The organism is Pseudomonas sp. MYb193 (assembly GCF_002966775.1).
GTDB lineage: Bacteria > Pseudomonadota > Gammaproteobacteria > Pseudomonadales > Pseudomonadaceae > Aquipseudomonas > Aquipseudomonas paracarnis.
This window is the reverse complement of the sequence record NZ_CP023269.1, coordinates 2,931,424-2,989,094: the sequence shown is the minus strand read 5'-3', so window position 1 is coordinate 2,989,094 and position 57,671 is coordinate 2,931,424. Positions and strand designations below refer to the sequence as shown.

The window sequence follows — 57,671 nt, the reverse complement described above, 5'->3', positions numbered from 1 at the left end:
GCCAAACAGCGAATTGATCAGGCCATTCTCGACGTAATGCACGGGCGCATCCGGTTCGCTCAGGTGCGCCAGCACACTGGATTCCACCGACAGCAGCGGTTCCTGCATCAGTGCCAGGTCCAGGCGCGCCACCGCTTGGGGCTTGGCCCTGGGCAGCGCCGGCCCGCCAAGTTTGCGCCGCAGGCGCGGCACTACCCTTAGCAGTTGTTGGTGTTCGGCGGCGCTGTGTGGGGCCTGTTGTGCCTCGGTCGCCAGGGCCATGGCTTGGGCGTAATCCTCCTGGCGCTCCAGTACGCGAATCAGCCGCGCCCGGGCACCGGGGTGCGTGCAACCGCGGTAAATCTGTTCGGCCAGCGCCAGCTCGGCGCAGCGTTCGCAATACTGGCCAATCTGGAACAACAGCTTGGCGCGGCGCTTTTCCAGCCAGGGGTTGTCGGTACACAACGTGGCGACCTGCGCCAACACCGTATCCAGCGCGTCACCGGCTTCAAAGGCTTGCTGGCACTGGTGCAGGAACAGAAACCCGTGCACATCCTCACGGCTGCGTAACCCACGCGACTCGGCGCAGAACTCGACTTTTTCATAGGTGTAGATGCCCAGGTCTGCCAGCACGAATTCCGACCAGTCCTGGTGCAGATTGCCGAAGAACATCAGGCGCAGGCGATCACACAACTCCATTACCGTCAGGCTGTAGAGCGCGTCGTCTACGTCGGGGCACCACTGGGCAAAGCTGCGCGACTCGGTAAATTGCGCGGCCAAAGGTTCAAGCCAATCGGCCTTGTTACCCTTGGGTTGATCGATCCAGGGCTTGAAGGCGCCGAGCAATTCACTCTTTTGCAGCAGCGCGAACAGGGTGGCAAACGGCAGCGGGCTTTGATCCTCCACCCATCCCAGCTCACGCAATGGCCCCGCCGCCGCATGGGGGCAACCGATTTCCAGGTAATGGAGTTTAGTGGCGCGAAAATGCACGCCCTTGCGCATCACCATGCGCACCAACAACGCCTGGGAGGCCTGGGGCAACCTGTCAAATTGCTGAATGAATTGCTGTTCGTGCGCATCGAGCAAATCGGCGTAGCGTTGCCCCAACCAAACCAGCACTTGGCGGAAGTTATGCAGGTAATACAAGGGGTCTTCGAGGGGGTTGGCCATGGTGCAATGCAATCAAATACTGGTTATGCATACAGAGTGCCGGGGCAAAGCCGTTGTTGCAATCAGTAATAGATAAATGGCGCCTGCAACTTTTTGCAAAAAAACAATCTGATGAGTGGGTTGATCGCGTAATATTTATGGCCCCGCAAGCAGACGCTGCGGGACTTTTCAGGGTTAAAGGTAAGGGTTATGAACATGAAGAATTTGGGTCTGCCACTGGTTGCACTCACTTTTCTGGTATTGGCCGGTTGCTCCACGCAAACCGTGGTGACCTTGCAGAACGGCACGCAGTATTTGACCAAGGACACGCCCAACGCCAAGACCGCCGACGGCTTCTACGAGTTCACCGATATTGCCGGCAAGCGTATTCGTATCAAGGCCGATGATGTGGCCACGGTGCGTAAGGAAAAATGATCATCTAGCAAAACCCATCAAATGTGGGAGCTGGCTTGCCTGCGATAGCGATTTTTCAGTCACCGCATGGCTGTCTCGACCGCGCCATCGCAGGCAAGCCAGCTCCCACACCGAATGCGTTAGCTGATGACTATCCCCTCCCCCGACAGACTGCTCACACCCACCAGCGTCACCGAATCCGTCCCAAAGCCAATGACTGTATCCCCGCCCACCACCTTGATGTGATCGCGGTAATCATTGCTGCCCGCCACGTCGTTGAACACCAGCTTGTCCGTCGCCTGGTAGCCGATCACCCGGTCATTGCCAAACTGCCCGCTGAACAAAAACGTGTTGTGCCCGCTGCTGTCGCGGATGGTGTCATTGCCCTTGCCACCTTCGATAAAGTCCGCGCCCCTGCCGCCTTTGATCAAGTCGTCGCCGTCGCTGCCGATGATGAAGGTATTGCCCTTGTGCGCCTCGGCATTGCGGTTGAGGTCTTGCACCCAGGTGGTGGCCCGTGCCGGGTCGGACAGGTTGGCGACGATCACCGTGGAGTCGCGGGTCATCTGTTCGTAGAACCCCGAGTCGAGGATACGGGTCATGCCGTCACCGTAACCGGTGGGCAAGTGCGAAACCCAGGTGGGCAGGTTGAGGATGGAAAACGGCAGCACGTTCCACAGGGATGAGGCGTAGTGATCGTTGAAACTGACAATGTTGTCGGTGCTCGATTCGTGGGCCTTGTCGTGCACGCCAAGGGACGACAGGTTGAATGACGAGCCATCCAGGGCTCGGAATACTGGATCGTTTTCATAACCGACGTTAAGCACCTTGTCGCCGGCGCTCTGGGTCGGCGATGCGTAGGCCACGTAATTGGCGTCTTTATAAAAACCCGACCAGGTACTGTCGCTCAAGTCGGCCATGCTGTTGACCGCCATGCCACCGAGGCTGTGCCCGCTGACCACTACGTCATTGCCGCCCAGGCCCTGGGCAGTGGCGTAGTCCGCCACGTTCTTGAGCAACCCGCCAAAAGCCTCCCCCGCGTAGTTCTTGGCATAATCCTTGGGCCCGAAGGCGGCGAGCAGGTCGTTGATCACATCGCCGATGGAGTCGGTGATCACGTTTTCCCGAGGCCCTGAAGTGCCGCGGAAACTGATGCCGATTTCCAGCAGCTTGCCAGCGTCATCGTACTTGCCCAGCACCTCGGCCTGCGCCGTGCCGTAGCCGAATTTTTCGCCAAAGAAGGTGCCGCGCGCATCGACCTTGCCGCTATAGCCCAGGGTACTGGCGCTGATGGGCGTCCAGCCGGCTGCTTGCACCGCCTCAAGGGCGGCTTTTTCCGAGTCGGGGTTCCAGGGGATCCCGGGGATGACCCCTTGGGCATTGCTGCCGCCAATCAGCGCGCTGACCAGGGTGGCCGGTAACCCCAGCCCGAGGCCATTGTTCTGGTAGCCGACGGCAAAGCCGTTATCCAGGTTGTGGTAGGAATACAGCGTGATCGCCATGGCATCGGCGAACAACGCCTTGGAGCCCTCGGTACCGAGGTTTTTATAGTCAAAGATACCCATTGGTAGTGCCTCTCTGTTGTTGGATTTGTAGAGAAAGCCAAAACACCTGTTATCCGTTTCCACCTGTAGGAGCGAGCTTGTGTGGCGAGGGAGCTTGCTCCCGCTGGGCTGCGCAGCGGCCCCAAAAACTTGCGGGCGCTGCGCACCCGAGCGGGAGCAAGCTCCCTCGCCACAACCAAGTGCACCTGGCCTTTAGAACGCCCAGTCCAGGCTCAAGCCGACGCCGTGCACCTTCTCCTTGCTGGCCAGCAGGCCGTTGTAATCGAAGTTCACCCGCGCATCCTTGCTCAATGCCAGGCTGACCCGTGCCCCAACCAACGCCGCATCGCGCACCATCGGCGCACTTTCCACCGTGAACGAAGGGCCGCCCGAGGCAAACGCCAGGTGCTGCTCCGAATCGGTGCTGCTCAGGTTGTGCTGCCAGCCCAGGGTGCCGGAGACTTCCAGTTGCTGATGGTCGTTGATATTGAAAGTCTTCAAGGCCCGCATACCCAGGGTGCTGAGCACCAGGTCACGGCTGTCGTCGCCACTTTTCAGCGCGGCGGCGTCGCCCTTCTCTTTGAAGCTGTCAGTTGCCAGGTGCACGTAGGCCAGGTTGGCGAACGGCTCCAGGGCCAGTGGTTGCAGGTTGATGCGGTACGCCGCTTCCGTGAACACCTGGGTACTGTGGGCATCGACCTTGGCTTTTTGCTTGCCGCTGACGTCGCCGTATTGCAGGTCGCGTTTGACATCGGCGCGGTGCCAGCTGTAGGTCGCGCCGCCACTCAAGCGCCAGGCGCCGATTTCATGCCCGGCATAGGCGCCGAAATGGTAGCTGTCGACCGAGGCACGGCTGTGGGTGCCGCTGCCCATGTTCAACGACGTGTCGCTGTAACCGGCCACCAGGCCAATGCGTGTGGCCTCATCGACGGCGCCGTCCACACCGGCGAGCATGCCGCCGATAGAGGTGGTGTAGCCCGCCGTGTCGTTGCGGCTGTCGGTCTTGCCCCAGGCGCCCAATGCCTTGACCCACACGTTGCCACGGCTGTCGATGGCTTGGCTGGTAGCGCCCATCTCGCCATTGCGCAGACGCTCGCCCACCGCTTCGCGTACGTAGCGGCTGTCATTGACCAGTGCGGTTTCCAGCGCCGGGTAAACCTCGCCGCTCAGTTGCTGGAACGCGCCCTGGGCCGAGGCGGCCGTGGGTGCCAGCAGCAGGCTTTCGTACACGCCATTGCCCGCGCCCAATTGCTCGACGGCTGCGGCCACGGCGCGCTGGTTCGGCGTGGCGGCCACACTGGCGAAGCTGTTGGTGCGTGCCACATCCAGCTGCACGCCGTTGGCGGCATAGTTCAAGGTACCGCCGACAAACAGGTAATCAGGCAGCACCGCAGCAAAACTGCCGGTGACGCCACCTGCCGCTTGCAGGATGTTGTATTGACGGCCGATCAGGCTTTGGGCCTGGGTTGCGCTCAACAAGGTCGGGCTGTTTTCCAGGGCCAGGGTCACGGTGCCGCCGTTGAGGGTGGCCGTGCCGTCCGCGACGATACGATCGCTGCTGGTGGGCGACAGTTCTACCGCATAGGTCGAGCCCGGTTCAAAGTTGACGTTGCCCGTCACGTTCAAGGTGCCAATGGAATTGCCCGGTGCCACGGTACCGCCGCTTTTCGCGCTCAGCGAACCGATACGCCCCGAACCACCGACCACGCCGCTCTGGCTCACGGTGACGTCGGAGGTGACCGAACCGTTGATCGCCAGCAAGCCCTGGTTGACCAGCGTCGGCCCGCTGTAGGTGTTGGCGCCGGTGAGCACCAAGGTACCGATGCCCTGCTTGGTCAGGCCGCCATGGCCCGAGATGTCGTTGCTCCACACATCGCGCCCGCAGTGCAAGTCATCGCACACACGCTGGGTGGGTTTGCCGGCATCCACCACCGCGCCGACGCCCGGCAGGTCCGCCACGAACTGGCCGCTGCCGTAGGCGCCGTCGATACGGAACTCGGCCGGGATATCCTCGGCGGTGATAAACATCCCTGGGCCGTTGACCGCCTTGCCCAGGTTGATCATGCCCCAGCCGTACAGCGAGTCGATGCCCGGCGCGCCGAGGTCGGTGGCGGTGGTCTTGAGCACGGTGGAGATCTGGTCGCCGCTCATGTATTGGAAGCGTTCCATCAGCACCGCTGCGCTGCCGGCTACGTGAGGCGCGGCCATGGATGTACCGTTGAAGTTGGCGTAGTCGTTGGTGAGGTTGTCCAGGTTGGTGCCGTTGATGATCGAGCTGTAGATCTTGGTGCCGGGCGCCGATACGCAAAAGCTCGCCGCATAGCCACAGCGCGAAGAGAAGGTGCTGATCACATAGGGGTTGGCACTTGCGGTGTCCGGGTTTTGCTGCAAAGCGGCCACCGACAGCCAGTTCGGGGCAATCTCCGGCACAAAGTACGCCAGACCGGAAATGGCATCCGGGTTGTTACGGTTGTAGTCATTACCCGCGGCGAAGATGGTCAGCACACCGCTGCGGGCCGCATCGATGGCGCCTTGATAAGCCCCCCCTGCAATTGTGCCGAGGATCGGTCGAATGGTGTTGAATTGCGCTTGGGCTTCGTTGACGGTGAAATTGGGAAACGCCGGATCGCGCCCGCCCTTGGCGTACTGATCACCGATGCCGATACCCCAGCTGTTGTTGATGATGCGAGCACCGCTGGCAACCAACGCATCCCAACCGGCTTTGTACACCGCGCCATCGTTGCCCAGGATAATTCCGTCTTCCGGGCCCGGGTCACCGTTTTCGGCACTGATGATTTGCGCATTGAACGCCACGCCATGCATCGGCCCGCCATCGCGGTTACCCGCAGCAATCCCGCCGACATGCGTGCCGTGGTTGCCCAGCTTGCCATTGGAGCCCAGGGACGGAGTGCCGTCGTAACGGAATGCATCTCCGGCCTTCACCGGGATATACGGGTCGGTGTATTGGCGGATGCCCTCGGTGACAATGGTCACCACTTTGTTGGAGCTGGCGAATTCCGGATGTGGCGCATACACCGGCTGGTCGAAGATCCCCAGCTTGACGCCCTTGCCGGTATAGCCGGCCGCATAGGCGGTGTCGGCGTGCACGGCGCCCAGGCCCCAGTCGGCCTTGAACTCATTGCTGCGCCAGCTGGCGGCGTCGCCCAGTTTGCCGGTTTCCACATAGGGTGCAGCCTGGGCGGTCCCCAGGCTTGCCAGGCAACACAGCAACGCGCCGTATGGCACGCAGCTCAGCGCCTTGAGCGGATAGCCCGGGCCTGTGTGGATGGCGGTAGTTAACCCTGACTTGCGTTTTTTCACGGTGACCTTCCTTAGTTTTCTTATTGCACGTGTGTAAATCACTTTCTCCAGAACACCGCCGCCTCCATGTGGGAGCTGGCTTGCCTGCGATAGCGTCCGGCCAGTCACGCCTCTGCTGGCGGCCCCACCGCTATCGCAGGCAAGCCAGCTCCCACATTTTTTGTTCGCGGTGTCTTCAGAACTGCCAGTTCAGGCTCAAACCCACGCCCTGGGTTTTCGCGCGCCCACCCAGTTGCCCGTTGTAATCCAGGTTGACCCGTGTCGATGCATTCAGCGCAAGGCTGGCCTGCACACCCACCAGGGCGGCATCGCGCAGCAAGGGTGCACTGCGCACCGCAAATGAAGGCCCGCCTGCGACAAACGCCAGGTGCTCTTCGGACTCCACCGCCGTCAGGCTGTGTTGCCAGCCTAACGAACCGGACAGGTCCAGTTGCTGGTGGTCATTGAGGGCCAGGGTTTTCAGGGCACGCACGCCAAGGGTGCTAAGCACCGCATCACGCCGGTCGCTGCCGCGTTCCAGGGCCGCGGCGTCGCCTTTTTCGTGGAAGGACTCGCTGTTCAGATGCACATAGGCCAGGTTGGCGAACGGCTCCAGGGCCACCGCTTGCAAGCGGATGCGGTACGCGGCTTCGGTGAAGACTTGCGCCGTGGTCGCGTCCAGCTTGGTCTTTTGCTTGCCGCTGACATCACCCCATTGCAGGTCGCGCTTCACGTCGCCGCGATGCCAGCTGTAGGCACCGCCGACGCTCAGGCGCCAGTCACCCAGCTCGCGCCCGGCGTACGCGCCGAAGTTGTAACTGTCGATGGACGCCGATGAATGGGTACCGCTGCCCATATTCAGCGAGCTGTCGCTGTAGCCGGCGACCACACCCACGCGGGTCTGCTCATCCAGCGCGCCATCCACGCCCGCCAACAGGCCACCGATGGAGGTGGTGGAACCCGCCGTTTCAGTGCGGCTGTCGGTCTTGCCCCAGGCGCCCAGCGCCTTGAACCACAGGTTGCTTTCACCGGTCACTGGCACATGGCGCAGGCGCTCGCCCACGGCATTACGCAGTTGCAGGCTGTCGTTGATCAGCATCGCACCCACGGCGGGGTAGATTTCCCCGGACAGTTGCTGCAAACCCTGCTGGGCGGTGGCGGCTGACTGCGACTGCAGCAGGCTTTCATACACTGGGTTGCCAGCGCCCAATTGCTCGGCGGCCGCCGCAACGTTGCGCTGGTTGCGGGTGGCGCCGACGCTGGCGAAGCTGGCGCCATTGCGACCGACATTCAATTGCACGGCATTGGCGGCGTAGTCGAGGGTGCCACCGAGGAACAGGTAATTGGGCAGCACTTGCCCGAACTGGCCCTGGATACCGCCCGCCGCCTCGAGAATCGAGTACTGCCGGCCAATCAGGCTTTGCGCCTGGCTCTGGCTGAGCAAGGTCGGGCTGTTTTCCAGCGCCAGCGTGACGGTGCCGCCGCCCAGAACCGCCTGGCCGCCGGCAACAATGCGGTCACTGCTGGTAGGCGTCAGTTCCACTGCATAGGTCGAGCCCGCGCCGAGGTTCACATCTCCCGCTACCTGCAAGGTGCCCACGGAATTGCCCGGGGCCACACGGCCGCCGTTGTTTACCGACAACGCGGCGATACGCCCGGAACCGCCGAGGGTGCCGCTGTCATTCACCGTCACTGCCGAGGTCAGCGAGCCATTGACGGCCAACAGACCACCGTTGACGAGGGTCGCACCGCGATAAGTGCTGTCGCCGCTGAGCACCAGGCTGCCGGCACCGGCCTTGATCAGGCTGCCCTCGTACACGCGGTTGGCAGCGGCCTGGTCGCGGGCGCTGCCAATGGCGTAATCGGTCTGGTCCTGCTGGCTGGCAGTGGCGCCCACGCCGTTTTGCCAGCCCTTGTCGATCAGGGTTTGCTGCCAGGCAGTGTGTTCGGCGCGGTCCTCGGCCTGGCGCTGAAGCAGCGCCTGGTCGGAGATGCCATTGCTCCACACATCGCCCTGCCCGGCGGCCAGGTTCACCTCCATAGGCCCGAGCAATTGCCCAGGGCCATGCATCGCCCGGCCCAGGTCAGGCACACCCCAGCCAACGATCGCATTGGGCGCCTGGGTGATCGAGCCGTCGAGTTGCGTGGCGGTGGTCAACAGCACCTGCAAGGCTTGCTCGTTGGTCATGTAGGGATAACGTTCCATCACCAGCGCCAACGCGCCGGTGGCATGGGGCGCTGCCATCGAGGTGCCGGATTTGACGCCGTAACCGCCGTCGGGAATGGTGCTATTGATCAACGCGCCCGGCGTGGAAATGCACCAGTATTTGGCGATGCCGCACTTGTTGTATTTCTGGTTATTGGCCTTATCCAGCCCAGACACGGCAAGCCAGTGGCCTTCCAGTTCCGGCTGGAAATACGGCAAGGCCGAGCGCACGCTCGCGTTGGCATAGCCGCTGTTGCCGGCGCTGAACACGTTGATCACGCCGGCCTTGGCCACGTCCGCTGCCGCGTCCAGCCAGGTGCCACGGTTGTAATGCTGGGCATACGCCGCGTGCATGTTGTCCAGGGTCTGGTAGCTGACGTCCTTGGGCTGGCTGCCCCAGCTGTTGTTGATGGCGCGCACGCCGGAGTCCACCAAAGCGGTGTATACGGTCTTGAAGTATTTGGGATCAGGGGTGGGGCCGAACAGGAAGCTGTCGTTGGCGTTGGTGTTGCCTACATAAACTTGCGCGTTGTAGGCCACGCCATGCATGCCCACGCCGTCGCGGGCGGCGCCCATGGTGCCGGTGACGTGAGTGCCGTGGGAATCATTGTTTGGGTTGAGCGCGCCCGTGGTGCTGAAGGCGCTGCCATCGACATAGGTGCCAGTGGCGGTGACCGGGTGGAAACGGTCTTTGGAGGCTTCGGGGTGATTGGCATCGAACCCTGAGTCCAGCGCGCCGATTTTCACGCCTTGGCCGCTGATCCCGGTGGCGTAGGCTTCATCGGCTTTCATGCGGCCCAGGCCCCAGTCGCTCTGGTACTCGGCCGAGCGCCAACTGGCGGGGTTACCCGGCTGGCCGGTCTCGGTGTATTGCGCCTGTGCCGCAACGGACAGCAAGAGCAAGGAACCTGCGGTGAAGGGTTTGAAACGCGGTGAATCAGTGATCATGTGCACACTCCCTATTATTGTTATTCCCTCGCCACAAAACACGCGCTCCTACAGTTTTCCATCCGGGCCGAAGGCTTCGTCCACTTTGGCCAAGTCGGTATCGCGCAAGTTGCCCGCGTAGTAGTGCAATTTGGTCCAGGCCATCAAGTAGTCATAACGCGCCTGGGCCAGGTCGCGGCGGGTGCTGTACAGCTGCTGTTCGGCGTTCAGTGCGTCGAGGTTGACGCGCTCGCCGCCGAGAATGCTTTGCTTGGTCGACACCACCAGCGCCTCGGCGGATGCCAGCGCTTTCTGATAGGCGCGCAACTTGCTCACGCCTGACAAGCACGCGCTGAACTGGCGACGCAGTTCGATCAGGGTTTCGCGGGTCTTGCCCTCCAACTCGTACTCGGCCTGCTCCATCGCACGGCTGGCCTGGCGGGTGGAAGCCGAGATACCGCCACCGGCGTACAGCGGCATGCTTACTTCGACGCCGATGGTGTTGGTGTCGTAGCGCTGGTTATAGGTGTTGCCGCTGTCGGACTCCTGTTTGCGCGAGGTGGCATACGCGGTGATTCTGGGCAAATGCCCGGCACGGTTGCGCTCCACTTCATAGCGCGCCACTTCCAGGGACTGGCGCTGCGACGCCAGCACCGGGTTGTTGGTGAGTGCCAACTCATGCCAGGTGTCGTAGTTGGCCGGGGTCAGGGTGAACGCGGCAAAGCTCTGGTTCAGCGGTGCCAGGTCGTTGATGTTGACGCTTTGCACGCCGATCAACGCGCCCAGCTCCCGGAGCGAGGCGTCCTGCTCATCCAGGGCCTGGATCTCTTCGGCGGTGGCCAACTCGTAGCGCGACTCGGCTTCAAGGATATCGGTGCGAGTGCCCTCGCCTTGCTGGAACAGATGCCGGTTCTGCTGGAACTGTTGTTCGAACGCCTTCTTCTTGGCCCTGGCGATGTCGATCTGGTCCTGGGCAAACAGCGCCTGGGTGTAATAGCTCAACACCCGCACCAGCAACGCCTGGCTCTTGTCCCGAAAGCTTTCATCGGCGAACAGCGCCTGTGCTACGCCTTTGCGATAGTTGGCATAGGCTTCGTAGTCGAACAGCGGCTGTTGCAGGCTGAAGGTGGAGCCATAGCTGTTGTAGTTGCGGTCGTCGCGGTAACTGCCGCCGCGCCCGTCAGGCAGGTGCGCTTCGGAGTTGTTGCGGCCCTTGTTGTAGTTGTAGGACAGCCGCGGCAGCAAGCCGGCGCGGCCAATGGTGCGGTTTTCCAGGCCGGCGTCGCGCTCCTTGATGGCGCCGAGAAACACCGGGTCGTTGCGCAGCGCCTGCTCGTACACATCGAAAGGCCCCATGGCCGCCTGGGCACTGCCACACACCAGCAACAGCGAAATGAACACTGGCTTCATGCTCATTCCTCGGTCAACGCGGAGCCGGCGCGGTCCAGCAGCGGCTTGAACAGGTAATTGAGCAAGGAACGCTCGCCAGTGCGCACGAACATCTCGGCGGGCATGCCGGGCTTGATCACCAGGCCGTTGAGTTTTTCCATGGCCGCTTCGCTGACGCTGGTGCGCAGCACGTAATACGGCGCACCGGTTTTTTCGTCGAGCATCTGGTCCGCGGAGATCAGGCTGACTTCACCCGGCACCCGTGGCGTGCGGCTTTGGTTGAAGGCGGTGAAGAGGATGTCGACCGGCAAGTGTGTGCCGACCTTGTCCACCAGGTGCACGGGCAAATGCCCTTCCACTTCCAGACGTGTGCCCTGGGGCACGATCTCCAGCAGGGTTTCACCGGCACGCACCACGGCGCCTTCGGTATGCACGCTGAGGTTGACCGCGATGCCATCGGCCGGCGCGTTGATTTCGCTGTGTTGCAGGTTGAAGCCGGCGGAAGTCAGTTGTTGCTCAAGGGTCAGGGCGCGCAGTTGCGCGTCGGCCAGTTGGCTGCGCACTTCCTTCTGATACTCCTCGCTGTGCTGCTGCAATTTGAGCCGCGACTCGACAATGCCCTGCTCTATCCGGCCGCTTTCCCCGGCGTTTTGCGCCAGGTCCTGCTGCACCTGGGACAACTGGCGCTGATAGTCCATCAGCCGGTTGCGCGGGATATAGCCGTTGTCGGCCAAAGGTTGCAGATTGCTCAGTTGCGCGCGCAGGGATTGGGCCTGGGCGGTCAAGTCACTGCGGGCACGGCGCATGCCGCTCAACTGTGACGTGGCGCCTTCGATGCTGGCGCGGATCCCGGCTTGTTCACGGGCAAACGCGTCGCGACGGCTGCTGAACAACTGGCGCTGACCTTCCAGCACCAGCATCAGGGCCGAATCGGGATTGGCGCTCAGCTCAGCAGGAAAGGTAATACCGGGCAGGTTGTCACGCTCGCTCTGCCAGCGCGCCACGCTGGCCCAGGCCATGCGGTACTGGGCTTGCAGCGATTGCACATCGGCCTGGTTCTGGGTCTGGTCAAGGCGGAACAGCGGCTGGCCTTGCTTGACCAGTTCGCCCTCTTTTACCAGGATGCGGCTGACCACGCCGGGGCTGAAGGTTTGTACCGCCTTGCGCTTGCCCGACACCACCACGGTGCCTTGTACCGGGATGCCCTGGTCCAAGGGTGCAAGGCTGGCCCAGAGGAAAAACCCGCCGGCACCGACAATGGTCATCACCCAGCCCATTTTTACGAAAAAGCCGGCATCGCGTTCTTTAATTTGAGGTTCAACGGTAAGGCTGCTCATGCGCCTGGATTCCTTCCGGCCTGGTACTGACGACTGAAACTGACACCGGTTTTTTCTTTCGGCGCTTCCTGCTGCCCGGACAACGCGCGCAGCACTTCTTGGCTGGGCCCGAACGCTTGCAGTTGGCCTTCGCCGAGCACCAGCAATTTGTCGGCCTGGGCCAATGCCGAGGAACGATGGGTGACCAGCACCACGCTGCTGCCCTGGGCTTTCATCTGCATGATGGCGCTGGCCAATGCGGCTTCGCCGACGGTGTCGAGGTTGGAGTTGGGTTCGTCCAGCACGATCAGCCGCGGCCCGCCGTACAGGGCGCGAGCCAGGGCGACCCGTTGTTTCTGGCCGCCGGACAAGCCACCGCCGTTGTCGCCCAGCACGGTGTCGTAGCCTTGGGGCAGGCGCAGGATCAATTCATGCACACCGGCCTGTTGTGCGGCCTTGACCACCAGCTCCGGGTCGGCCTCGCGAAAGCGCGCGATGTTGTCGGCGATGCTGCCGCTGAACAGCTCGATGTCCTGGGGCAAATAGCCGATATGCGGGCCGAGGTCGTCGCGGTTCCAGCGGTGAATATCCGCGCCGTCCAGGCGCACGGTGCCGGCCAGGGTCGGCCATACGCCCACCAGCACGCGAGCCAGGGTGGACTTGCCGGAGCCCGACGCGCCCAGCACGCCCAGCACTTCACCAGCGGCCAGGTTGAAGCTGACCTGATGCAGGGTCGCCATGCGTCGCCCCGGCGGGCCGGCGCTGACCTGCTCGAAACTGACCTGGCCGTGGGGCGCCGGCAAGGCCATGTGCTCGACCTCCGGCGGGAATTCGCGCAGCAGTTCGTCGAGGCGCTGGTAGGCCAGCTTGGCCGAGCTCCATTGCTTCCACACTGCAATCAGTTGGTCGATGGGGCTGAGTACGCGGCCCATCAAGATGGAGCCTGCGATCATCATCCCGGCGGTCATGTCGCCCTTGATCACCAGGTAGGCGCCCAGGCCCAGCACCAAGGATTGCAGGCACAGGCGCAGGGATTTGCTCAACGAGGTGATGATCGAACCGGTGTCGCTAGCCTTGTTCTGCAAACCCAGGAACTGCGAATGCACGCCAAACCAGCGTTGGCGCAGCGCACCAAGCATACCCATGGCCTGGATGGTTTCGGCGTTGTGCAAATGGCTGGTGGCCAGTTGGGTCGACTGCTGCGAAAAACCGCTGGCCTCGCCCAGCGGCTTTTTGGTCAGGTATTCATTCAGGCACGCCAGGCCAATCAACAGCACCGCGCCCGCCGTGGCCAGCACGCCGAGCCACACGTTGAACAGGAAAATCACGAACAGGTAGATGGGGAACCACGGCGCATCGAAAAACGCGAACAGCGCCGGCCCCGTGATGAATTGGCGCAGAGCGGTCAGGTCGCCCAAGGATTGCCCGGCATGCCCCTGGCCACGCTGCAAGTTGCGCTCGAAGGCGGCCTTGTACACGCGCAAGTTGAAACGTCGCTCCAACTGGCTGCCAATGCGGATCACGATAAAGCTGCGCACCACTTCCAGCAGGCCGATAAATGCAAAGAAGCCCACGACCATCAGCGTCAACATCACCAGCGTGGTTTCATTCTGGGAGGACAACACACGGTCATACACTTGCAGCATGTAAATCGAGGGCACCAGCATTAATAGGTTAATCAATGCCGTGAAACAGCCAACGCTGATCAAAATACTCTTGTATTCACCCAGCGCCCTGAATAAGGGCGCCACCCCATGGGACTTCGCCATATTAATTGTTTTTCCTTGCAGCGAATTACGCAAAAGGGTCACCCCTACCGAGTAGGGTACGGCCATCTAATAAATCGAGTTATATGCTTATAACTTTTAATTAAGGCTTGCGTTGCAGCGTTACAACTTCGCCAGTTTTAGTGCGGGCTTGATAGTCGCCCTCTTTCTGGCGATTCAAATGCGTGATCCCCGAGCCTTCAGCGTTAAACAGCCAGATACCATCCGGCGTGGGTGACCATGTCTGCGGCTTGTCGCCCAGCCATTGCTCGGCACAGGCAATATCGCCCTCCAGGGCGTTGGCTTGCTCCACTAACTTGAGCGCGCACACCTGATCCTGCTGCTTCAGCTCCCACTGCCCGGCAAGCTGCGCGGAGGTGGGTAATACAAGACTGCTAGCCATTGCGTGGGCTCCTGCCGACACGAACAACACCTGCACAACACAGGCGATCAAATGGGAAAAACGTGGCATATCCAACTCCAGCCTGGAGCGCGGCGCCGAAGCGCCGCGCGCTTTACATCAGGCTACGATGTCACTGGCAGCCGCCTGGCCAACGGTGGTGACGAGGAAATCCGCCACGCCGTGCCCGGAGAAGTCCACCGCCAAGGTGCCCAGGTTGGTACCTGAGGCATAGGTCAGTACAGCATCGCCGGCATGCCCGGTAAATGCGTTGACGAAGGTCACGCCCGCACCCTTGGTGATACCGGACAGGTCGATCTTGTCCGAACCGGAGGTGAAGTCGAAGATCTTGTCCGCAGCCCCTGGCTTGGAGTCGGAACTGGCACCGTACACGAAAGTATCGCTGCCAGCGCCGCCCCACAGCTGGTCCGCACCGCCGCCGCCGTAGATGAGGTCGTTGCCGGCCCCGCCCTTGATGGTGTTGGCGGCTTGGTTACCAATGATCAGGTCGTTACCCGAACCGCCGAACGCGTTTTCGATGGTGACGCCCTTGGCGATGGACACGTTGCCCACCAGGCCGCCCACATCAGAGAACGAGGTGGCCGTGAGGTTGATCTTCTGGTTCTGGGTGAAACCGGAGAAGTCCAGGGTGTCGTTGCCGCCACCGTCCCATACCGAAAACACCAGCTTGTCGGCATTGGAAGTGGCGCTGAGGAAATCACGCCCGGTGTTGGAGTTGAACCCGTAGGTGGTGTCCGTGGCGCGGGTGTTGAAGTTGGCACCGTAGAGCTTCTGGATCGCCGCAATGTCGTCGATCAGCGGGCCGGAAGCGTAAGCCTCGACGCCGCCCTTGCTGAAGTTCTGGTTGGTGTTGCTCTCGCTCCAGTAACTCATGAGGCTATAGCCACGCGTGTCCTGTCCATAGGTTGCGTCGTTATAGGTCGGGTTGCCGTTCCCGGCGTTGTAGTCGCCAGGATGAGCCAGGCCCAGGGTGTGGCCGATTTCGTGGGTCAGGGTCTGCCGGCCATAGTTGTTCAGGTCCGGGGTCTTGTTCGGCGTGTAGCTGTTGTTGGTCAGGTACCACGAAGTGCCGTCGTAGCCTGCACCGGTACCGGGCAGGTAAGCGAAGGCCGCGGCGCCGTCCTGGCCGCTGCTGTAGTTGCCGAAGGTCATGTGGCCGTCACCGCCGGAAGCCTTTTCGGTAAAGGTCACGTTGGCAACATCCGCCCAGGATTGCATGGCCAGCGCGGCCTGTGCTTTCTGCTGGGTGTTGAATTGGCTGAACCCCGAGATGCCATGTTTGTTCATGGTGCTCTGGGTAGCCGAGGTGAGGAAGGTGTAGGTCAGATCGATCTTGCCGTTGCCATCAAAGTCCCGGTACGCAGCACCATCCCGCAGCAGCTGGGTCGCTGCCTGGTCCACGGTGTAGGACGGTTTGCCATTGACCGTGAGGTTACCGCCACGGTCATACAAATGGCTGAAGCTATCGATTTGCGAGTAAGCAGTGCTGGCTTGCGCGGCAGATACAATAGCTTTGTCTTTTACTTTTGACATAAACGTACTTCCTTGTTTGCAAGTGCATCAGTCTTTGTTCGATAGGAACCTCGCGGGCGAGGATAGTCCTATCACTCACCTCTTTTGAAGGCGTAAGAAAACTGACACAACTTGAAATCTTTCGTCTACATCTATTTCCATCGCGCAATTGTGACGCAGGTTCAAGTTGCGGAAGTCGAGCGCAGTGTTTATTGGGGGCCGTTGCGTTTGCGTGGCCGAATCGGCACAGCGCACTATTTAAATATTAAATACAAGTAAAGCCGCTCTAAGCGAACGGCCCACTTAATTAATGGATCCAATATATTGTCACGGTGTCATTAGCAACATTAAAGAGCCACTATTCGCACTATTAAAGTGCGCTGCCCCCCATTACCGGGACATACTCCAGCCACACTGTTGCAGGGCTGCCAAGAGGGTATCACCAGCCAGGCCCGGCACCTCGACGCCGTCTTGGGTGGTCATGTCTTCACCTGCCAGAATGGCGTTGATGATCGCCTCCTCCACCGCCTCTGCCGCCGCGCTGAACAGCGGCGAAATATGGTCGTTGTTGACCATCTGCAACCCGGTGCTGAGGGGCAGGTCCTTGCGCCCATAGTCGGCTGGCGGCAAATCACGGTTACCGGTGGCAAACGCCAGGAACAGGTCGCCGCTGGAATCCTCGGTGCCGCCACCGGTACGCGCGATGCCGATGGACGCGCGCTGAGCCAGGCGCTGGCATTGGTGGGGCAGCAACGGTGCGTCCGTGGCGATGATCACCACGATGGAGCCCATGCCAGGGGTGCCTCGCTCGGCAAAGGGCGAGGCAATGCCCATCAAGTGACGGCCCACCGGGTAACCATCGACCCGCAGCTCCTGGCGCTTGCCATGGTTGGCCTGCACCAGTACGCCGACGGTCCAGCCGCCCTGCTCTGCTGGCAACCGCCGTGACGCCGTGCCGATGCCGCCCTTGAGCTCGTGGCAAATCATGCCGGTACCACCGCCCACCGCGCCTTCCTGCACCGGGCCGCTTTCAGCCTGGTCCAGAGCCTGGCGCACATGCTCTGGGCGCACGTGCTGGCCCCAGATATCGTTGAGCAGGCCATCGTAGGTTTCCATGACCACCGGCATGCACCAGTACACCGCAGGGTCCGCCAGGCGCTCGCGCTCCAGGGCGATCAGGCTGTCGCGCACCACTCCGATACTGTGGGTGTTGGTAATGGCCATCGGCGTGGTCAACAGCCCCGCCTCGCTGATCCACTCAAGGCCCGTGGCGTCGCCATTGCCGTTGAGCACGTGATAGCCGGCAAAACACGGTTGATGCCGGGCCTCCCCGGCCCGCGGCTGGATCAGCGTGACGCCAGTGCGCACCTGCTTACCGTCGGCACAGGCCTTGATCGTCGAGTGACCGACGCGAACCCCGGGAACATCGGTGATGGCATTCAATTCGCCGGGCATGCCCAACCCCAACGTAATGCCCAATTGACGTGCACGCATACCCACTCCTTACAGTTTCTGAAACGCCGGACTCAACCGGCCACTGATGCAATACAAAATCACCGACAGGGCCAGCAAGCCGATGATGATCATGATGTCGCGTACCGAGGCCTCCAGGATCAAGGTCACTAGCAGGTAACCGGCACCCAGTACCGCCAGCAATGCCGGCAGCGGCCATAACGGCATGCGATAGGGATGCTCGCGATCACGCAGCAGCACCCGGCTCATCAGCGCGCTCAGCGCCACTACCAGGTACACCAGCATGATCAGCAACACGCTGAACGAGGTCAGGTCGGCCAGGTTCGAGCTGAAACTCAACAGCGCCGAGGGTATCGCCAGGAACAGTGTTGCCAGCCACGGCGAGTCCCAGCGCGGGTGGATACGTGTGAACAGCTTGTTGATGCTCGGCGTCCACAGCGCATCGCGACCGCTGCTGAACACCACCCGGCCAATCTGGATCACGATAGCAACGATGGCGTTGAACACCGACAGGAAAATCCCGGCACTCACCAGCCGCGACAAGGTTTCATTGCCATGACTGGTCAACAGATAGCCGATCGGGTCGGGGCTGCTGATCATTGCGCTCAGGGACGGCGCGCCGATCAACAGCGCAGTGATCGGCACCAACTCGATGACCACCACCAACCCCAACGACCATAGCACCGCCTTGTGCACGCCCTTGCCGCCGCACTTCATGTCTTCGGCCAGCAACACCGCCGGGCCGTAGCCGTTGAACGAGAACAGGCCGATGCCGACGGCGCCGATCACCAAGGCCCAGGGCGCCAGGTGCAACACGCCGTTTTCGACGATCTGCGGCTGCAACAACACACTGGCCGGTTGCACCGGGTTACCGAAGCCGATCACCACAATCACCAGCAACGCCGCCACTTCCAATAGCAGGCAGGTGCCGGTGATCCAGGCGTTGAGCTTAATGTTGAGGATGCCCAGGGCGTAGCTGCACACCACGATCACCAGGGCGACGGTTTGCGAATCGAATGTCGTGCCCAGGGCGTTATTCAGGTAAGTCGCCGCACCGGTCGCCAATACCGGCGGGATAAACAGCAACATCACCAGCACCGTCAGGAAGGTGGCGTAACCGGCCATGCCGCCAAACACGCGCTTGGCATACACATACTCGCCGCCGGCACTGTTATGGGCGCGGCCGAGTTCGGCGTAACAGAAGGCGAACATCAACGCGAGCAACGCCGCCATCACAAACGCCAGGAACACGCCACTGCCCGCCTGCTGGATGGCAAACGGGGCGATCACGAAGACGGAACTGGCCGGCGTTACCGCTGAAACGGTAATAGCCACGACATCAAAGACGCTCAGGGTAGGCTTGAGCACGCCATCGGGCGCGGGGGTGGCACTCATATCGTTATCCTCTGTCGTTGTTTTTGGTGTGAGGCAGGAACGAAAAATGATTGTTCCTCGGGATATGCTTCCCGTTGGACAGTGTCGACGTTATCGGCTGGTGGGGCTGCCGGCCAATTCCCCTATTGGCGTACTCCCCTTGACGGTGCCCTGCAGAAGCCTAACCCTTGGCCGATCATTTGAGGGTGGGGATGTTGAGATGAGCCTGTTCCGGGAAATCGGTATGCACGCGGGGTTGGGCCGCACCCTGTCACAGATCGGCACCGAGCGGTTCTGGAAGCAACTGGTGCTGTTATTGCACCAGTGCCTGCCCTTCGATAATGCCCTGGCGATTTTCTACCCGCTGGATGGCCCGCCCCAGGCCCTGGAGGAGTACGACGCCCAGCCCAGCAGCAAGCCGGCGTCGATGCTGGTGTACCTCAACGGCCTGTACCTGCTCGACCCGTTTTACCAGGCCTGCCGCGAAAACTATGCCAGCGGCGTATACCGCCTGGAGGAAGTGGCGCCGGACCATTTTCGCCAGAGTGAGTACTTCCTCAATTACTTCCACGACAATGTGCTGGAAGACGAAGTGCAAGTGATCCTGCAACTGCCCGGCGTGGGCACGCTGTCGCTGTCGCTGGGCATGCAGCGGCGCTTCAGCTTCGAAGAAACCGGGCTGTTGACCACGCTGTCGGCGTGGGTGTTGCCACTCATGCACCAGCATTGGCAGCAAAGCACCCAGCGGGCACCGGCCATGGACAGCCAGATTCGCGATGCCCTGAGTCATTTCGGCAGCGGTGTGCTGTCGGACCGCGAGCTGGAAATCGCCCGGCTGGTGTTGCGTGGGTTCTCCTCCAAGGCCATGGCCGAACGCTTGAAGATCTCGCCGGACACCGTAAAAGTGCACCGCAGGCATTTGTACGCCAAGCTGGACATTTCGTCGCAGCCCGAGTTGTTTTCATTATTCATCCAGTCATTGGGGCATGACCTGGAGAACCCATGAACATCATTCGGGCTGAAAGCGTGGTTGGCGCCTGTCAACGCCCCGTCCGTATGGTATTCCATACCCGAGTACGCACCCGGTCGATATTCAACGGCATGGCTTGCAGTGCAAACAGCTTGCCCATCATCTCCGGGCTCGGATACACCTTGGTGTCGGCCTTGATCGCCGGGTCTACCAGGCTGTCGGCCGCCGCGTTGCCGTTAGCGTAGTGCACGTAGTTGGTGACACTCGCCATCACGTCGGGGCGCAGCAGATAGTTCATGAAGGCATAGCCGGCTTTCTCATCCGGCGCGTCGGCGGGCATGGCGACCATGTCGAACCAGATCGCCGCGCATTCCTTGGGAATGTTGTAGCCGATATTCACGCCGTTCCTGGCTTCCTTGGCGCGGCTTTCGGCCTGCAGGATGTCGCCGGAAAAACCGACGGCTACACAGATATCGCCATTGGCCAGGTCGGCGGTGTATTTCGAGGAATGAAAATACGCCACGTAAGGCCGCACTTGCATCAGCAGGGCTTCGGCCTTCTTGTAGTCCTCGGCTTTTTTGCTGTGGTGCGGCAACCCCAGGTAATTCAGCGCGGCTGGCAGCAGTTCGGGGCCGTTGTCGAGGATGGCGACCCCGCACTTTTGCAGCTTGGCCATGTTTTCCGGCTTGAAGATCAAGTCCCAGGAGTCCACCGGGGCGTTGTCACCGAGTACCGCCTTGACCTTGTCGATGTTGTAGCCAATGCCGGTGCTGCCCCACAGGTACGGAAAGCCGTGAGCATTGCCAGGGTCATTGTTTTCCACGGCCTTGAGTAGCACCGGGTTGAGATTTTTCCAGTTGGGCAACTGGCTCTTGTCGAGCTTTTTAAGGGCGCCGCCCTGGATCTGCCGCGCCATGAAATGGTTGGAAGGAAACACCACGTCGTAACCCGATTTACCGGTCATCAGCTTGCCATCGAGGGTTTCGTTGCTGTCGTACAGGTCATAGGTGAAACCGATGCCGGTGTCTTTCTGGAAATTCCTGGTGGTGTCCGGTGCGATGTAGTCCGACCAGTTATAGATCTTCACGGTCTCGGCAGCCTGGCTGATAGTAGCCAGCAACATCAAGGGCAACAGGGCAATGGCTTTCATGGTTCGATTTCCTGGCGGTTTTAGGGTGTTTTTATGGCAGGCGATCAAGGATCAAAGCGTTACAGAATCAGGACGTAGGTCTTGCGCACAGTTTCCTGGATATCCCAGATACCGGTGCTATTGGCTGGCAACATCAGTGCGTCACCGGCTTGTATGTACAGGGTTTCCCCGTTGTCGGGCGTGAAGGTGCAGCGCCCTTGGATGAAATGGCAAAACTCCTGGGATTTAATCTGCCGACGCCAGCGCCCCGGGGTGCACGCCCAGATGCCGGTCTCGACCCCGTCGTTGCGCTCCACGCTCAGTGTCGAGGCCACGGCGATGGGCTCGCTCAGGGGCACCGCCACCGGTGATGAATCTGGCAGAGCGGTGTTCAGCGTGTCTTTGAATTGCGTGATGCTCATGGGTTTTCCCCTGTGGGTGGAACGAGTCAGTGCATGAAGCCTTCCATGAAACCGGCAACGCCGGTTGCCAGCTTGCGGCGCCAGGGCGGAGTGTTGGGGTTGGCCAACACCTGGTCTTCATGGACAAAACTGCGAATGATCGCGTTGTAACCCAGCCAGCGGCACGGCTCGGGCTCCCAGGCCTTGAGCGCCTGGAGTCCGCCTTCGCGAATCACCCAGGGTTGTCGGGTCAACGGAGTGTCGCGGCCCAGGATCAAGTCGGCCAGGGTACGGCCGCCGAGGTTGGTGGCGCCCACCCCCTCCCCGCCATAACCGCCGGACAGTGCGATGCCAGTGGCGTGGTCACAGAGCATGTGCGGACGAAAACGGCGCGACATGCCCAGGTTGCCGCCCCAGGAGTGGGTAATCCTGGCCTTTTTCAGCTGTGGGAAGAGTTCACCAAACAGGTAGCGACGCAACTCTACTTCGCTGTCCGTCAGGTCGAAGTTGTGCCGTAACTTGCCGGCAAATTGATAGCCACCACGGGCGCCGAACACCAGGCGATTGTCGGCCGTACGCTGGCCGTAGGTGACTTGTCGGCTGCTCTCGCCAAAGGCCTGGCCCTGGCTGAGCCCGATGCCCTCCCAGGTGCTGGCCGGCAGCGGTTCGGTGGCGACAATCAAGCTCTGCACCGGTAACTGGTAGCGGCCCAACGGCGGCAAGGTATTGGCGTAACCCTCGACAGCAGGCACCACCCAGGCGGCGCGCACGCAGGCCTTGGCAGTGCGCAGGCTGCCGGACTGCCAATGGGTCACGGGGCTGTTTTCGTAAATGGTCACGCCCAGGCTTTCAACCGCCCGCGCCAGGCCACGCACCAGCTTCGCCGGGTTGATCGTCGCGACGTGGGGGGCATAGATGCCGCCATAAGGCTTGGCAATGCGGACCTGCTCGGCCAATTGCTGCGGGCTGAGCCAGCGGTAGTCGTCTTCGGTGAGGCCCTGGGCGTACAGCTTGTCCAGATAGCGGCGCAGGCTGCCTTCCTGCTCGGGGTAGCGTGCGGCGCAATACAAGGCGCCGCCTTTGCGGTAGTCGCAGTCAATGCCTTCGCGAACCAGCACCTGTGCCACTTCATCAGGAATGCCATGCAAGAGGTCAAACGAAGCGCGACGCTGCTGGGGGGCAAGCTCAGCCAGCAAGCGGTCTTCCCCCAAGAGGTTGCCCATCAACCAGCCACCATTGCGACCGGATGCGCCGAAACCGGCCGTTTGTGCCTCGATGACTGCAATTTTCAGCTCAGGGGCCTGGCGCTTCAGGTAATAGGCGGTCCACAGGCCGGTATAGCCGGCGCCGATAATCGCCACATTGACGTCCAGGTCGTGCTCCAGCGACGGGCGCGCGACCAGCGGCTCGTCCAACTGGTCCATCCATAAACTGATACTGCGCCATGCCGGCATGCCAGGTTCCCCTACCTCGGTTCGATAGGGCCGATCCTAGAGTGCAGCGTCAGGGGCTGTCTTGCGCGCGTGCACGCACAGAAATTTGTTTGAGGTACGCCTTGGGCGATTGCCCGGTGTGCTGGCGAAAAGCGCTGTAGAACGCCGAGAGTGAATTGAAACCGGCGGCAAAGGCCAACTCATCGACTTTGACCGGCGCGGTGGCGTGGTCCAGCGCGGCCAGTACATGCTGGAGTCGCGCCTGATTGACGTAGCGATAGAAGCTCTGCCCCAGCACCTGGTTCAGCAGGTAGGACATCTGATTGCGACTGTAGCCGCAGGCCTTGGCGACCCGCTGCAGGTCCAGCTCCGGGTCCAGGTACGGCTGCTGACGCTCGAAATATTGTTGTAGATCATTGGCCATATAGCCCAATTGCTGGGGCGACAAGCCCAGGCGGCTGACCGTGGGACGCAGCGCCTGGGTCGGTTGCTCGTGCACCAGAGATGCATATTCATTCACCCGCCAGATCAACCCGTCGCGCACCGTAATGGCCTCACTGGTACGAAACGACACCAGGCCCTGGCCGCCACGCAAGGTAATGCGGTACTGGATAAACGCGGTATCGCCATCGGCGCGGATGCGATCAGTGTGTTCAATCGCCTCATCCGCCTCACGAGGCATGCTGGCCTGCAAGTACTCGCGCAACTCGGCATAGCCCACCACACGGTTCTGGAAGAAATCGTGGTACAGGATCTCGGGGTGGTAGTAAGCCATCACCCCGTCCAGATCGCGATGTCGCCAGCACAGGTGATGGCGCAGCACCAGCGCGCCGGTAGCGTGGGAATTGTGACACTCATCGTCTGGAGCGATGTCGGACATATCGGGCTCTACGGCGGGGAAAATTTTTGAGAATGCCGAAGTTTACCCTTGCCTTCAATGGTCAGATCGAGTGTCTGACTAATGGCCTTTTGCCTATTCCTTTGTAGGACATGATCTATATCAAAACCAGGCGAAAGAACCGCCGAACGGGCCGAAAAAAGTCACCTTGCAGTTGCGAACGAATGCTATTTTTAAGCCCTTAGCTGTCATGACCAGTGAAGGTCCTGGCCCCTGCCGCGAGCTAAAGGAAGCGCTCAATGAACAAGGTGGGCAACATGAACAAAGTGACATTTCCCAACGCCTGCCAGCTGATGCGCTGGCATTTTCACCCGATGGGCTTCGAGGGCAGCATGGACGCCCCCGGCAGCATGATCGCCCGCCTGTTCGACCGGGCCAGCGGCGAGACATTGATCGCCATCGCGGGGATCCCGTGCGCTACGGTGATGAACGCGGCTGATGTGGAGCGCATCATCGAGGCAGTGGAGGATGAATTGGAGAGTTTCGTGCCGCCGGTTTCGTTGCGGGCGTGAGGCGGGGCTAATGGCCCGCTCTGACGGTTACCACGATGCGAAGTGAGTCGCTCTTGATCCTTATCCTGATCTTGATCTCAGGCGCCCCGTCAAACCACGCTCGCCGAACGCAGGCTTGAATTCGTGGGCCGCCGTAAGGGCGGCCCCCTAAGTAGCCGTTACCGCAGGAACGGAGATGTACTTGGTATAACTGTGTCGGCTGTCAGGCCGCCATCGCAGGCAAGCCAGCTCCCACATTTTCGACCCCGTGTTGTCAGGTAGAGACGCCTCGGCGTCGGGCCTTCATCGAAGGTCAGCCAGCCCCCTTCACTGCACGCTGATCATCAAAAAAAGCTTTTCTGCCATCCACTCGCTCAGACGCCCTGGGCACATTCACACCCTGGCCTTCCGGCTTTTCCACATACCAATAACAATGGCTGACCGCCCGGGTAATCCCCACATAGGCCAGGCGCAACACTTCGTCTCTCTGCGCATTGTCATAAGGCTCGCTATCGCCATCCTTACCCAAGCCCGCCATGCGATATACCTGGTTCTTGTACGGCGAGCTGGTGACATGCTGACAATCCCCCAGCAAAAACACCGCGTCCGCCTGCAGCCCCTTGGCACTGTGATACGTCAGCTGTTTCAACCTGCGCGCCTGAGGCGCCAAGCTAGAATCCACATTAACGACAGACTGAATATGCTCATTAATCAATAACTTATCGCTACCTTTTCGATAAAGCATCAGGATCGAATCGCCCCGCTGATAATGCTCCAGCAACCGCTGCGCCAGTGCCGCGTCGTCACGTTCCAACACCGTGACGGGCACCAGCGCCTTGGGCTCGCCACTGGCCCTGGCCTTTTTGCCCGGGATGGCCGGCGCGCTACGGACGATATGTTCGGCAGCGTCGATGATGTGCTGGTGGCTACGGTAGTTCTCCCCCAGCATCACGCGGGTGGTGCTGGGCGAAACGAACTCCTTGTTAAACTCCATGAAGTACTTGGGCGAACTGCCACGCCAGCCGTAGATGGATTGCCAGTCGTCCCCCACGCACAGCAACGATGAGCGTTGCGCACCGCGCCCGACGTGCATGGCCGGCCCACGGCTGCGAATTTCCCGCAGGCTGGCGCGGATCCAGGACACGATCTGCGGCGATACGTCCTGGAATTCGTCGATCATCAGGTGCGACATCGGCCGCAACAACGGATCACTCAGCAGCTTGAGGTTCTCAGGGGTGTTTTCACCAAACAGGGAAAACATCCGGTTGTAGGTCATGATCGGCGGCGATTGTTCCAGCAGGTGATCTTCCAGCGCCTTCCAGAAAATGCTCAGGGCCTCGAAAAACAGCCGGTCCGGGTCGTCCTTGGCGAAGCTCATCTGGCCAACCGCCGTAGGCACATCCAAACCGAGGTTCTCGATAAACCCGGCCGCCATGACAAAACTGTCCAACAGGGGGGCTGAAGCGAGTTCACCTTTGACCTTGTAATCAAAGCCCGGCCCGGCCGTGGCATCGCCACCCAGGCTGCTCAAAAGACGCCTTGAAGATTCGTAATTATCCAGCCATATCAAAGGCTTATTACAGAAAGCTTGAAACAGAGTGCGCTTCACTGCCCATTCAGCGCGCACCGAGAGTTTCGAGTTCGGCCGACTGATCTGAGGGTTTTCGCGCCCATCGAACCCCAGCACCACCCAGGCATCCAGCTCCGCGATGTAGCCATGGCAATGAAATTGCGCGCCGTTGATTTCAAAGGTCTGACGGCTGGGTTCGATGCCCTTGATCGGCCAGGCACCGGCGCGAAACCACAGGTCTTCAATCACATCACAGAGTTCTTCATCGCGCTTGGCGGCCAATTCAGTCACGGCCATGCGCTTTTGCACGTCCGGATGATCGCGTTCCAATTCCTTGAGCTGAAGGCCATGGCGGGCCAAGGGTGCAATTAACTCGCGAAAACGCTGATGGCGACCATACAAGCGGTGATAACAAGCGTTCATCTGCTGCCGCTGGGCGTCACTGATACGCAGGTCGAAGGCGTTGCTGTCGGCGTCTTCAAAACCACCGCTGAGGTTCTCAAAGGCCTGCAGCCGTTCAAAGCCCGGCAGGCTGCGCACCATGGGCAGGATGCGCGAGTGAAAGGTGCGCACCACCGCCTGGGCCTCCTTGCTGCCAAGAGGTTGGCCCCACAAGCTGAGAATTTCCATGAGTTTGTTGATGAAGTCCTTGCGCGACTCGCGGGTGAACGTCACCACCGTCATGGAACTCAGTTCAAAGCCCAGGTAATGGCTGAGCAGCAGGATGCGCAGCACCAAGGACGTCGACTTGCCGGCGCCGGCACCCGCAATCACTGAGGTCGAGGGGGTGTCGCTGAAGATCATCTTCCATTGCGCCACGCTTGGCTGCGCATGGGCTGGCAGCAGGCGCGCGACATCGGCCTTCATGCGCTTCTTCACCTCTGCGGTGAGTGGCAATCGCCAGTCGTCGAACAGGCTGTCATCTATACCTGGTGCGCGGTGCTCATCAGGGCGAAAGTCTCGAATCAGCAGGACTTGCCGGCCCTCCTCGATGCCATCGGCCTTGCCCTCGCGGTAACCGTATTCAACCCCCGCCTCATGCCCACTGCGAAAACCGTCGGCCTGGCCATGTAACCAGGAAAACCTGTGCTGCGCGCGCAAACGGGTAAGGCCATGGCCGAACAGGCGCGCGGCCAGCCGTTTCAGCAGCGGCATTTCAGCCAAGGGGCGCAGTTCGGGGGGCAGATCAGGCTGTTGTTGCGACACGCGGACTCCTGCGGTGAGCTTGTTTTGACCAAGGCGCCATGGTCGCCGGAAACGCCGCTCAGTTCCAGCCAATTGCTTTGCTGTCATGCAGTTAGGCGATGAAGTGAAAGTGAACACCAGGGTTAACCATCGAATAAATGGATAATTAACCGGCAGTTTTTACGCTTTTTATCGATCATGCGCTGCTGGATGATGGGGCCATCAACAGGAGACGATCATGCTTGAACTTCGACCTTTCACCAGCCTGGGCGGCGCCCACCATGGCTGGCTTGACGCTCATCACCATTTTTCCTTTGCCGAATACCACGACCCCCAGCGCATGCACTGGGGCAACCTGCGGGTGTGGAACGACGACATCATCGCCCCCGGCAGCGGCTTTCCCCAGCACTCACACCGCGACATGGAAATCATCACCTACGTGCGCGAAGGGGCGATCAGCCATGCCGACAATCTGGGCAATAAAGGCCGCACCGAAGCCGGCGATGTGCAGGTAATGAGCGCGGGCACCGGCATTGCCCACAGCGAATACAACCTGGAGGCCACGCCAACCAAGATCTTTCAGATCTGGATCATTCCCAATGAAGCCGGCTTGCCACCGTCCTGGGGTGCCAAACCGTTTCCGCAAGGCAACCGCGAGGGCTTTGTGACGCTGGCCAGCGGCAAGGCTGGCGACACTGAAAGCTTGCGGATTCGTGCGGATGCACGCTTGGTGGCAGCTAACCTGAAAGCTGGAGAAAGCGCGGAGTACCGGCTGGACAGCGGCCGCCGGGCGTACCTGGTGCCAGCCACGGGCGTGATTGACGTCAATGGTGTGCGGGCACAGGCGCGAGACGGTGTGGCGGTAGAGGATGAACAGGTATTGCGCGTGACGGCGATTGAAGACAGCGAAATCGTGCTGGTGGACCTGGCCTGATCTCAACTCTTGTTGCTATCTAATGTGGGAGGGAGCAAGCCCCCTCCCACACCTCTACCGCATGAGTGTCAGTTATTGGCTGATTGCACCGTCAACCAACACCTGCGCCTCTTCCACCAGTTGCTTGAGGTGTTCTTCGCCAATGAAGCTCTCGGCGTAGATCTTGTAGATGTCCTCAGTGCCCGAGGGGCGTGCGGCAAACCAGCCGTTTTCGGTCATGACTTTCAAACCGCCAATCGCCTGGTTGTTGCCCGGCGCATGGCTGAGGATCTGTTGAATGCTCTCACCGGCCAATTGCGTGGACGTGACCTGCTCCGGTGACAGTTTGCCAAGCAGAGCTTTTTGCGCGGGAGTGGCCTTGGCATCGACGCGAATGGCGAACGGCTCACCCAGGGCATCGGTCAAGCCACGGTAGATCTGGCTTGGGTCCTGGCCTTTGCGCGAGGTCATTTCTGCGGCCAGCAAGGCCGGGATCAGGCCGTCCTTGTCGGTGCTCCACACGCTGCCGTCCTTGCGCAGGAACGAGGCACCGGCGCTTTCTTCGCCGCCAAACCCCAACGAACCTTCAAACAAGCCATCGGCAAACCATTTGAAGCCCACTGGCACTTCGTACAGGCGACGGCCGATGCGCGCCGCGACGCGGTCGATCAGGCCGCTGCTGACCACGGTCTTGCCCACGGCCGCATCGGCACGCCAGTCCGGGCGGTTCTGGAACAGATAGTCGACGGACACCGCCAGGTAGTTGTTGGGCGCCAGCAAACCACCGGAAGGCGTGACGATGCCGTGGCGGTCGTGGTCCGGGTCGCAGGCGAAGGCAACGTCGAAACGCTCCTTGAGACCGATCAGGCTTTGCATGGCATAGCTGGAGGACGGGTCCATGCGAATCTGGCCGTCCCAGTCGACGCTCATGAAGCGAAAGGTGGCGTCGACCTCGGTATTCACCACCTCCAGGTTCAAGCGGTAGTGCTCGGCAATCGCCGACCAGTAGCGCACCCCTGCTCCGCCCAGCGGGTCCACGCCCAAGCGCAGGTCGGCGCTGCGGATCGCGCCCATGTCGATCACATTGATCAGGTCGGCCACATAGCTGTTGAGGTAGTCATGGCGATGGGTGGTGTCGGCCTTGAGCGCCTGGGCGTGAGTGATGCGCTTGACCCCGGCCAGCTTGTTGGCGAGCAGTTCGTTGGCCTTGGCTTCGATCCACTTGGTGACGTGAGTATCGGCTGGGCCACCGTTAGGCGGGTTGTACTTGTAGCCGCCACTTTGCGGCGGGTTGTGGGACGGTGTAATCACAATACCGTCCGCCAGACCGCTGGTACGGCCACGGTTATAGCAGATGATGGCGTGGGAAATCGCCGGCGTCGGCGTGTACTCGTCGCCCTCGGCCAGCATCACGTGCACGCCGTTGGCCGCCAGTACTTCCAAGGCGCTGGCACCGGCTGGCGTCGACAATGCATGGGTATCCAGGCCGACAAACAATGGCCCGGTGATGCCCTGTGCTTCGCGGTACAGGCAGATCGCCTGGCTGATAGCCAGAACGTGCCACTCGTTGAAACTCAGTTCGAACGAACTGCCACGGTGCCCGGAGGTACCAAAAGCCACACGCTGAGTGGAGATCGCTGCATCAGGCTGGCCGGTGTAATAGGCCGTGACCAGTCGCGGGATATCCACCAGCAACTGGGCTGGTGCCGGCTTGCCCGCAAAAGGACTGATAGTCATGCATAAACCTCGAAAAGAAGGATTCGGAAAAATGACAGTTTACTGAGACTTGGACTACTGCGCGACGGTATCGATCCGACGGCCTGAAGAGAAATTTCACGCATTAATCAGTCTGCGCCTGCAGGAGCGTCTGCGCCAGCGTATCCAGGGCGATGTCCAGGTTGGGATGGCCGCTGAAGGTATGGCTCAAGCGCATATGCTGGTGATGCAAACCACTGAGGCTGAACAGTTCGCCTGGAGCAATCACCACCTGCTGGGCGAGCATGCGCTGAAACACCAGGCGCATATCCACCGGCGCCGTCGACTGCAACCAGAAACTCGCCCCGGCCACAGGCATGCGGTAATGCACACACCCTTGCATACGCGCATCCAAGCGGTGACTCATGGCGTGCGCCTGCTCATGGAGGCGCTGGCGCAGCGTGTGCAGGTGCTGGTCGAACCGACCGCTTTCGTACAGCCGCGCAATGGCGCGTTGACGAATGGCGGACAGTCGAAACGAACGCAGCAAGAACTGGCGCTGCAATTCATTGCTCATCTGCCGCGCCAGCAGGTAACCAAAGGGCGCTTCCGGGCCCAAAACCTTTTCGAACGAAGAAAACACGATCAGCCGCTCTGGGTTGACCAGGCTGCGCAAGGCCGATCCGGGCGGCGCAAAGCTCAGGTCACCAAAGGTATCGTTCTCCAGCAACCAGCAGCCGTGCTGGTCGAGCAGACGCGCTACGTGCAGCCGCTCGGGGTCGGTCATGGCGTTACCCGAGGGCATGCTGACTACGGATGAGAGCAGCACGAGGTGCACTGGTTCATGACGCAGCAGGTGCTCCAATGTGGTCAAGTCCGGGCGGCCGTCGGCACGCCAGGGCCATTCAATGACCCGCACGCCAGCGGCCTGTAGCAGGCGCAGGACCAGGTAATCGCACGGCGATTCAACTACCACCACCGTGCCTTTAAGGTCCAGGGCGTCAACGAGGATTTCCAGGACGCCCTGAAGGTCGGCACCGATATACACCTCATCAGCTTGCCAACAATGGGTGGGCGACGCGGTATAACGGGCTGCCAATGCAGCACGCAACTCCCACACGCCACAAGGTTGCGACGGTTGCAGATGATGGGGATACCGGCGCACCAGTTGGCGCTCCAGCGCCAGCAACGCGCCATCGAGGGACCCCAACAGCGCCGGTTCATCATTGCTGAGCACAACCATCGCCGGGCGCCGGGCCGCTGTATACAAGCGCTCGAGCAAGTCCGTACCCGCCATGATGGGCATGGTTGCGGCCACGGGCCAGGCGAAGTAGCCGGACTTGGCCACCGAATACACTCGCCCTTCTTTTTCCAACAGCGAGTAAGCGTACTGAATCGTCGAGATTGACACGTTCAACCGCGTCGCCAACTGGCGCAGGGACGGTAGCTTGACCGGTGCTTCCCGGCTGACTTCATTGATCAGGTTGATCATGTAGCGATACACCGCCTGATAGGCGAAGTCTGCCTGTCGCTCTCCCCTCAGGTTCATCGCTGATCACCCGCTTGCATAGGCGAGTACACGCGACTAGCGTCCCGACACTTGAGGGATACGAGACTTGGACCGCGTGAAACGAGGCTGGCATACACGCGCACTGCGTTTGCCCGGCAACGGGCATTTGCGGTACAGATGCTGCAACAACGGCAGCGACAACCCGCTGATATCCGTCAGCCACTGGTGCAGCATGTCCGCGACGGGCTTGCCCTGCAGGGCCTTATGGAGCTCGGGGAGCGCTACCAGCATGCCGGGATGGCATTGACGCAAGTAACCCTCCAGACGTTCGCCATGCTGGACGAAGGGCGCGAACACCAGGCAGGTCAATTGGCTTTCGTCCAGGCCAGAGAACGCCTGAGCACAAGCTGTAGACAATAGCTGGCCCTGCAGAGCACACGCTTCGGTGATCAACGCAACAGGCACCTGTCTTCGATGCAGGTAGTCCGCCGCCTGACGCAGGAACCCTTCGACGCCATGTTCGTAGGAGAGTTCGCGCAGGCACTGGGCCTGCAACCCATGCAAATGCGCCATGAGCAAAGGGTTGGGGTAAGCAGGATGGCTGAAGTGGAACTCGAATGGGTCCCGCTTGTGGGCGAGGAATTGAGTGAGCAGGGGCGCGTGGGCAACGTCCACGTCGTCAAGCAGGTCGGCAATGCCGATATACGCCACATGACGGTGCCCGCCCCGGCCAGGACTCTCAGCGCCTGCGTAGTGCTCGCCATACAGGTGGCGGTAGCAACCGACACTCCATTCCTCCATGCGAGCAAACCATGCATTGAGCGACGACGGGTTACCGGGTGCGAATGTCAGGCCGGTTGCCAAGGCGCTTTTTTTCAGCCACGCGATATATTGGCTTTGCTTGCGCACCGAGTCGCCGCTGACCAGAGCATGCACACCGCCGCTCCAGGTGGCGACCCGCTGGTAGAAATCGCCGAGGGCCAAAAAAGTGTCGTTGCACAGGGTGGCGCGAATGTCGCCGGACGTCAGGTGCCCGATCATCAGCTTGTTGCGCCGGCTCACTTCACGCCCGGCACTGGCCGCAGGCCGTTGATGATTGAAGGGCAGCACTTCCTGGTTTTCCACCATCAACAGTTCCACCCGTGGGTCATCGTGGAAAAATAGCGCGCCGTAGCCGTGGTGCAGCGAATCGAGCGTGGCCTGAGTCATACCCGCGTGCCGCAACGTGGCCACGCGCAAATGAAAAGTCTTGGGTGCTCGCCCAGCAATGGTCAGTTGCGCAGCGCGCAGCATCGCCAAGGTGTAGCTGCTGACTGCGCCGCCACCGTGCCCGATCAGTACTTTGTAATTCCCCACTTGCTCCATGCCACCGGCGGCCACCACAATTCGCTGGATCAGCAATTGAAGCACCGTACGTTCAGCACGGGTAAAGTGCCCCACTAAACGTTGCAAAACTTGCTGGTAAACATAGCTCATGGCTTGTTCGTGAATAGTGCTCATCGTTCTACTACCTGAGTTGAAATATTAGTTTCGAGCAACTACCACACAGGAGCGCTCGACCTATTACACTTGTAGGCTTGTCATCCGTTGCGCAGCACGACATGGATTCAACATTAGCACTCTGCAACAAAAGTGCAGGTGCAACCAAAAGAACAGTCGATGACTATCCCAGGACAGAATCGCGTAGCTGCGCGCCTTACAGCGCCCAAGACCGTCAGCCCTAGGAAGGCTCTGACAACGTCCTACACTGCTTTAACTAAGCAATTAGAGAAGCATCCGACAAATATTAATCATCCACTCATCCTGGCTTCTTGCAAAACGACAGGGTGCACACTTTGTACTTTTCGAAAAAAAATCAGACCACCGTTAGTTCCGCAAGCGCGAGATGTTAATGCCCGGCATTCAATCATGGCTCAATCCTTGAGATGAGAAAGAAGGCTCAATTATCGGCACTCAAACAATGATTAACAGATACAGAACAGCGTCGAAAAGCAGTTCAGATGGCCTGCCAACCCAACTTAAATGACGCCCACACAACAGCGCCGCACTGGGTTTCAGGGCGGCGTAGGGCAATAACGGTATTGTTTACGGGGCGCAGCGCCCGTGCGGCGGCTCAACCCCGGTGCGGGTTAAGCCCTGTCAAATGGCGCATTTGCCTCATCAGCTCAGGCACCGGAGTATTCATTTGCGAATACTCCTACAGCTCAAACAGCTTCAACCTGCAACGCCACCCGTTCGCGGCAAGGGCATTCATCCATGTATCGGTGCGCTTCGACGAACTGACTGAACGGAAATACCGTGGTTTTCAGTGGGACAAGCACACCGTCGGCGGTCAGCTGGTTGATATCACGCAATGCACGCTGCAACGCCACCTGGTCCTGGATAATGCCCAGCTCCGGCTTGCCGGTGAAGTTGCCGATACAGTGCACAAAGAACTGAATGTTCTTTTGGAACGCCGCACAGGCCGGAAATGGCGTCTGGTTGCCACCTTGCAGGCCATACAGCACCAGGCTGCCACGCGGCGCCAGGACGTCACCGAGCAGCGACATCTGCGGGCCACCCAGGCCATCGAACACCACGTCAACGCCACGGTTGTCCGTGAACTTGTTGATCTGCATCAGCAGGTCCTGCTCTTCGGTAACGATGACCTTTTCCGCCCCGAGAGACAGCAGGTATTCGCGCTCAGCACTGTCTTTGGTGGCAGCAATCACCCGCACACCCAGGGCCTTGCCCAGCTGCACAAACGAAGGGCCGGCACAGTGGCTGGCGTCGGTCACCAGGGCAAACTGACCGGGTTTGACCCGCGCCAGGTCCATGTAGGCAAAGTACGCGATGAGCAACGGCGTGTAATGCACGCTGGCTTCAATCGGGCTCAAGACATCCGGGTACCGGGTCAGGGCCGAACGGGGCAAGACGATCTGCTCGCCATACACCGGGTAATCATTGGGGCTCTCGGCCGGAAAACTGGCCACTTTATCGCCCACCGCCAAGTCATCCACGCCGTCGCCGAGGGCAACCACAACCCCGGCCATCTCATGGCCCAGGCCAGAAGGCAGGCGTGCATGGGAAGACGCCAGGTTCTGGCGCCACAGAATGTCGTACCAACTGATGCCGATCGCGTCGACACGCACCTGCACTTCGCCCGGTGCGGGCTGCGCGGCCGCATGCTCTTCGCATTTGAGCACCTCGGCCGGACCAAACTTGTGAAAACGGATCGTGCGGGACATCGCAAACCTCGTCAAAGTAACCTCTAATGCCATGAACTTTATCTGGGCTTTGGGGGTAAGACCACCGGTCACCATTAATAGTCGACATGCCTGTCATTGATTCCGCGAGCGAGGAACACCCCTCAACTATCGTAGGAAAAATCAATTAGCCGGTGCAGAGTACCAGCCTTTCCCCGTAAGATTCATGCCGGTCATCCCTCTGAATCGAACCTCAGGGGTTGCTACATGACCGCTCACATCAAGTCTGCTGACTCTTCCAGGACACAAGATGAACCGTAACGACCTGCGTCGTGTCGACCTTAACCTCTTGATCGTATTCGAAACCTTGATGCATGAGCGCAGTGTGACCCGCGCCGCCGAGAAATTGTTCCTCGGCCAGCCGGCCATCAGCGCGGCGTTGTCACGCCTGCGCGGGTTGTTCGATGACCCCCTGTTCGTGCGCACCGGGCGCAGCATGGAACCCTCGGCCCGCGCCGTGGAAATCTTCGCCCTGCTCTCCCCGGCCCTGGACTCGATCTCCACCGCCGTCAGCCGCGCCGCCGAATTCGACCCGGCTACCAGCACCGCCGTGTTTCGCATTGGCCTTTCCGACGACGTGGAGTTCGCCTTGCTCCCACAGTTGCTCAAACGCCTGCGTTCCGAAGCCCCCGGCATTGTGCTGGTGGTACGCCGCGTCAATTACATCCTCATGCCCGGCCTGCTGGCCTCCGGTGAAATTTCCATTGGCGTCAGCTATACCGCCGACCTGCCCGCCAACGCCAAACGCAAGGTACTGCGCCGCAGCCTGCCCAAACTGCTGCGCGCTGACAGCGTACCGGGCTCGCTGAGCCTGGACGACTTCTGCTCACGGCCCCACGCGCTCGTGTCCTTTGCCGGTGACTTGAGCGGGTTTATCGATGAAGAGCTGGAAAAACTCGGCCGCAAGCGCCACGTTGTGCTCGCGGTGCCCCAATTCAACGGCCTGGGTACGTTGCTGGCGGGTACGGACATTCTGGCCACCGTGCCGGATTATGCGGCGGAAGCGCTGACCTCGGCGGGTGGTTTGCGTGCCGAGGACCCGCCGTTGCCAGTGCGCTCGTTTGAGCTGCATATGGCGTGGCGGGGGTCACAGGATAATGATCCGGGGGAACGGTGGTTGAGGTCGCGGATTCAGATGTTTTTTGGCGATCCTGAGAGTCTTTAGGTGTCGTCAGGCAGGCTGTTTGGCTGATCATTTCTGGCTTTTCATAGGCCATGGAGATCTATTCACTTCCAGACGATTGCTACATTGGGGGCACATCTAGAGGCATTCTTTGGATAGTTTGAAAAGGATGCCCCCAGGCTGAAGTCCAATAGCCACTTCTCGAAAAAGTCATACGCTGCAGCTCCCAAACCGCCGTCGAGCGCTATCCGATCACCTCAATTTGTAGACTTGAAGCGAGCTTCTGGCGCCTCTGAAATCCTGACAATTGCGTCCAGGAACGCAAACTACAGAGGTCTTTGGAAAATAATAACGCTATAAATTTTTGATCTGGCGGGTAGAGCGAGTGAATTCAATAAATGCCTTTAGCGGAGCAGGAGTATGTCGCCGGCCAGGGTAGTACAAGTGCAACCCTGGATAGTATGGACACCAGTCGGCTAAGACTTGTTTCAGTCTCCCATCTGCTAAATATTCAGTCACCATGCCTTCAAAGACATAAGCCAACCCCAGCCCATCTATGGCTGGTCCGAGCATAAGGCTGACGTCACCCAGAGTGAGTGGGCCGTTCACTTCGAGTTCCTGGGCGATTCCCCCCCGCTCGAATTCCCAGCGATAAATCGAGCCGCTGGGAAATCGATGGCGAATACAGGGAAGACGATGCAAATCCGCGGGTTTTTGCGGCGCAGCATGGCGTTCGAAAAGCGAAGGTGCCCCCACAACAATTGACCGCATATTGGGTCCAATAGCCAGAGAAACCATGTCTGCTTCTAGACGATTACCGAAGCGCACCCCAGCGTCAAACCCTCCAGCTACTACGTCTACAAACGCATCACTTTCGACAATCTCTACTCTGATATCCGGGTACTGCTGGAGAAACGGGCTAACAATTGGGAGCAGCACCAATTCGCAAGCTTGGCGTCCAGCGGTGATGCGCAAACTGCCAGAAGGCTTGTCACGAAAGCTATTGAGATCTTCAAGGGCATCATCGATATCTCGAAACGCAGGCCGCAAACGAATGTACAGCCGCTCCCCCGCCTCCGTAAGGGCGACGCTACGAGTCGTTCGATTGAATAAGCGCACGCCGAGACGACTTTCCAGTACTCGCAGCGAATGGCTCAATGCTGAGGGGGTAAGGCCAAGATCTATCGCCGCTCTACTCAGGTTTAGATGCTGAGCGATGCTCAAAAAGATCGATAAATCGGCGGGAGATGGAGATTTCATTTGTGAGCCGCTTTCACAGAGTTAAGTAAATTTCATGGTATTAACACATCAGTAATGCACATTTAAAGTTGCGTCAACTTATCAGCAAGGCCCGGCAATGCCGCACGGGCTACTGGCAGGAGGAGTTGATATGCGTACTTGGTTCATTACAGGCGCTTCTCGTGGTTTTGGCACACTCATCGCAGAACAAGCCCTGCGTGCTGGTGATGCAGTCATCGCTACCGCTCGCAAGCCTCAAGACATTACCAGTCGCTTGGGAAATCACCCGAATCTGTTGGCTGTACGCCTGGACGTAACCAGCGAAGAAGAAGCACATCAGGCTGTTGCCGAAGGTATCAAGCGATTTGGCCAGATCGATGTGGTCGTCAACAACGCCGGCTTTGGCGTGTTGGGCGCCGTTGAAGAAACCAGTGCTGAAGAGACGGAACGCCTGTTCGCCACAAACGTCTTCGGTGTGCTCAACGTGACGCGCGCTGTTCTGCCACACCTGCGTCGGCAACGTAGCGGGCACATCATCAATATTTCCTCGGTAGGCGGTTATCAGGCGTTTATTGGTTGGGGGGTGTACTGCTCCACCAAGTTTGCTGTGGAAGGCATTACCGAAGCACTGCATCAGGAATTGGCACCTCTGGGGATTCGAGTGTCGGTCGTTGAGCCCGGTTTCTTCCGCACCGACTTTCTTGATGAGCAGTCGTTGATCAAGACCGCGCTGCAGCTGTCTGACTACGATGAGACGGTCGGTAAAATGCGGCAGTTTGCTGAGGGCGCTAACCACGCACAGCCCGGTGATCCATTGAAGTTTGCAGAAGCCATGTTGACGCTGGTCAATGCGCCTAACCCTCCACAGCGTCTGGCGATGGGTAGTGACACGGTAGCCATCGTTGGCGAGAAGAATCGTTTGGTTGAAGCTGAGTTGCTCGAATGGAAAGAGCTTTCTATCTCGAGCGATTTCAAAGACTAAACACGCAATGACATAGAAACCGAGCTTGCTCGGTTTTTGCGTTGAGGGCTGCGAATGCAACTACCCACCCAATCGGGGTTTTGATGGAGGATTTATGAAGTACGTGAAACTTGGTAGCACAGGCCTTGATGTTTCCAGACTGTGCCTTGGATGCATGACCTTCGGTGATCCTGATGCTGGCATGCATCCCTGGACATTGGGTGAGGAAGCAAGCCGACCGATCATCAAGCACGCAGTGGAGCAAGGGATCAACTTTTTTGACACAGCAAACAGCTACTCCGCTGGAACGTCGGAAATCATCGTTGGCAAGCTCCTAAAGGAGTTCACGCGTCGAGAAGAAACCGTGATCGCCACGAAGATATTTTTCCCGGCAAACATGAGGGAATGGGAAGGCTCAGCAAAGCCAAACGAGAAAGGTCTCTCCCGTAAAGCAATCATGGCTTGCGTTGATGCGAGCCTGACCCGCTTGGGCACCGACTACATCGATCTGTACCAGGTTCATCGTTGTGACTACGACACGCCTATCGAAGAAACGATGGAAGCCCTGCATGACATCGTCAAAGCAGGCAAAGCGAGATACATCGGCGCCTCATCCATGTACGCCTGGCAGTTCGCCAAAGCACAGCAGGTCGCCGTGGCAAACGGATGGAGCAAGTTTGTGTCCATGCAGAACTATCTGAACCTGGTGTATCGAGAAGAGGAGCGGGAAATGATCCCACTCTGCCTTGATCAGGGTGTGGGTTTGATGCCATGGAGCCCAATGGCACGCGGCAGGCTGACCAGGCCATACGGCCAACAGACCGAGCGCACCAAAACCGATGTCTCAGGGCAGTCGTTTTACCAAGCTACGGAAGTCGAAGACGGCCGGGTGATTGACGTTGTTGAGCAGATTGCTGGGGGACGAGGCGTGCCTATGGCGCAAATTGCCTTGGCATGGGTGTTAGCCAAGCGTGGCGTCTCAGCACCTATCGTTGGCGCTTCTAAGGCAACCCAACTCGACGACGCAATCGCTGCGCTGGAGTTGGTATTGAGCGAAGAGGAAGTCAGGCGCCTTGAGGCCCCATATGTACCCCATGCGGTGACTGGATTCTCCTGATGCGGCAGTAAAAGAGATACCGGCAAACTTATGCCGGTATCAGCTTATCGCCGCTGATCGCCTCCTAATCTGGCACAACCTGCGACATGACTTTCTCGCCCGACCTCGATCAGATGTCCAATGGATCAGCAACGGCCAACACCCTGGGTTACAGACTTAAACCCTGGGTAGCGCTGACGCGCTACCTGGAAGACGAGGCCGTGCCCATCGACTACAACCCGGTGTAGAACCATATCAGGCCACGGTTACTTGGGCTCTCAAACCGGTGGTTTGCGGGGCCGCCCCGTGCAGATCGAAACTTGGGGCGCGCGTAGGAGACCCGCGGGTGCGTGCCTTGTCAAAGGATGACGTAAAGCCTCGAGATCCAACTCACTTGATAAGTAATGGCCGCGAGCACCAACACCATCTGGAGTTTCTTTGAAGTGATTGCTACTGCAACTATGCAAAGGAGGACGAACGCAATCTGTCGGATCAAGTACTCGCCCCCGAGTGAGAACAGATAGTCCTCGCCTTTGATTAATGTATCTCCAACATCTAGCAAAAACGCAAAGGCAAGTAGTCCGAAAAACCAGCGCTTGCGCTGCTCGAATTAGTCCTCGAATCCCTTGGATTCATACATTTAGTCGGGAAACAATAATGCCTTGAGCGCTGCAAACACCATCGCGTAGAGCTTTATCAGCCCCCGAATGATTTGCGAGGTTGTTTAGTCTTCCTCTTTCACGACCTGCTCCAGACGCTGTTTAGTCGATGGGGCAATCAAGATTGCCAGCCTTTCAGTATTCTTTTGCATTTGTGCCCACTCCTCCGGCGCCTACATTTCGTCACTTTGCCTAGGCTTTCTTGATTGTTGTGTATGCTGCCTCGCAAGCCAGTTCAGCTATTCTGGCTCGGTCATAGACCGCTGCCAGCTCTTCCGCTCTTTGTCAGACAGTTGGAACATTTCGGGAAGCACCATGGCGACGCGGGTGGGTATCTGCGATTCGCTTTTCCAGGCGAGGACTTGCGCTTAGAAGGGATATGTCAAACTGCAGGTACCCTGAGTAGATATATTTTCCAACGACTAGGTAAAAAAAGCGCCCCAAGGGGCGCTAAAGATTCATCTCTTTCCAAAGGAGCTCTACAGAAAAGCTTCAGAGATGAATGTTGCTCGATGTGTAGCTTGCAGACTTGGATGTTGTTATTCGCATTTAACCAGCTTTAAAAAGGTAGAACGGCGTATTTGTACAGCTAAGCGAACGATGAAAACTCTAAAGGTGTGATCACCATTCGATGGGCTCTTCGATTTCGACACGCCGCGGGGAATCGATATCGCTTAGTTCTGGGGTCATACAGGGTGCGGAACTACCTGCAACTGGTCTTTTTCATCGAAGTCCTCAGCAAGCAACTTTAACGTTTGCCAGAACTGCCGCTTTAACAAGAAATTAGCCCCTTGCACCCTCCTAAATGTCGGAATAACTATGCGTTCAGGCGAGACTACTGACACGAGATGATGCAGAGTGTCGCCAGTGATCCAGGGCATGTCACGAAGAAAGCTCGCCGCTGACAATGCATCCGCGTGCTCGATTGCCCGTATACCACTTAGCAGGCCCAGGCTCCTAGCCCGGGTAGAAACCATGCTGCGTATTACCCATACCCGAGGTGGCAATTCAGTTTCAGGGATCATTGCTTCTTACCCACCAATGACTTTCATGATCATGAGGTCGCCCGTGAAATGAGTCGGTTGTTTGTCCAGTAAAGCGTGCCTCGACAATTCGCGAATACGTGACAAGGCAAGATCGCGTGGAAGTTCAAGGGCATCACCCAAGTAATGGCTTTGGCTGGAGGAAAGGCATCCATGCAGCCACCCGCTCGAACTTAGGCGCACTCGGTTACAACTGCAGCAAAAAGGCGCGCTGGCGTTGGCGATCACGCCGAAGTGACCTCGCCCCGGTATATTGAAGCGCAATGCCGTGGCGCTGGGCGCACTCGGTACTGCGCTGAACGGACGGTGCTGACCGATAACCTCAAGAATCTCGGCCATGCCATAGAACTGCCGACGAAAAGTTTCATCATCGCGGGCCAGATGCCCCATGCGCATCAACTCGATGAAGCGCAATTCCACCCCCCGGGCCAGACAGTACTCAAGTAGAGGTAAGATCTGATCATGGTTGTGCCCACGAAGCGGCACCATGTTGATTTTTACCTGCAAACCAGCCTCCAGGGCCTGGTCAATGCCATCGAGTACTGTGGCCAGATCCCCACCCCGGGCGATGCGCTGGAAAGCCTCTGCATCCAGGGTGTCGAGCGAAATATTGATACGCTTGACGCCGGCCTCCAATAACAGAGGGAGCTTGCGCGACAGCAATTGACCATTGCTGGTCAGCGATACATCTTCGAAGCCCAGCCGCCCTACTGCCCCGAGGAAGCCATCGAACAAAGGGCTGATCAGCGGCTCGCCGCCGGTGATCCTCAGGCGCTCCAGTGGATTTACGGTTTTCAGGTATTCCACCGCCAGCAACAACTTGTCCAGCGACAAGCTATCGTTGCGAGCCTGAAGACGTTTGCCATCAGCCACGCAGTAGATGCACGCGTAATTACATGCGCTGGTCAGGCTCAGACGCAGGTTTCCCAGACGCCGCCCTTGCCCATCGACGATCGGTTCAGAGCGCATCGCGTGACCTTCCACGCTGGACTCGGATGATATCCGCCATCACCGCCAGTGCGATCTCGGCAGGCGTCTTGCTGCCCAAGGACAACCCTATCGGCATGTGCAGTCGAGCAATTTGCTTGTCGCTTAACCTCCCGATGCGGCGCAGTCGCTCCGCGCGCAGCTTAGAGGTTTGTAGCGAACCCATGACGCCGATGTAGAAGGCCGACGTGCCTACAGCCTCCATCATCGCCAAGTCGTCGATGCGCGGATCATGGGTCAGTGCCACTACGGCAGTGGCAGCATGGCATCCGCCGGCACTGATGAACATCGACGGCAAGATAGCTTTAACCTCTATGCCGGGTAGCTCGACACCTACTAGAGCTTCCTCCCGAGGGTCACAAAGGATGACTTCGAAACCAAGCGTGCGGGCGAACTCGGCGCACGCCACGGATACCGGCGACATACCTGCGATGATCAGGCGCGCAGCCGGACCGATCCGCAAATGCACGATTTCACTTTCGACCTGTTCAACTACCCGCGGGCCAAGGCCGTCGTCGACCTCGAAACGGGCATCGCCGCTGCTTAAGTTGACACAACGCAGCAGATGGCGCTGCCCGCGCAGTGTCGAACGCATGATCTCCAGCTGGTCCAGTGTCGCCGAGTCGGCCGGCAGACGCTCGATCAGCACTTTCAATATTCCACCGCAAGGCAGAGTGATTCGCGAATCCCGTGGTCCACCCTGGGCATCCCCGTAACGTACGACCTGAATACGATCCCCGAACTCACCCTCCTGCAAGCGCTCAAGGAAATCCTCCTCGACACAGCCACCCGACAGTGAGCCAACGTAGCGCCCATCGCTGCGGGCCACGAGCCAGGAACCTGGCCCTCGCGGAGAGGACCCAAAAGTGGCGAGAACTGTGCACAGCCAAACATCCTCGCCACTGCGGGTCCAGGTCAACGCTTGCTCAATAACCTGCAAGTCCAAATGCTGCATGGTCAAGCCGACAACTGAGCACTGATAGGCAAGCGCCGAATACGCTTGCCGGTCGCCGCAGCCAAGGCGTTCACCAGCGCCGGCGCGAGGGGCGCAACGGGCGGCTCACCGATACCGCTTGGCGGGCTTGCCGACGGCACTATATGTACCTCGACCTTAGGCATGTCATAGATGCGCAGCGGTTCGTTGTTATGGAAGTTGGATTGATCAATCTTACCGTCGGTCAAGGTAATCGCTTCGTGCATGGCCGCTGAGAGAGCGAAGCCAATGGAGCCCTCGACCTGAGCACGGATTACATCCGGGTTGACCGCAATGCCGCATTCCACCGAGCAGACCACACGGTCCACTTTGAATTTGCCGTCGCTTTGCACCGTAACCTCGACCACTTGCGCCACCACAGAGCCAAAGGCTTCATGCAGAGCCACTCCCCGGCCACGACGTTCACCCTGCTTGCCAGCTGCCAACGGCGCGTCCCAGGCAGCCTTTTGCGCCACCAACTTGAGCGTTTCGATGTGACGTGAATGCCCTTCGAGCATTGCCAGGCGCCAGGCCACTGGATCCTGTCCCGCCATCTGAGCGAGCTCGTCAAAAAAACACTCAGTGGAGAAAGCGTTATGGGAATGCCCCACTACCCGCCACCACTGTATGGGTACTGGGATATCGCTTGGGGTATGCAGATCAACACGCAGATTGGGGATTCGATAAGGAAGCGTCGACCCTCCCTCTACCGATGTGGAGTCGATGCCATCCTTGATAAACGCAGCGAAAGGTGATCCTGCGAACACGGATTGACCGACCAAACGGTGCTGCCAGGCGACCAGTTTGCCTTGCTCATCTAGCCCCGCAGTTAGACGATGATGGTACATCGGTCTGTAATGGCCGGCCTGCATGTCGTCTTCGCGCAACCACACCAGCTTTACCGGAGCTTTTCCACCGATAGCTTTGACGATATGGGCATTTTCCAAAACGTAATCAGCATCTTTACTAGCCCGCCGGCCGAAACTGCCACCGGCGTAAAGCGTGTGGACCCGAACCTGCTCCGGTTCCAGCCCGAACAGATCGGCCAACACCGTCTGCACATGTGACTGCATTTGCGCACCATGCCAAGTTTCGCAACCGTACTTAGTCAGGGCGACCACGCAGTTCATCGGCTCCATGGCCGAGTGGGCAAGAAAGGGAAAGTCGTACTCCGCTTCCAGCGTACGCGTTGCGCCCGCAAGGCCGGTATTAACATCACCATCGTTGCGAACAACCGTGCCCTGGGTTTTGGCTAACTCACGGTAGCGCTGGAACAATTGCTCCGAACTCTGCTTGAAGGCTCCACTCTCGTCCCACTGGATCGCTACAGCGTCACGGCCCTTCTTCGCGCTCCAGGTGTCTTTAGCCACAACTGCGACGCCGCTGGGGATCTGCACCACATGTACCACTCCAGGGATGGCAAGCGCCGCCTTGGCATCAAAAGACTTCACCTTGGCGCCAATGCGCGGTGGATGAGCAACCACAGCCGTAAGCATGCCGGGCAAGTGAATGTCCTGGGTGTAGATCGCCTTGCCATTGACCTTGTCAGCCGAATCTTTACGCGCCAGATGCTGCCGACCAATCAGTTTGAATGCACTAGGATCTTTGAGCTTGACCTCGGCCGGGACCGGCTGATCGGCGGCGAGCTGGGCAAGTTGGCCGAATGTTGCCTGCTTACCCGACGCAGCATGCCGCAGCACGCCATCTACCACTTCGACTTCTTGCGCCGGCACTTTCCACAGCCAAGCCGCGGCCGATACCAGCATGGCGCGAGCGGTAGCTCCGGTCATGCGCAGTTGTTCCCAAGAGTTGGCGATGGAGCTGCTGCCACCGGTACCTTGAATACCCAATAGCGAATTCTTGTAGCGCGATTCTGCTGGGGCGCTTTCAACACGAACTTGCGCCCAGTCTGCATCCAGCTCCTCAGCGACCAGAGTGGCCAGACCAGTGTAAGCGCCTTGTCCCATCTCCAAATGTTTGGAGATGACGGTGACGACATTATCCTCGCCGATGCGCAAGAAAGCGCTGGGTTCGAACTCGCCCTCCTTCTTGCCTGCGCGCGCGGCGCCGTCAGCCAGCGACCAAGGCATATAAACGGCCAAAGTGAGGCCTGCTGTACCTTTGAGGAAGCGGCGACGACTTTCGTTCTCGATAGACCGGATCATATTCATTACCTCGTTGCTCAAGCCAGCGACTTGGCAGCATCATGGATGGCCGCGCGAATGCGTACATAGGTTGCGCAGCGACAGACGTTGCCACCCATTGTTCGATCGATGTCGGTATCTGAAGGTGAGCGATTGGTTTGCAGCAAAGCCACAGCACTCATAATCTGACCTGACTGGCAGTAACCACACTGCACCACGTCTAGCCGTTGCCAGGCCTCCTGAACTATCTTACCCGTCGGGGTTTCGCCGACACCTTCAATCGTGACGATCTTGGCCTCGACTGCTGCCGAGACAGTTGTAACGCAAGAGCGGACGGGCTGGCCATTAAGGTGAACGGTGCACGCCCCGCACAGGGACATACCGCAGCCGAACTTGGTACCGGTAAGCTGCAAACTATCGCGCAGCACCCACAGCAGAGGCGTATCGGGGGCAACGTCGACACGCAGGTCCTTGTTATTGATATTAAGCGTGATCATGAAATCCTCCGACCCGTAGGTGTTTAAATGGCTGACGCCAGGTCAGCTTTGCGAAGCGTTTGCCCGAAGGCTGTTTAAAGGACGAGCGCCACGCGCTCGCAGATTGCTCGCCAAGAACTGTTTGCAAGCACATCAATATGTTCATCATTCGGGGCAAGGCTGGCCTGCAGCACCCCACACGGTCATGTCCTGCACGTGCGTCTCGAAACTGCCTGGCGGTGTAGAACGCCCTGGCCCGGGTACCCAGGCCCAGGGAATAAAGCCCTTTATTTTTGCGTCATGATGCAGGTGCTCAACCAGGCCCGCGGCATCACGGCCCCCATTGCGCTTGGGGTCGCGCAACTGGGTACAAATCTCCGCGCCGGTCTTTGCAAACCACTCGAACGCCACTGGGGCGAGTTGCCAGGGAAGGCCCACATGCGGCGGCATGTTGGGAGCAACGTTTGGTGTATCCGAACTTGCGTGACAAGCAACGCAAGACACCGTTTCAGCGCCTATTCGCGAGTCACCCGCGTGGATATTCATGCCGTGTGGGCGGGTCTTGTTCTCACCGGAGATGGTCCACATTGGAATATTGTCGGGGCCGACGTGACAGTTGGCGCAGCGCGGGTGAGTCACCACGGCTTCAATCCTCTGCCAAGCCTTTAACCCCTCGGCTTTACTGACACTGCCTGCCGGAGGCATTGAACTGCCTGCGCTGTCAGCCAATGCCGTGCCCGAAATGGGCAATGCCAGTAATAATGCGATCAGTCCTATTTTCATTATAAAGGTCCTTCAGGCGAACTCACGGTGTTGGACAGACGGCTTGGTGGATGCTTTCTCCAGAACATGCCAGGTTATTCAGGCGGCATCTTTGCGCCGCTCACGATTGATCCGGTGACAGCCAATGGATAACCAACAGCGCGATTTCTGATGGTGCAGTCACCACTTTGTTGTCCACGCAGATGCTTCAGATTAGGTGAGCCGCGTCTCGACCGCTTGCACAAAAGTTATGTTTACTTGCCTGATTAATCGGATTCGGCAATTAGGGACGCGGGAGGCGAATAATCTTGCGATGCTGGACTGCCAGGCAACACCGGTCGGGCATGGCTTGCATCTAGTGGACTGCACTACAACCAAGACCAAGTTGCCTGATTCTTAGAATTTTTTACCTAAAAGACGGAAATTTCAGGGGGGCTGCAACTTCCAGTGGCGCCTACTGCTACCATTTTCCGTTTAGTTAGCTAAGGAAATTACCAAATGCACGGCGATCAGGGATCTAAAACCGCAAATGTCCCTCAGGCAGCAGAGTTGTCCGCCGCGATTCAGCGCTTTGCCAGCACTGACGGTGATTTCACTACAGCGCTTCCCGCGCTGACGATGCATCGCCGTCATGGCGTTAGCGAGCCGATGCCTTGCATCTATAACCTGGGAATTGGCGTCATTACCCAGGGCTATAAGCAAATCATGGTCGGCGACAAGGTACACAATTACGGGCCTGGCCAATTGATGCTGTCGACTTTCGATATGCCAGTGACTGCCCATGTCACGCGGGCGTCTCGCAGCGAACCACTGCTGGGTATGATGCTGAAGTTGGACATTCGCCAGATTGCGCAAGTGGCCTATGAGATGGAGCTGCCGTCTTCGCCCGAGACCGCCTATGAGCCGATCTCTGTCCACAAGCTGGAGCCTGCTTTATTCGATGCGTTTTTGCGACTAGTACGGCTACTGGACGAGCCGCCATTGGTAAGCTCACTTGCACCACTGCTTCAGCAAGAAATCATCGTCCGTTTGTTAGTTGGCCCCCAAGGATCCCAACTTCGCCACATAATTGCCGATGGCACGCCGCGCCAGCGAATGGCCCAAACCCTTTCCTGGCTTAGAAAGAATTTCAAACAAGCTTTGAATCTGGATGACCTGGCCGCTCACGCGCACATGACTCCATCAACGTTCCGTCAGCACTTTCGCGATATCACCGGTATGAGTCCTCTGCAGTTCCAAAAGCAAATGCGCCTGCAAGAGGCTAGGCAATTGATGTTGAACCAGGCTTTCGACGCAGGCGAAGCCAGTAACCTTGTCGGCTACGAAAGCGCCTCGCAATTCAGCCGGGAATATAAGCGATTCTTTGGCTCGCCCCCTTCGCGTGATATTCGGCGCATGCGTCTCGACGCGGACGTGTCTGAATAGACGACTCCTTGGGCCAACCTGTCGGTGACGTCACCCACGGGAAACAAAAAAGCCCATGCGGATCACGTAGATCCATAACTTTTCAAACCACCTTTGATACATGGCGCTTGCCAACGAGGGATCACGCATGAGCACATCGGCGTCTGTTACTAAGGCTCTTCACCATCACCTACGACGGATGTCCGGCCGTGACCCGCACGAGACACACCGCGTAGCTTCGTCTCTCGAGTTATTGTTCGACCTGACCTTCGCGACCTGCTTCGCGTTTGCTGCTACCCAACTCGCACATGCATTAGCAGCAGGCCACTACTCCACTGCGTTGATCGGGTTCGGATTCGCGAGCTTTTGCATTTGTTGGGCTTGGACCAATTTCTCCTGGTTCGCATCAGCCTACGATACTGACGATTGGGTTTTTCGCCTTACCACAATGGTGCAGATGGCTGGAGTCCTCGTGCTTGCGATCGGATTGCCACGGCTGTTCTCCTCAATAGAGGAGGGTCACCAGCTGGATGCTTCAGTTATGGTACTGGGCTACGTGATCATGCGCGTTGCGATGATATTTCAGTGGTTGCGAGCAGCGAAACAAGACCCTTCAAGGCGCCGCGCCTGCATCACTTACGCTGTCTCGATCGCGGTTGCGCAACTTGGCTGGATCGCACTTTTCATTTTTCCTCTTTCGATAGACGCCACCATCACACTGTTTTTTTTGTGGTTTCTGGTCGAGTTTGCAGGTCCGATATTGGCGGAGCGCAGGGACCGCGGCACGCCGTGGCACGCGGAGCACATTGCAGAACGCTATAGCTTGTTCGCAATTATTGCCCTGGGCGAAGGGTTGGTGGGGACGGTCGCAGCCCTGTCTGCGGAGATGGAGCATGTGGGATGGACGGCTGAAACGGCACTGGCCTGCGTTGCAGGTGTCGGAATCACCTTTGGAATGTGGTGGGTCTACTCAATTCTGCCATCGGCTAATGTGCTGCACGCTTATCGCTCCCGCGCTTTCGTATGGAGCTATGGACAGATACTGATCATTGCCTCGATTGTTGCAACGGGTGCGGGACTGGACGTCGCGGCGAACTTTATCGAGAACAAAGCCCACATTGGAGTGCTACCGGCTCTGCTCGCCACAGCTATTCCGCTTGCGATCTTTCTTGGGTTGATTTACGCGCTTCATTATTTTCTAGTGCGCCACTTTGACCTACTGCACGTATGGCTCTTGCTGGCGACCGTTGTGGTCATCGCAATTGCAATCGGCGCAGCTATGTTGGGCATGAGCATCGTAGTGTGCCTGGTCGTGCTCATGTTTGCGCCTATCATCACAGTAGTCGGTTACGAGGTTCTAGGGCATCGTCATCAGGGAGAAATGCTCAGTGCCCATTGAACGATTAGCGGAGGCCGCGTAAGTCGGCGTTATCTTTCGACTCCTTGCCTCGATAGCTTGGGCCTGGAGGCAACGATCCCCGCGGGAGAAAAACACTGAATACCAGCCAATGCCATACTGGAGTCCTTCGGAAACCGCCCTTCGCGTTCATTCGCGTATTCGGTGCGAATGGGGGCAAAAGTGGGGGCAAAAACAAACTCGTTCGACCTGGAAACACCGTCCTAGAGCCAAGTCAAAATGTTTTTTGGCGAACCGGATAGCCTATAAACAGCCCTTGCAGGCCGAATAGCGCCTATCGCCTTGGCCAAGGCGCTTAGTCGATCCTTCTCATGCTGCAGTGTCAGTGTGGCATGCGCGCGCGTGATCAGTTGGTCCGCCTGCCTAAGGCACGCCGTTTTGAACAGAACAGGGTTTATTTCGGCAAGGCTGATAAGGGCTTTCAACAGGCGAGCATCCACTTCGAACACACCTGCACCGTCTCTGCTGATCGGGGCGAAGAAATCCTCAAACAGATCATCGACGTTCAGCCCTCGAACAAATACCTGCTCACACTGCGGATCTGTCTGCCGGCCAGACCCGCCGGGCTTACCCCAGCATGCCAACGTTCTCACTCCCCGGCCAATCACATCAATAGCGGTACCTGGATCGTTGACGGCAGGTGACAACGCGCGCGAAGCGATTTCAGAGAGGACGCAGAGCCCGAAACGGGGATCGTGTTCGAATGTGCGACGGTTACCGATGGTCAGCGTAGACAGGATCTTTTCCCTGGTGGCCTGTGTGCCATCGTCTTGCCTGGTGCCCAGGCTGACAACGTGCAACAGCGGCATGCCTTCGTGTACGAAGGTTCCCGGCACCACCTCCAGGTAAATATGCGTGCAGTCGTGCTGCGCGATAGCGCCCAAGGCCAACACGTCGATATGTTGCACATAGCCCGTCTGCCCACTTTCGATGGTCATTGCGCCGGGGGCCAGAGCGTGATCGGCCGGGTAGGCTGCAGCGCCAAGGCAGGGCCATTGGGCGCGTTGGCTGATGGCCGCCATGGCCGCTTTTTCGACGCGGTCGATGGTTTCTCCTACCCTGCCGAGCTTGGACAAATGGTCGATCCACCGCAGCAGGGTGTAGACCACCAGTACAACCACGGCGATGGTCACCGCGAACAGCAGCACGCGACCCTGCGCGCCGTAGGCGCCGGTGCTCAGGGCAATGATGCCTACCAGGCTGAAAAGAAATGAGCCAATAAACGTAGCGAGGGCGTTTTGCGTCGTAGTGTCTTCCATCACCAAAGTGGTGGCTCGCGGGGTCACACCACTACTTGCGGCACCGTACGCGGTGACCATCGTGCTCAACGAAAAGGTCGTGACGGCCAGCATGCTGGACGCAATGATGCCCAGAATCTTGTCCACCGCATCTGCACCGATGCGCGTGGGCAGGGACTCGGGAACGAAATCTTTGAACACAACGGCAAGCAGTGCCGTAGCGACCCCTAGAAGCGAGAACAAGGAGGCTCTAAACCACAATCGCTTGGTGAGACGATGGGTTGCCCAGCGCAAACGGTCGATCATGTGGTGCCCTCGGTGACAGCGTCGATTTGAACGGAGTGTACATGGCTGTCGATACTGGCTAAGTTGAATTAATCTTGGCCATCTCAAAAATGGAACACTGCCCATGTTCGACCTCAACGAACTCTTCCTCTACGCCAAGGTGGTCGAGCACGGCGGCTTTGCGGCGGCGGGCCGTGCGCTGAACCTGCCCAAATCGACCTTGAGCCGCAGAGTCAGCCAGCTTGAAGCCAGGCTGGGGGCGCGGCTGATACAGCGTTCGACGCGCCAGTTCCAGGTCACCGATATCGGCCAGGCCTATTACCGCCATTGCGTGGCGATGATTGCCGAAGCCGAGTCGGCCGAAGATGTGATTGCCTTCAATAAATCAGAGCCGCGGGGCGTGATCCGCTTGAGTTGCACCACTGCGCTGCTCAACTACTGGGTGGCACCGATGCTCGCCCAATTCATGGCCCAATGCGCCAGCGTCGAACTGAACGTGAAAAGCTTCAACCGCAAGGTCGACATCATCAGCGAAGGCTATGACATGGCCTTGAACCTGTGTTTCCCACCGCTGGAAAGCAGTGAGCTGGTCATGAAGGTACTGGCGAAAAGCCCTCAGGTACTGGTGGCGAGCGCGACTTTTCTGCAGGACGCTCCCCTGCCCTCGCTACCGGCTGACCTTGCCGGGATGGCGACGATCCATTGGGGCAACCCGTTGCTTCAGTACGTGTGGGACTTGAACGCGCCGGACGGCGCGACGGCCCAGATCGCGCACACGCCACGCCTGGTCAGCGATGATATGTCGACCCTGAAGAACGCAGCATTGGCGGGCGTGGGCATCGCCAACCTGCCGCAGGTAGTCGTGAAAGACGAACTGGCCGATGGCCGTTTGATTGCCGTATTGCCTGAATGGCAACCCGCTGAAGGCGTGATCACCGCCGTGTTCCCCTCCAGGCGTGGGCTGATGCCGTCGGTGCGGTCCTTGATCGACTTTCTGGGCGATGCATTTGAGGCGCCGTGATGCTCCCACGGGTTGTTGGGAAAGTTCCTTGCACCCTCAGCAACAGTCTTTTGTCATCAATCACATTGATAGCTCCCTAACAAACCCCCCATGCTAGAGGGCTGACTCCACGCTTATATCATTCCGAATGATAGTTACCTTTGCTTCATTCGATTCGTGACCTAGCACCTCCCCGCGCATGATCCGCCCATCTCAAATACATTGGCGGATGCACCTCATGGAACAGTCACTCAAACTTTTGCGCTTCCCCTTGGCGATCTTGGCCGTGGTGGTGATGAGCGCGTGCGGCAAGTCTCCCGAACAAGCGGCCGCCATGCCCCCAGCCAAGGTCAGCGTGGCCAAGGTGTTGGAACAGCCGGTCAACGAGTGGGACGAGTTCACCGGGCGCCTTGAAGCGCCGGAAACCGTGCAGATTCGTCCGCGGGTGTCCGGCCAGATTGACCAAGTCGCTTTTACTGAAGGCGCTTTGGTCAAGAAAGGCGACCTGCTGTTCCAGATCGACCCGCGCCCGTTCCAGGCCGAAGTGCGCCGCCTGGAGGCTCAACTGGCTCAGACCAAAGCCGCCGCCACCCGCAGCGAAAACGAAGCGCAACGTGGCGAACGCCTGCGTCAGAGCAACGCGATCTCCGCCGAACTGGCCGACTCGCGCACCACCGCCGCCCAGGAAGCCCGTGCCGCGATGGCCGGGATCCAGGCGCAGTTGGACCTGGCCAAGCTGAACCTGAGTTTCACCCGCGTGACCTCGCCCATCAGTGGCCGCGTCAGCCGTGCCGAAATCACCGCCGGCAACCTGGTGACCGCCGATACCACTGCGCTCACCAGCGTGGTCTCCACCGACAAGGTCTATGCCTACTTCGATGCCGATGAGCGCGTATTCCTCAAGTACACCGAACTGGCCCGTGAAGGCCGGCGTGGCGCAACCACCCCTGTGTACCTGGGCCTGTCCAACGAAACCGGCAACCCGCACCTGGGCCAGATGAACTTTGTCGACAACCAGGTCAACCCATCCACCGGCACCATCCGCGGCCGTGCGGTGTTCGACAACAGCAAGGGCGAATACACCCCTGGCCTGTATGCGCGCTTGAAGCTGGTCGGCAGCGGCACCTATTCGGCGGTGTTGATCAACGACGAAGCCGTCGGCACCGACCTGGGCAAGAAATTCGTACTGGTGATGGACGGCGACAAGCCAGCTTATCGCGCGGTGGAACTGGGGCCGAAAATCGAAGGTTTGCGCATCGTGCGCAGCGGCCTGACCAAGGACGATACCGTGATCGTCAAGGGCCTGCAGCGTGTACGCCCAGGCTCGCCGGTCGCACCGGAAACCATCCCGATGGCCAGCAAGGAAACCCTCGCCGCCTTGGCCCAACAACGACAAGCGCTTGAAGCCAGCAACCTGGAGCAAGTGGCGCCGGAAAAACCCGCGCCCAAGCTCGCAAGCGTCGCGACTCCACGCGGTTAAGGGATACGACTCAAGATGAATTTTTCCAAGTTCTTCATTTCACGGCCGATCTTCGCAGCGGTGCTGTCGCTGTTGATCCTGATCGCCGGTGCAATCTCGCTGTTCCAACTGCCGATCAGCGAATACCCGGAGGTGGTGCCGCCGACCGTGGTAGTGCGCGCCAACTTCCCGGGTGCCAACCCCAAAGTCATCGGTGAAACCGTGGCCGCGCCGTTGGAGCAAGCCATCACTGGTGTCGAGAACATGCTGTACATGTCCTCGCAGTCCACCGCCGACGGCAAGCTGACCCTGACCATCACCTTCGCCCTGGGCACCGACCTGGACAACGCGCAGGTGCAGGTGCAAAACCGTGTGACGCGCACCCAGCCCAAGCTGCCGGAGGAAGTGACGCGCATCGGCATTACCGTGGACAAGGCCTCCCCCGACTTGACCATGGTGGTGCACTTGACCTCCCCGGATCAGCGTTATGACATGTTGTACCTGTCCAACTACGCGATCCTCAATATCAAGGATGAACTGGCCCGCCTGGGCGGCGTCGGCGACGTGCAGTTGTTCGGCATGGGCGACTACTCCCTGCGCGTGTGGCTGGACCCGAACAAGACCGCCTCACGCAACCTGACCGCCACCGATGTGGTTACGGCGATCCGCGAGCAGAACCGCCAGGTGGCAGCCGGTGCCCTGGGCGCCCAGCCTGCGCCGAGTGACACAAGCTTCCAGTTGTCGGTCAATACCCAGGGCCGCCTGGTCACCGAGGAAGAGTTCGAGAACATTGTGATTCGTGCCGGCGCCAACGGTGAAATCACGCGCCTCAAGGACATCGCCAGGGTCGAACTGGGCTCCAGCCAATACGCGCTGCGCTCGTTGATCGATAACCAGCCCGCCGTTGCGATTCCGATTTTCCAGCGTCCAGGCTCCAATGCCATCGACATCTCCAACGATGTACGCAGCAAAATGGCCGAGCTGAAAAAGAGCTTCCCGGCGGGCATGGATTATCGCATCGCCTATGACCCGACCATCTTTGTGCGCGGCTCCATCGAAGCGGTGGTGCATACCCTGTTTGAAGCACTGATCCTCGTGGTGCTGGTGGTGATTCTGTTCCTGCAGACCTGGCGCGCCTCGATCATTCCATTGGTGGCGGTGCCGGTATCCTTGATCGGTACCTTTGCGGTGATGCACCTGTTCGGGTTCTCGCTCAACGCCCTGTCATTGTTTGGCCTGGTGCTGGCCATCGGTATCGTGGTGGATGACGCCATCGTGGTGGTGGAAAACGTCGAGCGTAATATCGAGTTGGGGCTTGAGCCGTTCCCGGCGACCGAAAAAGCCATGAGTGAAGTGACCGGCCCCATCATCGCCACGGCGCTGGTGCTGTGTGCGGTGTTCATTCCGGCCGCCTTTATCAGTGGCTTGACCGGGCAGTTCTACAAGCAGTTCGCCTTGACCATCGCGATCTCAACCGTGATCTCGGCGTTCAACTCCCTGACCCTGTCCCCTGCCCTGGCCGCTGTGCTGCTGCGCGGTCACGACGCGCCGAAGGACCGTTTCTCCAAGTTCCTCGACAAGGTCTTCGGGGGCTGGCTGTTCCGTCCCTTCAACCGCTTTTTCGAAAAGGCCAGCCATGGCTACGTAGGCACCGTGCGCCGTGTGATTCGCGGCAGCGGTATTGCCTTGTTCGTCTACGCGGGTTTGATGGTGCTGACGTTCTTCGGCTTTGCCCACACGCCGACCGGTTTCGTACCGGCCCAGGACAAGCAATACCTGGTGGCCTTCGCCCAACTGCCCGACGCCGCGAGCCTGGACCGCACCGAAAACGTGATGAAGCGCATGTCGGAGATCGCCCTTAAACAACCTGGCGTGGAAGCTGCGATTGCCTTCCCGGGCCTGTCGATCAACGGGTTCACCAACAGCCCGAACAGCGGCATTGTGTTCGTGACCTTGAAGCCCTTTGATGAGCGCAAAGACCCAAGCATGTCTGCCGGTGCGATTGCCGGTGCACTGAACGGCCAATACGCCAATATCGAAGAAGCCTACATGGCGATCTTCCCGCCGCCGCCGGTACAAGGCCTGGGCACCATCGGCGGGTTCCGCCTGCAGATCGAAGACCGTGGCAACCTCGGCTATGACGAGCTGTACAAAGAAGTGCAGAACGTGATTGCCAAGAGCCACGGCGTGCCTGAACTGTTCGGCCTGTTCACCAGCTACACCGTAAACGTGCCGCAAGTCGACGCCGCCATCGACCGCGAAAAGGCCAAGACCCACGGCGTGGCGATCAGCGACATCTTCGACACGCTGCAGGTCTACCTGGGTTCGCTGTATGCCAACGACTTCAACCGCTTTGGGCGTACCTACCAGGTCAACGTGCAGGCCGAGCAACAGTTCCGCCAGGACTCCGACCAGATCGGCCAACTGAAAGTGCGTAACAACAAAGGCGAAATGATCCCGCTGGCGACCTTTATCAAGGTCAGCGACACCTCGGGCCCGGACCGCGTCATGCACTACAACGGTTTCATCACCGCAGAAATCAACGGCAACGCCGCGCCGGGCTACAGCTCGGGCCAGGCTCAGGCCGCGATTGAAAAACTGCTTAAAGATGAACTGCCCAACGGCATGACCTACGAGTGGACCGACCTGACCTATCAGCAAATCCTCTCGGGCAATACCGCGCTGTTCGTGTTCCCGCTCTGCGTACTGCTGGCGTTCCTGGTGCTCGCCGCCCAATACGAAAGCTGGAGCCTGCCGCTGGCGGTGATCCTGATCGTACCGATGACGCTGCTGTCGGCCATTACCGGGGTAATCATCTCGGGCGGCGACAACAACATCTTCACCCAGATCGGCCTGATCGTACTGGTGGGCCTGGCGTGCAAGAACGCGATTCTGATCGTCGAGTTCGCCAAGGATAAACAGCAGGAAGGCCTCGACCCGCTCGCCGCAGTACTGGAAGCCTGCCGCCTGCGTCTGCGGCCGATCCTGATGACCTCGTTCGCGTTCATCATGGGTGTGGTGCCGTTGGTGCTCTCCAGCGGTGCCGGCGCCGAGATGCGCCATGCCATGGGCGTGGCGGTGTTCTCCGGGATGATCGGTGTGACCTTCTTCGGTCTGTTGCTGACACCAGTGTTCTACGTACTGATCCGTCGCTATGTCGAGCGCAGTGAAGCGCGCAAAGCGGCCAAGGCCTTGAAGCTGGAGACACAGCAATGAGTGTGAAAGTATTCCTGCCGAGCCTGTTGGTGCTGGCGCTCGCCGCCTGTGCCGTAGGCCCGGACTACAAGACCCAGCAACTGGAGGCGGCCAATATCACGGCCGCCGCCGACACCAAGAGCTACGACCACGCCAAATACGAAGGCATCTGGTGGCAGCAGTTCGACGACCCGACCCTCAACCAACTGGTGACCCAGTCCCTGAGCGGCAACCGCGACCTGCGCGTGGCCTTCGCCCGTCTGCGGGCGGCACAGGCCATCCGTGATGATGCGGCCAACGACATCATGCCGGTGGTCACCTCCCGCGCCAGCAGCGATGTGGGCAAAGGCCAGATTCCCGGCCAGACCACCAAACGCGTCAACAGCGAGCGCTACGACCTGGGCCTGGACATGGCCTGGGAAGTGGATTTGTTCGGACGTATCCGCCGCAACCTGGAAGCCAGTGACGCCGACCAACAGGTGGCCGAAGCCGACCTGTACCAGCTGCAAGTCACCATGATTGCCGAGCTGGTGGATGCCTACGGCCAACTGCGCGGTGCGCAACTGCGCGAACGTATTGCCCTGGACAACCTGAAGAACCAGCAGGAGTCGCGCACCATCACCGTCAGCCTGCGCGATGCCGGCGTAGGGGACCAGCTCGACGTGGAGCGCGCCGACGCCCGCCTGGCAGCAGTGGAAGCCAGCGTGCCGCAACTGCAGGCCGAACAAGTGCGCGAGCGCAACCGCATCGCCACCCTCCTCGGCCAGCGCCCCGACAAGCTGAGCGTGGACCTGAGCCCGAAAGACCTGCCAGCGATTGCCAAGGCGTTGCCGATTGGCGACCCTGGCCAACTGCTGCAACGACGCCCGGACATCCTCAGCGCCGAACGCAAACTGGCCGCCGCCACCGCACGTATCGGCGTGGCCAAGGCCGACCTGTTCCCACGGGTGAGCCTCAGCGGTTTCCTCGGCTTCACCGCCGGGCGCGGTTCGCAGATCGGCTCGGCCGCCGCGAATGCCTGGTCTCTAGGGCCGAGCATCACTTGGGCCGCGTTTGACCTGGGCAGCGTACGCGCGCGTTTGCGTGGCGCGAATGCCGAAGCCGATGGCGCACTGGCGACCTATGAACAGCAAGTGTTGCTGGCATTGGAAGAGTCTGAAAACGCCTTCAGCGACTACGGCAAGCGCCAGCAACGTTTGGTCTCGCTGATCCGTCAAAGCGAATCCAGCCGCGCCGCCGCCGACCTTGCGGCGATCCGCTACCGCGAAGGCACCGTGGACTTCCTGGTCCTGCTCGACGCCCAGCGCGAACGCCTGGCCGCCGAAGACGCCCAGGCCCAGGCCGAAGTCGACCTGTATCGCGGCATCGTCGCAATCTACAAGGCCCTTGGGGGTGGTTGGCAGCCGGATACAGTGGTGGCTAGCAGCAAGTGATGTAAAGAGCTCCTTTGGTTGGTCGCATCCAGCCAATTTTTAGCCCTGCGATCCATTCGGTCGCGGGGCTTTTTTTTAGCCTGGCATTAGCGGATCAAGCAATTTGGCATACATGTAATACTTATCTGAAAGAAGTTTCCCAAATATTTAAACAGGTTAAATATCTGTCGCAAGGGGTCGATAGCAGGGAGAACCTTTCATCCTATAAGGAGACGAGCATGGATATGAGAGTGATGATACCCAGTACGTTTTCTAAACAGACAGATGCTTTTATCATCAAAAACCCAGGAAAAACGACTAACACATTTACTTTTACTGAAGAATCCAAAGCCGCTGATGAGCTGCGAATGTGGCAGCAAAGGGAGCTTTCCGATCTGAAGCAGTTTTTAAAGGGCTATGACATGACATCTATTAGTACTGACGAGCTAAAGGTGGTCGGAAGGCGGTTGTACGAAAGCAATATCATTGATGCAAGCGCTTTCGGCATATTCACATTTGGAGATGGTGCATTTGATGCCAACGGAAAACAAACAAACACACAGGTAAAATTCAACGCAATCGCTCTAT

General features: G+C 59.2%; 42 protein-coding genes and 1 pseudogene (2 of these 43 only partly in view). 15 read left to right on the top strand and 28 right to left on the bottom strand.

The genetic code is table 11. The features are described 5' to 3' along the window. Positions 1-1,149, bottom strand: partial view of a VRR-NUC domain-containing protein gene (locus tag CLM72_RS13620; protein ID WP_105226797.1) — the 5' portion only. The gene continues 498 nt to the left of window position 1, outside the view; only the first 1,149 of its 1,647 coding nucleotides appear in the window; its start codon is at positions 1,147-1,149; its stop codon lies beyond the left edge, outside the window. Positions 1,150-1,338: 189 nt separating this feature from the next. Between CLM72_RS13620 and CLM72_RS13615 the strand changes: the two genes are divergently transcribed. Beyond that, positions 1,339-1,563, top strand: coding sequence for a YgdI/YgdR family lipoprotein (locus tag CLM72_RS13615; protein WP_003191162.1), 225 nt, complete (start codon positions 1,339-1,341; stop codon positions 1,561-1,563). A 119-nt stretch (positions 1,564-1,682) separates the two neighbouring features. On the opposite strand, the gene CLM72_RS13610 is transcribed toward CLM72_RS13615, so the two are convergent. The 10 genes from CLM72_RS13610 to CLM72_RS13560 all read right to left on the bottom strand — a co-directional run bounded on the left by CLM72_RS13610 (position 1,683) and on the right by CLM72_RS13560 (position 18,791). Beyond that, positions 1,683-3,107 (bottom strand): lipase, encoded by a 1,425-nt coding sequence (locus CLM72_RS13610; RefSeq protein ID WP_105226796.1) that lies wholly within the window; start codon positions 3,105-3,107, stop codon positions 1,683-1,685. 192 nt (positions 3,108-3,299) lie between these two features. Next, complete coding sequence (locus CLM72_RS13600; RefSeq protein ID WP_105226795.1) at positions 3,300-6,407, bottom strand: autotransporter serine protease; 3,108 nt, start codon at positions 6,405-6,407, stop codon at positions 3,300-3,302. Positions 6,408-6,582: 175 nt separating this feature from the next. Beyond that, on the bottom strand, positions 6,583-9,540 hold the full coding sequence (locus tag CLM72_RS13595; protein ID WP_105226794.1) for an autotransporter serine protease: 2,958 nt from the start codon (positions 9,538-9,540) through the stop codon (positions 6,583-6,585). Between the two features lie 48 nt (positions 9,541-9,588). Beyond that, positions 9,589-10,929, bottom strand: coding sequence for a TolC family outer membrane protein (locus CLM72_RS13590; RefSeq protein WP_003191155.1), 1,341 nt, complete (start codon positions 10,927-10,929; stop codon positions 9,589-9,591). Between the two features lie 2 nt (positions 10,930-10,931). After that, the gene (locus CLM72_RS13585) at positions 10,932-12,245 is read right to left on the bottom strand and encodes an HlyD family type I secretion periplasmic adaptor subunit (RefSeq protein WP_034127693.1); all 1,314 of its coding nucleotides are present in this window, start codon (positions 12,243-12,245) and stop codon (positions 10,932-10,934) included. Continuing rightward, positions 12,242-13,993 (bottom strand): type I secretion system permease/ATPase, encoded by a 1,752-nt coding sequence (locus CLM72_RS13580; protein ID WP_034127694.1) that lies wholly within the window; start codon positions 13,991-13,993, stop codon positions 12,242-12,244. Before CLM72_RS13580 ends, CLM72_RS13585 begins: the two co-directional genes overlap by 4 nt. A gap of 100 nt (positions 13,994-14,093) precedes the next feature. Beyond that, positions 14,094-14,462: a protease inhibitor Inh/omp19 family protein gene (locus CLM72_RS13575; protein ID WP_105226793.1), complete on the bottom strand. Its 369-nt coding sequence runs from the start codon at positions 14,460-14,462 to the stop codon at positions 14,094-14,096. Positions 14,463-14,510: 48 nt separating this feature from the next. Beyond that, complete coding sequence (locus CLM72_RS13570; RefSeq protein ID WP_105226792.1) at positions 14,511-15,944, bottom strand: serralysin family metalloprotease; 1,434 nt, start codon at positions 15,942-15,944, stop codon at positions 14,511-14,513. Between the two features lie 369 nt (positions 15,945-16,313). Beyond that, on the bottom strand, positions 16,314-17,417 hold the full coding sequence (locus CLM72_RS13565; protein WP_105226791.1) for a P1 family peptidase: 1,104 nt from the start codon (positions 17,415-17,417) through the stop codon (positions 16,314-16,316). Between the two features lie 9 nt (positions 17,418-17,426). Then, the gene (locus CLM72_RS13560) at positions 17,427-18,791 is read right to left on the bottom strand and encodes an APC family permease (RefSeq protein WP_034127698.1); all 1,365 of its coding nucleotides are present in this window, start codon (positions 18,789-18,791) and stop codon (positions 17,427-17,429) included. 199 nt (positions 18,792-18,990) lie between these two features. Here CLM72_RS13560 and CLM72_RS13555 point away from each other — a divergent pair, with 199 nt between their 5' ends. Further along, the gene (locus CLM72_RS13555) at positions 18,991-19,776 is read left to right on the top strand and encodes a helix-turn-helix transcriptional regulator (protein ID WP_054898104.1); all 786 of its coding nucleotides are present in this window, start codon (positions 18,991-18,993) and stop codon (positions 19,774-19,776) included. Between the two features lie 34 nt (positions 19,777-19,810). On the opposite strand, the gene CLM72_RS13550 is transcribed toward CLM72_RS13555, so the two are convergent. The 4 genes from CLM72_RS13550 to CLM72_RS13535 are packed head-to-tail and all read right to left on the bottom strand — an operon-like array spanning position 19,811 to position 23,583. Further along, positions 19,811-20,890 (bottom strand): polyamine ABC transporter substrate-binding protein, encoded by a 1,080-nt coding sequence (locus CLM72_RS13550; protein WP_105226790.1) that lies wholly within the window; start codon positions 20,888-20,890, stop codon positions 19,811-19,813. A gap of 59 nt (positions 20,891-20,949) precedes the next feature. Further along, a complete protein-coding gene (locus tag CLM72_RS13545) occupies positions 20,950-21,291 on the bottom strand; it encodes a cupin domain-containing protein (protein WP_105226789.1) in 342 nt (113 codons plus the stop codon). 26 nt (positions 21,292-21,317) lie between these two features. Then, a complete protein-coding gene (locus CLM72_RS13540) occupies positions 21,318-22,724 on the bottom strand; it encodes an FAD-binding oxidoreductase (RefSeq protein WP_105226788.1) in 1,407 nt (468 codons plus the stop codon). 49 nt (positions 22,725-22,773) lie between these two features. Next, complete coding sequence (locus tag CLM72_RS13535) at positions 22,774-23,583, bottom strand: AraC family transcriptional regulator (RefSeq protein WP_057977328.1); 810 nt, start codon at positions 23,581-23,583, stop codon at positions 22,774-22,776. 257 nt (positions 23,584-23,840) lie between these two features. Here CLM72_RS13535 and CLM72_RS13530 point away from each other — a divergent pair, with 257 nt between their 5' ends. Then, the gene (locus CLM72_RS13530) at positions 23,841-24,113 is read left to right on the top strand and encodes a DUF1652 domain-containing protein (protein ID WP_014718395.1); all 273 of its coding nucleotides are present in this window, start codon (positions 23,841-23,843) and stop codon (positions 24,111-24,113) included. 292 nt (positions 24,114-24,405) lie between these two features. Here the strand turns inward: CLM72_RS13530 and CLM72_RS13525 are convergent, their stop codons facing one another. Then, positions 24,406-26,868 (bottom strand): UvrD-helicase domain-containing protein, encoded by a 2,463-nt coding sequence (locus tag CLM72_RS13525; RefSeq protein ID WP_105226787.1) that lies wholly within the window; start codon positions 26,866-26,868, stop codon positions 24,406-24,408. A 217-nt stretch (positions 26,869-27,085) separates the two neighbouring features. On the opposite strand from CLM72_RS13525, the gene CLM72_RS13520 reads away from it, so the two are divergent. Continuing rightward, positions 27,086-27,781 carry a pirin family protein gene (locus tag CLM72_RS13520; protein ID WP_105226786.1) on the top strand — a complete coding sequence of 232 codons (696 nt, stop codon included), beginning with the start codon at positions 27,086-27,088 and terminating at the stop codon, positions 27,779-27,781. Positions 27,782-27,853: 72 nt separating this feature from the next. Here CLM72_RS13520 and pgm read toward each other — a convergent pair whose 3' ends face one another. The 4 genes from pgm to CLM72_RS13500 form a co-directional block, all read right to left on the bottom strand. Beyond that, positions 27,854-29,497 (bottom strand): phosphoglucomutase (alpha-D-glucose-1,6-bisphosphate-dependent), encoded by a 1,644-nt coding sequence (pgm, locus tag CLM72_RS13515; protein WP_105226785.1) that lies wholly within the window; start codon positions 29,495-29,497, stop codon positions 27,854-27,856. 103 nt (positions 29,498-29,600) lie between these two features. Beyond that, a complete protein-coding gene (locus tag CLM72_RS13510) occupies positions 29,601-31,004 on the bottom strand; it encodes a PLP-dependent aminotransferase family protein (protein ID WP_105226784.1) in 1,404 nt (467 codons plus the stop codon). A 36-nt stretch (positions 31,005-31,040) separates the two neighbouring features. Beyond that, on the bottom strand, positions 31,041-32,465 hold the full coding sequence (locus CLM72_RS13505; RefSeq protein WP_177430933.1) for a hypothetical protein: 1,425 nt from the start codon (positions 32,463-32,465) through the stop codon (positions 31,041-31,043). A gap of 704 nt (positions 32,466-33,169) precedes the next feature. Then, complete coding sequence (locus CLM72_RS13500) at positions 33,170-34,192, bottom strand: zinc-dependent alcohol dehydrogenase family protein (protein WP_105226783.1); 1,023 nt, start codon at positions 34,190-34,192, stop codon at positions 33,170-33,172. Positions 34,193-34,460: 268 nt separating this feature from the next. On the opposite strand from CLM72_RS13500, the gene CLM72_RS13495 reads away from it, so the two are divergent. Beyond that, positions 34,461-35,375 (top strand): LysR substrate-binding domain-containing protein, encoded by a 915-nt coding sequence (locus CLM72_RS13495; RefSeq protein WP_034127379.1) that lies wholly within the window; start codon positions 34,461-34,463, stop codon positions 35,373-35,375. Between the two features lie 312 nt (positions 35,376-35,687). Here the strand turns inward: CLM72_RS13495 and CLM72_RS13490 are convergent, their stop codons facing one another. Further along, on the bottom strand, positions 35,688-36,593 hold the full coding sequence (locus CLM72_RS13490) for a LysR family transcriptional regulator (RefSeq protein WP_105226782.1): 906 nt from the start codon (positions 36,591-36,593) through the stop codon (positions 35,688-35,690). Positions 36,594-36,723: 130 nt separating this feature from the next. On the opposite strand from CLM72_RS13490, the gene CLM72_RS13485 reads away from it, so the two are divergent. From CLM72_RS13485 to CLM72_RS29260, 3 genes and pseudogenes are all read left to right on the top strand, one after another. Beyond that, a complete protein-coding gene (locus tag CLM72_RS13485) occupies positions 36,724-37,554 on the top strand; it encodes an oxidoreductase (RefSeq protein WP_105226781.1) in 831 nt (276 codons plus the stop codon). Positions 37,555-37,648: 94 nt separating this feature from the next. Further along, positions 37,649-38,650, top strand: coding sequence for an aldo/keto reductase (locus CLM72_RS13480; RefSeq protein ID WP_105226780.1), 1,002 nt, complete (start codon positions 37,649-37,651; stop codon positions 38,648-38,650). A 107-nt stretch (positions 38,651-38,757) separates the two neighbouring features. Continuing rightward, positions 38,758-38,946: pseudogene (locus tag CLM72_RS29260) on the top strand (transposase); the annotation flags it as partial. 1,028 nt (positions 38,947-39,974) lie between these two features. Here CLM72_RS29260 and CLM72_RS29595 read toward each other — a convergent pair. From CLM72_RS29595 to CLM72_RS13445, 6 genes are all read right to left on the bottom strand, one after another. Next, a complete protein-coding gene (locus tag CLM72_RS29595; protein ID WP_371920473.1) occupies positions 39,975-40,265 on the bottom strand; it encodes an NTP transferase domain-containing protein in 291 nt (96 codons plus the stop codon). 54 nt (positions 40,266-40,319) lie between these two features. Continuing rightward, positions 40,320-41,300, bottom strand: coding sequence for a GTP 3',8-cyclase MoaA (locus CLM72_RS13465; protein ID WP_105226777.1), 981 nt, complete (start codon positions 41,298-41,300; stop codon positions 40,320-40,322). After that, on the bottom strand, positions 41,290-42,273 hold the full coding sequence (locus CLM72_RS13460) for an XdhC family protein (RefSeq protein ID WP_105226776.1): 984 nt from the start codon (positions 42,271-42,273) through the stop codon (positions 41,290-41,292). The genes CLM72_RS13465 and CLM72_RS13460 overlap by 11 nt, the downstream gene beginning before the upstream one ends. A gap of 2 nt (positions 42,274-42,275) precedes the next feature. After that, positions 42,276-44,456 carry a xanthine dehydrogenase family protein molybdopterin-binding subunit gene (locus CLM72_RS13455; RefSeq protein ID WP_105229135.1) on the bottom strand — a complete coding sequence of 727 codons (2,181 nt, stop codon included), beginning with the start codon at positions 44,454-44,456 and terminating at the stop codon, positions 42,276-42,278. Positions 44,457-44,473: 17 nt separating this feature from the next. Then, positions 44,474-44,932, bottom strand: a complete 459-nt coding sequence (locus CLM72_RS13450) for a (2Fe-2S)-binding protein (RefSeq protein ID WP_105226775.1) — start codon at positions 44,930-44,932, stop codon at positions 44,474-44,476. Positions 44,933-45,076: 144 nt separating this feature from the next. Further along, complete coding sequence (locus tag CLM72_RS13445; RefSeq protein ID WP_105226774.1) at positions 45,077-45,694, bottom strand: hypothetical protein; 618 nt, start codon at positions 45,692-45,694, stop codon at positions 45,077-45,079. A gap of 477 nt (positions 45,695-46,171) precedes the next feature. Between CLM72_RS13445 and CLM72_RS13440 the strand changes: the two genes are divergently transcribed. Together CLM72_RS13440 and CLM72_RS13435 are read left to right on the top strand one after the other, a co-directional pair. Then, the gene (locus CLM72_RS13440; RefSeq protein WP_105226773.1) at positions 46,172-47,098 is read left to right on the top strand and encodes an AraC family transcriptional regulator; all 927 of its coding nucleotides are present in this window, start codon (positions 46,172-46,174) and stop codon (positions 47,096-47,098) included. Between the two features lie 100 nt (positions 47,099-47,198). After that, positions 47,199-48,476 (top strand): low temperature requirement protein A, encoded by a 1,278-nt coding sequence (locus CLM72_RS13435; protein ID WP_308706294.1) that lies wholly within the window; start codon positions 47,199-47,201, stop codon positions 48,474-48,476. Between the two features lie 221 nt (positions 48,477-48,697). Here the strand turns inward: CLM72_RS13435 and CLM72_RS13430 are convergent, their stop codons facing one another. Further along, positions 48,698-50,038 carry a DUF2254 domain-containing protein gene (locus CLM72_RS13430; RefSeq protein ID WP_105226771.1) on the bottom strand — a complete coding sequence of 447 codons (1,341 nt, stop codon included), beginning with the start codon at positions 50,036-50,038 and terminating at the stop codon, positions 48,698-48,700. A gap of 103 nt (positions 50,039-50,141) precedes the next feature. On the opposite strand from CLM72_RS13430, the gene CLM72_RS13425 reads away from it, so the two are divergent. The 5 genes from CLM72_RS13425 to CLM72_RS13405 all read left to right on the top strand — a co-directional run. After that, entirely contained in the window at positions 50,142-51,038 is an 897-nt protein-coding gene (locus CLM72_RS13425) for a LysR substrate-binding domain-containing protein (RefSeq protein ID WP_105226770.1), read from the top strand. Between the two features lie 217 nt (positions 51,039-51,255). Further along, positions 51,256-52,497, top strand: coding sequence for a multidrug efflux RND transporter periplasmic adaptor subunit MexE (mexE, locus tag CLM72_RS13420; RefSeq protein WP_105229134.1), 1,242 nt, complete (start codon positions 51,256-51,258; stop codon positions 52,495-52,497). Positions 52,498-52,512: 15 nt separating this feature from the next. Further along, positions 52,513-55,692: an efflux RND transporter permease subunit gene (locus CLM72_RS13415; protein WP_034127367.1), complete on the top strand. Its 3,180-nt coding sequence runs from the start codon at positions 52,513-52,515 to the stop codon at positions 55,690-55,692. Beyond that, positions 55,689-57,104 carry an efflux transporter outer membrane subunit gene (locus CLM72_RS13410; RefSeq protein WP_105226769.1) on the top strand — a complete coding sequence of 472 codons (1,416 nt, stop codon included), beginning with the start codon at positions 55,689-55,691 and terminating at the stop codon, positions 57,102-57,104. The genes CLM72_RS13415 and CLM72_RS13410 overlap by 4 nt, the downstream gene beginning before the upstream one ends. Before the next feature lie 14 nt (positions 57,105-57,118). Continuing rightward, on the top strand, positions 57,119-57,671 hold the 5' portion of the coding sequence (locus CLM72_RS13405; RefSeq protein WP_256595396.1) for a hypothetical protein. Its footprint extends 176 nt past the window's final position; only the first 553 of its 729 coding nucleotides appear in the window; it begins with the start codon at positions 57,119-57,121; the stop codon falls past the right edge of the window.

Bases quoted from the DNA above. Each gene is read 5' to 3' on its own strand.
- CLM72_RS13495 (WP_034127379.1), top strand. From the start codon at position 34,461: ATGAACCGTAACGACCTGCGTCGTGTCGACCTTAACCTCTTGATCGTA.
- CLM72_RS29595 (WP_371920473.1), bottom strand. From the start codon at position 40,265: ATGGTTTCTACCCGGGCTAGGAGCCTGGGCCTGCTAAGTGGTATACGG.
- CLM72_RS13425 (WP_105226770.1), top strand. From the start codon at position 50,142: ATGTTCGACCTCAACGAACTCTTCCTCTACGCCAAGGTGGTCGAGCAC.
- CLM72_RS13435 (WP_308706294.1), top strand. From the start codon at position 47,199: ATGGCGCTTGCCAACGAGGGATCACGCATGAGCACATCGGCGTCTGTT.
- CLM72_RS13485 (WP_105226781.1), top strand. From the start codon at position 36,724: ATGCGTACTTGGTTCATTACAGGCGCTTCTCGTGGTTTTGGCACACTC.
- CLM72_RS13410 (WP_105226769.1), top strand. From the start codon at position 55,689: ATGAGTGTGAAAGTATTCCTGCCGAGCCTGTTGGTGCTGGCGCTCGCC.
- CLM72_RS13535 (WP_057977328.1), bottom strand. From the start codon at position 23,583: ATGTCCGACATCGCTCCAGACGATGAGTGTCACAATTCCCACGCTACC.
- CLM72_RS13580 (WP_034127694.1), bottom strand. From the start codon at position 13,993: ATGGCGAAGTCCCATGGGGTGGCGCCCTTATTCAGGGCGCTGGGTGAA.
- CLM72_RS13445 (WP_105226774.1), bottom strand. From the start codon at position 45,694: ATGAAAATAGGACTGATCGCATTATTACTGGCATTGCCCATTTCGGGC.
- CLM72_RS13530 (WP_014718395.1), top strand. From the start codon at position 23,841: ATGAACAAGGTGGGCAACATGAACAAAGTGACATTTCCCAACGCCTGC.
- CLM72_RS13460 (WP_105226776.1), bottom strand. From the start codon at position 42,273: ATGCAGCATTTGGACTTGCAGGTTATTGAGCAAGCGTTGACCTGGACC.
- CLM72_RS13615 (WP_003191162.1), top strand. From the start codon at position 1,339: ATGAACATGAAGAATTTGGGTCTGCCACTGGTTGCACTCACTTTTCTG.
- CLM72_RS13480 (WP_105226780.1), top strand. From the start codon at position 37,649: ATGAAGTACGTGAAACTTGGTAGCACAGGCCTTGATGTTTCCAGACTG.
- CLM72_RS13465 (WP_105226777.1), bottom strand. From the start codon at position 41,300: ATGCGCTCTGAACCGATCGTCGATGGGCAAGGGCGGCGTCTGGGAAAC.
- CLM72_RS13610 (WP_105226796.1), bottom strand. From the start codon at position 3,107: ATGGGTATCTTTGACTATAAAAACCTCGGTACCGAGGGCTCCAAGGCG.
- CLM72_RS13595 (WP_105226794.1), bottom strand. From the start codon at position 9,540: ATGATCACTGATTCACCGCGTTTCAAACCCTTCACCGCAGGTTCCTTG.
- CLM72_RS13500 (WP_105226783.1), bottom strand. From the start codon at position 34,192: ATGTCCCGCACGATCCGTTTTCACAAGTTTGGTCCGGCCGAGGTGCTC.
- CLM72_RS13570 (WP_105226792.1), bottom strand. From the start codon at position 15,944: ATGTCAAAAGTAAAAGACAAAGCTATTGTATCTGCCGCGCAAGCCAGC.
- CLM72_RS13450 (WP_105226775.1), bottom strand. From the start codon at position 44,932: ATGATCACGCTTAATATCAATAACAAGGACCTGCGTGTCGACGTTGCC.
- CLM72_RS13490 (WP_105226782.1), bottom strand. From the start codon at position 36,593: ATGAAATCTCCATCTCCCGCCGATTTATCGATCTTTTTGAGCATCGCT.
- CLM72_RS13565 (WP_105226791.1), bottom strand. From the start codon at position 17,417: ATGCGTGCACGTCAATTGGGCATTACGTTGGGGTTGGGCATGCCCGGC.
- CLM72_RS13520 (WP_105226786.1), top strand. From the start codon at position 27,086: ATGCTTGAACTTCGACCTTTCACCAGCCTGGGCGGCGCCCACCATGGC.
- CLM72_RS13540 (WP_105226788.1), bottom strand. From the start codon at position 22,724: ATGCCGGCATGGCGCAGTATCAGTTTATGGATGGACCAGTTGGACGAG.
- CLM72_RS13590 (WP_003191155.1), bottom strand. From the start codon at position 10,929: ATGAAGCCAGTGTTCATTTCGCTGTTGCTGGTGTGTGGCAGTGCCCAG.
- CLM72_RS13510 (WP_105226784.1), bottom strand. From the start codon at position 31,004: ATGAACCTGAGGGGAGAGCGACAGGCAGACTTCGCCTATCAGGCGGTG.
- CLM72_RS13440 (WP_105226773.1), top strand. From the start codon at position 46,172: ATGCACGGCGATCAGGGATCTAAAACCGCAAATGTCCCTCAGGCAGCA.
- CLM72_RS13505 (WP_177430933.1), bottom strand. From the start codon at position 32,465: ATGAGCACTATTCACGAACAAGCCATGAGCTATGTTTACCAGCAAGTT.
- CLM72_RS13545 (WP_105226789.1), bottom strand. From the start codon at position 21,291: ATGAGCATCACGCAATTCAAAGACACGCTGAACACCGCTCTGCCAGAT.
- CLM72_RS13455 (WP_105229135.1), bottom strand. From the start codon at position 44,456: ATGATCCGGTCTATCGAGAACGAAAGTCGTCGCCGCTTCCTCAAAGGT.
- CLM72_RS13430 (WP_105226771.1), bottom strand. From the start codon at position 50,038: ATGATCGACCGTTTGCGCTGGGCAACCCATCGTCTCACCAAGCGATTG.
- CLM72_RS13555 (WP_054898104.1), top strand. From the start codon at position 18,991: ATGAGCCTGTTCCGGGAAATCGGTATGCACGCGGGGTTGGGCCGCACC.
- CLM72_RS13585 (WP_034127693.1), bottom strand. From the start codon at position 12,245: ATGAGCAGCCTTACCGTTGAACCTCAAATTAAAGAACGCGATGCCGGC.
- CLM72_RS13575 (WP_105226793.1), bottom strand. From the start codon at position 14,462: ATGCCACGTTTTTCCCATTTGATCGCCTGTGTTGTGCAGGTGTTGTTC.
- pgm (WP_105226785.1), bottom strand. From the start codon at position 29,497: ATGACTATCAGTCCTTTTGCGGGCAAGCCGGCACCAGCCCAGTTGCTG.
- CLM72_RS13415 (WP_034127367.1), top strand. From the start codon at position 52,513: ATGAATTTTTCCAAGTTCTTCATTTCACGGCCGATCTTCGCAGCGGTG.
- CLM72_RS13560 (WP_034127698.1), bottom strand. From the start codon at position 18,791: ATGAGTGCCACCCCCGCGCCCGATGGCGTGCTCAAGCCTACCCTGAGC.
- mexE (WP_105229134.1), top strand. From the start codon at position 51,256: ATGGAACAGTCACTCAAACTTTTGCGCTTCCCCTTGGCGATCTTGGCC.
- CLM72_RS13550 (WP_105226790.1), bottom strand. From the start codon at position 20,890: ATGAAAGCCATTGCCCTGTTGCCCTTGATGTTGCTGGCTACTATCAGC.